At 63.8% G+C, this 56479-nt stretch carries 54 protein-coding genes and 1 tRNA gene (2 of these 55 running past the window's edge); 35 read left to right on the top strand and 20 right to left on the bottom strand.

Features of this window, described 5'->3' with window-relative positions; all coding sequences use genetic code 11:
- Positions 1-1341, top strand: partial view of a DNA gyrase subunit A gene (gene gyrA / locus DCY11_RS00860; protein ID WP_108680685.1) — the end only. The gene continues 1425 nt to the left of window position 1, outside the view; the window shows 1341 of its 2766 coding nt (coding positions 1426-2766); the start codon falls outside the window, past its left edge; it ends in the stop codon at positions 1339-1341.
- Positions 1342-1381: 40 nt separating this feature from the next.
- Here the strand turns inward: gyrA and DCY11_RS00855 are convergent, their stop codons facing one another.
- Positions 1382-2116 (bottom strand): Crp/Fnr family transcriptional regulator, encoded by a 735-nt coding sequence (locus DCY11_RS00855; RefSeq protein WP_159079710.1) that lies wholly within the window; start codon positions 2114-2116, stop codon positions 1382-1384.
- A gap of 344 nt (positions 2117-2460) precedes the next feature.
- Between DCY11_RS00855 and DCY11_RS00850 the strand changes: the two genes are divergently transcribed.
- The 7 genes from DCY11_RS00850 to tgt all read left to right on the top strand — a co-directional run bounded on the left by DCY11_RS00850 (position 2461) and on the right by tgt (position 7777).
- A complete protein-coding gene (locus tag DCY11_RS00850) occupies positions 2461-3177 on the top strand; it encodes an OmpW family protein (RefSeq protein ID WP_108680682.1) in 717 nt (238 codons plus the stop codon).
- A 188-nt stretch (positions 3178-3365) separates the two neighbouring features.
- Entirely contained in the window at positions 3366-3860 is a 495-nt protein-coding gene (coaD, locus tag DCY11_RS00845) for a pantetheine-phosphate adenylyltransferase (protein WP_108680680.1), read from the top strand.
- A gap of 30 nt (positions 3861-3890) precedes the next feature.
- Positions 3891-4535, top strand: coding sequence for a peptidylprolyl isomerase (locus DCY11_RS00840; protein WP_208430486.1), 645 nt, complete (start codon positions 3891-3893; stop codon positions 4533-4535).
- A gap of 111 nt (positions 4536-4646) precedes the next feature.
- Entirely contained in the window at positions 4647-5054 is a 408-nt protein-coding gene (locus DCY11_RS00835) for a peptidylprolyl isomerase (protein WP_371515051.1), read from the top strand.
- Complete coding sequence (locus tag DCY11_RS00830; protein ID WP_108680676.1) at positions 5051-5548, top strand: DMT family transporter; 498 nt, start codon at positions 5051-5053, stop codon at positions 5546-5548. The genes DCY11_RS00835 and DCY11_RS00830 overlap by 4 nt, the downstream gene beginning before the upstream one ends.
- 16 nt (positions 5549-5564) lie before the next feature.
- Complete coding sequence (gene queA / locus DCY11_RS00825; protein WP_108680674.1) at positions 5565-6650, top strand: tRNA preQ1(34) S-adenosylmethionine ribosyltransferase-isomerase QueA; 1086 nt, start codon at positions 5565-5567, stop codon at positions 6648-6650.
- Positions 6647-7777, top strand: a complete 1131-nt coding sequence (gene tgt / locus DCY11_RS00820) for a tRNA guanosine(34) transglycosylase Tgt (protein ID WP_108680673.1) — start codon at positions 6647-6649, stop codon at positions 7775-7777. Before queA ends, tgt begins: the two co-directional genes overlap by 4 nt.
- A 3-nt stretch (positions 7778-7780) precedes the next feature.
- Here tgt and DCY11_RS00815 read toward each other — a convergent pair whose 3' ends face one another.
- The gene (locus tag DCY11_RS00815) at positions 7781-8779 is read right to left on the bottom strand and encodes a DMT family transporter (RefSeq protein WP_108680671.1); all 999 of its coding nucleotides are present in this window, start codon (positions 8777-8779) and stop codon (positions 7781-7783) included.
- Positions 8780-8905: 126 nt separating this feature from the next.
- On the opposite strand from DCY11_RS00815, the gene DCY11_RS00810 reads away from it, so the two are divergent.
- The 3 genes from DCY11_RS00810 to DCY11_RS00800 all read left to right on the top strand — a co-directional run bounded on the left by DCY11_RS00810 (position 8906) and on the right by DCY11_RS00800 (position 10198).
- Positions 8906-9313: a dihydrofolate reductase gene (locus DCY11_RS00810; RefSeq protein ID WP_069445414.1), complete on the top strand. Its 408-nt coding sequence runs from the start codon at positions 8906-8908 to the stop codon at positions 9311-9313.
- Positions 9314-9478: 165 nt separating this feature from the next.
- Positions 9479-9787 carry a hypothetical protein gene (locus tag DCY11_RS00805; protein ID WP_108680669.1) on the top strand — a complete coding sequence of 103 codons (309 nt, stop codon included), beginning with the start codon at positions 9479-9481 and terminating at the stop codon, positions 9785-9787.
- A 195-nt stretch (positions 9788-9982) separates the two neighbouring features.
- Positions 9983-10198 (top strand): hypothetical protein, encoded by a 216-nt coding sequence (locus tag DCY11_RS00800; RefSeq protein ID WP_069445416.1) that lies wholly within the window; start codon positions 9983-9985, stop codon positions 10196-10198.
- 644 nt (positions 10199-10842) lie between these two features.
- On the opposite strand, the gene DCY11_RS00795 is transcribed toward DCY11_RS00800, so the two are convergent.
- The 3 genes from DCY11_RS00795 to DCY11_RS00785 all read right to left on the bottom strand — a co-directional run bounded on the left by DCY11_RS00795 (position 10843) and on the right by DCY11_RS00785 (position 13262).
- Entirely contained in the window at positions 10843-11034 is a 192-nt protein-coding gene (locus DCY11_RS00795; protein WP_108680667.1) for a hypothetical protein, read from the bottom strand.
- Between the two features lie 227 nt (positions 11035-11261).
- Positions 11262-12602, bottom strand: a complete 1341-nt coding sequence (locus DCY11_RS00790) for a HAMP domain-containing sensor histidine kinase (protein WP_108680665.1) — start codon at positions 12600-12602, stop codon at positions 11262-11264.
- A 6-nt stretch (positions 12603-12608) separates the two neighbouring features.
- The gene (locus DCY11_RS00785; protein ID WP_108680663.1) at positions 12609-13262 is read right to left on the bottom strand and encodes a response regulator transcription factor; all 654 of its coding nucleotides are present in this window, start codon (positions 13260-13262) and stop codon (positions 12609-12611) included.
- Between the two features lie 209 nt (positions 13263-13471).
- Here DCY11_RS00785 and DCY11_RS00780 point away from each other — a divergent pair, with 209 nt between their 5' ends.
- Genes DCY11_RS00780 through DCY11_RS15370 form a run of 4 tightly spaced genes read left to right on the top strand, consistent with a single transcriptional unit; the run spans position 13472 to position 18266 of the window.
- Positions 13472-14482 (top strand): efflux RND transporter periplasmic adaptor subunit, encoded by a 1011-nt coding sequence (locus DCY11_RS00780; protein WP_245409406.1) that lies wholly within the window; start codon positions 13472-13474, stop codon positions 14480-14482.
- 3 nt (positions 14483-14485) lie between these two features.
- On the top strand, positions 14486-17650 hold the full coding sequence (locus DCY11_RS00775; protein WP_108680661.1) for an efflux RND transporter permease subunit: 3165 nt from the start codon (positions 14486-14488) through the stop codon (positions 17648-17650).
- Positions 17581-17961: a DUF3240 family protein gene (locus DCY11_RS00770; RefSeq protein WP_108680659.1), complete on the top strand. Its 381-nt coding sequence runs from the start codon at positions 17581-17583 to the stop codon at positions 17959-17961. The genes DCY11_RS00775 and DCY11_RS00770 overlap by 70 nt, the downstream gene beginning before the upstream one ends.
- Entirely contained in the window at positions 17958-18266 is a 309-nt protein-coding gene (locus tag DCY11_RS15370; RefSeq protein WP_159079709.1) for a hypothetical protein, read from the top strand. The genes DCY11_RS00770 and DCY11_RS15370 overlap by 4 nt, the downstream gene beginning before the upstream one ends.
- A gap of 24 nt (positions 18267-18290) precedes the next feature.
- On the opposite strand, the gene DCY11_RS00765 is transcribed toward DCY11_RS15370, so the two are convergent.
- Complete coding sequence (locus tag DCY11_RS00765; protein ID WP_108680657.1) at positions 18291-18545, bottom strand: hypothetical protein; 255 nt, start codon at positions 18543-18545, stop codon at positions 18291-18293.
- 242 nt (positions 18546-18787) lie between these two features.
- Positions 18788-18863 (bottom strand) — tRNA-Lys (locus DCY11_RS00760).
- A 215-nt stretch (positions 18864-19078) separates the two neighbouring features.
- Here DCY11_RS00760 and DCY11_RS00755 point away from each other — a divergent pair.
- The 5 genes from DCY11_RS00755 (at position 19079) to DCY11_RS00735 (ending at position 24026) form a co-directional block, all read left to right on the top strand.
- Positions 19079-19360, top strand: a complete 282-nt coding sequence (locus DCY11_RS00755) for a DUF3311 domain-containing protein (RefSeq protein ID WP_108680655.1) — start codon at positions 19079-19081, stop codon at positions 19358-19360.
- The gene (gene mctP / locus DCY11_RS00750; RefSeq protein WP_108680653.1) at positions 19357-20895 is read left to right on the top strand and encodes a monocarboxylate uptake permease MctP; all 1539 of its coding nucleotides are present in this window, start codon (positions 19357-19359) and stop codon (positions 20893-20895) included. The genes DCY11_RS00755 and mctP overlap by 4 nt, the downstream gene beginning before the upstream one ends.
- 63 nt (positions 20896-20958) lie before the next feature.
- Positions 20959-21258 (top strand): hypothetical protein, encoded by a 300-nt coding sequence (locus tag DCY11_RS00745; protein WP_108680651.1) that lies wholly within the window; start codon positions 20959-20961, stop codon positions 21256-21258.
- Between the two features lie 406 nt (positions 21259-21664).
- Positions 21665-22651 (top strand): neutral zinc metallopeptidase, encoded by a 987-nt coding sequence (locus tag DCY11_RS00740; protein ID WP_108680649.1) that lies wholly within the window; start codon positions 21665-21667, stop codon positions 22649-22651.
- Positions 22652-22805: 154 nt separating this feature from the next.
- Positions 22806-24026 (top strand): amino acid ABC transporter substrate-binding protein, encoded by a 1221-nt coding sequence (locus DCY11_RS00735; RefSeq protein ID WP_159079708.1) that lies wholly within the window; start codon positions 22806-22808, stop codon positions 24024-24026.
- Positions 24027-24064: 38 nt separating this feature from the next.
- Here DCY11_RS00735 and DCY11_RS00730 read toward each other — a convergent pair whose 3' ends face one another.
- Positions 24065-25066 (bottom strand): SPOR domain-containing protein, encoded by a 1002-nt coding sequence (locus DCY11_RS00730; RefSeq protein ID WP_108680645.1) that lies wholly within the window; start codon positions 25064-25066, stop codon positions 24065-24067.
- A 260-nt stretch (positions 25067-25326) separates the two neighbouring features.
- Between DCY11_RS00730 and glmU the strand changes: the two genes are divergently transcribed.
- The 4 genes from glmU to DCY11_RS00710 all read left to right on the top strand — a co-directional run bounded on the left by glmU (position 25327) and on the right by DCY11_RS00710 (position 30680).
- A complete protein-coding gene (gene glmU, locus DCY11_RS00725) occupies positions 25327-26676 on the top strand; it encodes a bifunctional UDP-N-acetylglucosamine diphosphorylase/glucosamine-1-phosphate N-acetyltransferase GlmU (RefSeq protein WP_108680643.1) in 1350 nt (449 codons plus the stop codon).
- 141 nt (positions 26677-26817) lie between these two features.
- The gene (gene glmS, locus DCY11_RS00720; RefSeq protein ID WP_108680641.1) at positions 26818-28638 is read left to right on the top strand and encodes a glutamine--fructose-6-phosphate transaminase (isomerizing); all 1821 of its coding nucleotides are present in this window, start codon (positions 26818-26820) and stop codon (positions 28636-28638) included.
- A gap of 152 nt (positions 28639-28790) precedes the next feature.
- On the top strand, positions 28791-29753 hold the full coding sequence (locus tag DCY11_RS00715; RefSeq protein WP_208430485.1) for a hypothetical protein: 963 nt from the start codon (positions 28791-28793) through the stop codon (positions 29751-29753).
- A 108-nt stretch (positions 29754-29861) separates the two neighbouring features.
- The gene (locus DCY11_RS00710; protein ID WP_108680637.1) at positions 29862-30680 is read left to right on the top strand and encodes a DUF502 domain-containing protein; all 819 of its coding nucleotides are present in this window, start codon (positions 29862-29864) and stop codon (positions 30678-30680) included.
- Between the two features lie 42 nt (positions 30681-30722).
- Here DCY11_RS00710 and DCY11_RS00705 read toward each other — a convergent pair whose 3' ends face one another.
- From DCY11_RS00705 to DCY11_RS00690, 4 genes are all read right to left on the bottom strand, one after another.
- Positions 30723-32162: a DUF1254 domain-containing protein gene (locus DCY11_RS00705; protein ID WP_108680635.1), complete on the bottom strand. Its 1440-nt coding sequence runs from the start codon at positions 32160-32162 to the stop codon at positions 30723-30725.
- A gap of 180 nt (positions 32163-32342) precedes the next feature.
- Positions 32343-32594, bottom strand: a complete 252-nt coding sequence (locus DCY11_RS00700; protein ID WP_108680633.1) for a hypothetical protein — start codon at positions 32592-32594, stop codon at positions 32343-32345.
- A 46-nt stretch (positions 32595-32640) separates the two neighbouring features.
- Positions 32641-32907 (bottom strand): hypothetical protein, encoded by a 267-nt coding sequence (locus DCY11_RS00695; RefSeq protein WP_108680630.1) that lies wholly within the window; start codon positions 32905-32907, stop codon positions 32641-32643.
- Between the two features lie 74 nt (positions 32908-32981).
- Positions 32982-33506, bottom strand: a complete 525-nt coding sequence (locus DCY11_RS00690; protein ID WP_208430484.1) for a hypothetical protein — start codon at positions 33504-33506, stop codon at positions 32982-32984.
- A 93-nt stretch (positions 33507-33599) separates the two neighbouring features.
- Between DCY11_RS00690 and DCY11_RS00685 the strand changes: the two genes are divergently transcribed.
- Positions 33600-34565, top strand: a complete 966-nt coding sequence (locus tag DCY11_RS00685) for an AraC family transcriptional regulator (protein WP_108680628.1) — start codon at positions 33600-33602, stop codon at positions 34563-34565.
- 11 nt (positions 34566-34576) lie between these two features.
- Here DCY11_RS00685 and recG read toward each other — a convergent pair whose 3' ends face one another.
- Complete coding sequence (gene recG, locus DCY11_RS00680; protein ID WP_108680626.1) at positions 34577-36721, bottom strand: ATP-dependent DNA helicase RecG; 2145 nt, start codon at positions 36719-36721, stop codon at positions 34577-34579.
- 152 nt (positions 36722-36873) lie between these two features.
- On the opposite strand from recG, the gene DCY11_RS00675 reads away from it, so the two are divergent.
- Together DCY11_RS00675 and mfd are read left to right on the top strand one after the other, a co-directional pair.
- On the top strand, positions 36874-37149 hold the full coding sequence (locus DCY11_RS00675) for a succinate dehydrogenase assembly factor 2 (protein ID WP_159079706.1): 276 nt from the start codon (positions 36874-36876) through the stop codon (positions 37147-37149).
- Between the two features lie 28 nt (positions 37150-37177).
- On the top strand, positions 37178-40693 hold the full coding sequence (gene mfd / locus DCY11_RS00670; RefSeq protein WP_108680622.1) for a transcription-repair coupling factor: 3516 nt from the start codon (positions 37178-37180) through the stop codon (positions 40691-40693).
- Here mfd and DCY11_RS00665 read toward each other — a convergent pair.
- Together DCY11_RS00665 and DCY11_RS00660 are read right to left on the bottom strand one after the other, a co-directional pair.
- Complete coding sequence (locus DCY11_RS00665; protein WP_108680620.1) at positions 40690-42300, bottom strand: class I adenylate-forming enzyme family protein; 1611 nt, start codon at positions 42298-42300, stop codon at positions 40690-40692. The two genes, mfd and DCY11_RS00665, sit on opposite strands and share 4 nt — an antisense overlap.
- 58 nt (positions 42301-42358) lie before the next feature.
- Positions 42359-44092, bottom strand: a complete 1734-nt coding sequence (locus DCY11_RS00660) for an extracellular solute-binding protein (RefSeq protein ID WP_108680618.1) — start codon at positions 44090-44092, stop codon at positions 42359-42361.
- 556 nt (positions 44093-44648) lie between these two features.
- Between DCY11_RS00660 and DCY11_RS00655 the strand changes: the two genes are divergently transcribed.
- The gene (locus DCY11_RS00655) at positions 44649-45194 is read left to right on the top strand and encodes an invasion associated locus B family protein (RefSeq protein WP_159079705.1); all 546 of its coding nucleotides are present in this window, start codon (positions 44649-44651) and stop codon (positions 45192-45194) included.
- A gap of 151 nt (positions 45195-45345) precedes the next feature.
- Here DCY11_RS00655 and hspQ read toward each other — a convergent pair whose 3' ends face one another.
- The 3 genes from hspQ to DCY11_RS00640 all read right to left on the bottom strand — a co-directional run bounded on the left by hspQ (position 45346) and on the right by DCY11_RS00640 (position 47995).
- Positions 45346-45678, bottom strand: a complete 333-nt coding sequence (hspQ, locus tag DCY11_RS00650) for a heat shock protein HspQ (RefSeq protein ID WP_108683603.1) — start codon at positions 45676-45678, stop codon at positions 45346-45348.
- 56 nt (positions 45679-45734) lie between these two features.
- Positions 45735-46652 carry a lysophospholipid acyltransferase family protein gene (locus DCY11_RS00645; RefSeq protein WP_108680614.1) on the bottom strand — a complete coding sequence of 306 codons (918 nt, stop codon included), beginning with the start codon at positions 46650-46652 and terminating at the stop codon, positions 45735-45737.
- Positions 46653-46750: 98 nt separating this feature from the next.
- On the bottom strand, positions 46751-47995 hold the full coding sequence (locus tag DCY11_RS00640) for an FAD-dependent monooxygenase (protein WP_108680611.1): 1245 nt from the start codon (positions 47993-47995) through the stop codon (positions 46751-46753).
- 601 nt (positions 47996-48596) lie between these two features.
- Between DCY11_RS00640 and DCY11_RS00635 the strand changes: the two genes are divergently transcribed.
- From DCY11_RS00635 to DCY11_RS00610, 6 genes are all read left to right on the top strand, one after another.
- Complete coding sequence (locus DCY11_RS00635) at positions 48597-49946, top strand: OprO/OprP family phosphate-selective porin (RefSeq protein ID WP_108680609.1); 1350 nt, start codon at positions 48597-48599, stop codon at positions 49944-49946.
- A 252-nt stretch (positions 49947-50198) separates the two neighbouring features.
- Positions 50199-50963 (top strand): TerC family protein, encoded by a 765-nt coding sequence (locus DCY11_RS00630; protein WP_108680607.1) that lies wholly within the window; start codon positions 50199-50201, stop codon positions 50961-50963.
- A 236-nt stretch (positions 50964-51199) separates the two neighbouring features.
- Entirely contained in the window at positions 51200-52120 is a 921-nt protein-coding gene (locus DCY11_RS15725) for a pentapeptide repeat-containing protein (RefSeq protein WP_108680605.1), read from the top strand.
- 11 nt (positions 52121-52131) lie between these two features.
- Positions 52132-53160 (top strand): alpha/beta fold hydrolase, encoded by a 1029-nt coding sequence (locus DCY11_RS00620; RefSeq protein WP_245409405.1) that lies wholly within the window; start codon positions 52132-52134, stop codon positions 53158-53160.
- Positions 53161-53287: 127 nt separating this feature from the next.
- Positions 53288-54580 carry a sulfite oxidase gene (locus DCY11_RS00615; protein WP_108680602.1) on the top strand — a complete coding sequence of 431 codons (1293 nt, stop codon included), beginning with the start codon at positions 53288-53290 and terminating at the stop codon, positions 54578-54580.
- A gap of 22 nt (positions 54581-54602) precedes the next feature.
- Complete coding sequence (locus tag DCY11_RS00610) at positions 54603-55313, top strand: cytochrome c family protein (RefSeq protein WP_159079704.1); 711 nt, start codon at positions 54603-54605, stop codon at positions 55311-55313.
- A 15-nt stretch (positions 55314-55328) separates the two neighbouring features.
- On the opposite strand, the gene DCY11_RS00605 is transcribed toward DCY11_RS00610, so the two are convergent.
- Both DCY11_RS00605 and DCY11_RS00600 read right to left on the bottom strand, forming a co-directional pair.
- Entirely contained in the window at positions 55329-55829 is a 501-nt protein-coding gene (locus tag DCY11_RS00605) for a GNAT family N-acetyltransferase (protein ID WP_108680598.1), read from the bottom strand.
- A 52-nt stretch (positions 55830-55881) separates the two neighbouring features.
- Entirely contained in the window at positions 55882-56070 is a 189-nt protein-coding gene (locus tag DCY11_RS00600; RefSeq protein ID WP_108680596.1) for a hypothetical protein, read from the bottom strand.
- A 158-nt stretch (positions 56071-56228) separates the two neighbouring features.
- Between DCY11_RS00600 and DCY11_RS00595 the strand changes: the two genes are divergently transcribed.
- Positions 56229-56479, top strand: partial view of a tetratricopeptide repeat protein gene (locus DCY11_RS00595; protein ID WP_108680594.1) — the 5' end (the start) only. The gene runs 289 nt beyond the window's last position; the window shows 251 of its 540 coding nt (coding positions 1-251); the start codon lies at positions 56229-56231; its stop codon lies off the right edge, out of view.

Genomic DNA, 56479 nt, shown 5'->3' with positions numbered 1-56479 from the left:
GATGAACTGAAGGGGCTCGGCGCGCAGATCGCCGACTATCTGGAGATCCTGCGGTCGCGCTCCCGGATCGTCGACATCGTCAAGGGCGAACTGAACGAGCTCAAGGAGCAGTTCGGCACGCCGCGGCGGACCGAGATCACCGAGATGATGGGCGAGGTCGAGGACGAGGACCTCATTCAACGCGAGGACATGGTCGTGACCGTGTCCCACAAGGGCTACATCAAGCGCGTGCCGCTTACCGCCTACCGCGCGCAGCGCCGGGGCGGCAAGGGACGCGCCGGCATGGCGACGCGCGATGAGGATTTCGTCAGCCGTCTGTTCGTTGCCAACACCCACACGCCCGTCTTGTTCTTCTCGTCGCGCGGCATGGTCTACAAGATGAAGGTCTGGCGGTTGCCGCAGGCGGCGCCTCAAGCGCGTGGCAAGGCCCTCATCAATCTGCTGCCGCTCGGCAAGGACGAGATCATCACGACCATTCTGCCGCTCCCCGAGGACGAGGCGTCCTGGGAGAAGCTCGACGTGATGTTCGCCACCAACGATGGCGGGGTTCGCCGCAACAAGCTCTCCGACTTCATCGAGGTCCGCCAGAACGGCAAGATCGCCATGAAGCTGGAGGAGGGCGACCACATTGTCGGCGTCGAGGTCTGCAACGAGCGGCAGGATGTGCTGCTGACGTCGGCCGACGGCCAAGCCATCCGCTTCCCTGTCACCGATGTCCGCGTGTTCAAGGGGCGCCAATCATCCGGTGTCCGGGGCATCAATCTCGGCAAGGGCGACGAAGTCATCTCCATGGCCATCCTGACCCATGTGGACGCGGATGCGGCCGAGCGTGCCGCCTATGTCCGCCAGGCCAACATGGTCCGCCGCGGCGGCGAGCAGGAGCCCGACATGGAACAAGAGGCAGAAGGCGCCGAAACCGTGGCGATCAGTCCCGAGCGCTACGCCGAACTCAGCGCCCACGAGCAGATGGTGCTGACGATTTCGGAGAACGGCTACGGCAAGCGCTCCAGCGCCTACGAGTTCCGGGTGTCGGGCCGAGGCGGGAAGGGCATCATCGGCATGATCGTGAATGAGCGGAACGGCAAGCTCGTCGCCTCGTTCCCGGCCGATGACAGCGACCAGCTCATGCTCGTGACCGACCGGGGCCAGCTAATCCGCGTGCCGGTGGACGGCATCTCGGTCGTCGGCCGGTCGACCCAGGGGGTCATCGTCTTCGATACGGCCGCGGACGAGCGTGTCGTTTCCGTCGAGCACATTCCCGACGAAGCCGGCAACGGCGACGAAAGCGGGGAAGACGATGCAGATGTGCCGCTCGATCCGGACGGCGGAGAGACGGGCTAAGGATTCGGCCTTGATCGATTAGGCGTTCGGGCTGGACCGGTTAAGGCCTCGGCCCGCCCGTATTCGTTCGCGACTGCGACATTAACGAGGCCGATGCCGGTGACAGGGCGGCGAGCGCCGTCAGATCCCGGACGAACACGGTATGACGATCCGGCTGGGACAACAGGCCTTCGCTGCGCAGCCGCGACATGATCCGCGACAGCGTATCGGCGTTGAGCCCCAGATACTCGGCCACCTCGCTGCGGCTCAGCGGCAACTCGAAGACGACACGCCCCTCGGAAGCCGGAACCCCGATTTGGGTCGCGAGTTCGATCAGGAACGTGACCAGCCGCTGCGTGCTGTCGAGTTGGCCCACCGCCGCGAGATGAATGGCTTGGCGTGCCGATTGACGGGCCACGGCCATGTCGAAATAGGCGCGCGCGTCGGCATTCGTGTCCAGCAGCCTCGAGAAGGCGTCATAACGGTATCGCAGCACCTCCCCGGCAGTCAGTGAGACCAGATCTGCTCCGGGTCCCGGCGGGGCGAAGGCCGAGCGGAACACGTCGCCGGGATAGAGCAGGGTGATCCCCTGACGGAGATTGTCGGCAAGGGTTAGCCGGAACAGCAAAGTCGCCATACGGACGACGAACACGGTTTCCTCGCCGCCGAGCGTCAGCGGGAGCGCTTGTCCGGGCCTCGTATGGACGAGGGTGCCGTGCTCGGCAAGCTCGGCCGGCAGCGTCGCTTGCCAGTCCGCGCTGGGCCCGGCATCTACCGGCGAGAGAGGGGCGGCCATTATCAAACTGTCTGTTGTCACGTGAATACCCTGCGCGGCAGTGCGTACACTGCCCCTTGCCGATCCACTCATGACAAGAACACGCGAATCGGACCTTGACGCCGATCAAGCCCCGGGTGCGTGGCAGGCATGACGCCCTGAGCACCAATCGCAGGCAACGTCTTGACTAGGATCAAGAAAAACTGTGTCGCGGCTGCAACAGACGTGTCCGGAGCCGACAATCGCTGACCTCAGTCAGGCAACAGGGGCGATCCATCCTGGCGTGTCCCCGGGAACCGGCACATGAAAAGAGGGGACAAACGCGATGTGGCCGCGAGCGGTCACCGCAATGACTGGGGGACGTTATGAAAAAGATCCTAAGCACGCTGGCGGCTGGTTTCGCCCTTGCTGCGTTGCTCGGCGCGGCGCCGCAACCGGCTCTGGCTGGCGACAACCACGGTGACCTGATGATCCGTGGCGTGGTGACCGGCGTGTTGCCGGACACAGATGCCACCGTGAAATTGAACGGCTCGCGCATCCCGGGTGCCGGCGCTGACGTGAGCGACGAGGTCATCCCGGCGATGACCATCTCCTACTTCTTCACCGACAACATCGCCGTCGAACTGTTCTGCTGCTTCGCGAAGCACAGCATCGACGCGACGGGCAGCATCGCCGCCCTGGGTGAGATCGGCGATACCTGGATCTTCCCGCCGGCCCTCACGGCGCAGTACCACTTCAATCCGGACGGCACCTTCAAGCCGTATGTCGGCGTCGGCATGCAGTACATCGCCTTCTTCGACGAGGACAGCAAGCTGGGCCCGGGCACGAGCCTCGGCATCGACGATGGCCTCGGTTTCACCCTTCAGGCCGGTCTGGACGTTGCCGTCGGCAATGGCTGGTACCTCAATGCCGACGTGAAGAAGACCTGGCTCAACACCAACGCACGTTGGGGCGGCACGGGCATCACGGCCGATGTCGACCTCGATCCACTGATCGTCTCGGCAGGCTTCGGCTATCGCTTCAATTTGAGCGATATCCTGGGCGGTCACGGCACCACGGCGGCCTACGACGACCTGAAATAGTCGCATACTTCAGCGATTGACACGTTTTAAGGCCCGGTGGCGACACCGGGCCTTTTTTGCGTCCGCTCCTCAGATCACGCTGCGGCCTTGCCGACACGCCCCCGGCACGGCTAGAAGGGGCCGCATGGGGTCACGGCGGCCCCCAGCCCCAACGAAAGCTGCGCACGGACAAGAGGAGCGCCAACGTCATGCGCGTCGGTTTCTATCCTGGGAGTTTCGATCCCGTCACCCTGGGGCATGTGGATATCGTGCGCCGCGCCGCGCACCTCATCGACCGCCTGGTGATCGCCATTGGCGGCCATCACAGCAAGGGGCCCTTCTTCACGGCCGATGAACGGGTGGCGCTCGCCCGGGAGTCCCTTGCGCCCGTGGCACGCGAACTTGGCATCGAGCTCGAAGTCATGGTCTATGACGGGCTGACAGTCGAGGCGGCCAGAAGCGTCGGCGCTACGGTCGTGTTTCGCGGTCTGCGTGACGCGGGCGACTTCGACTACGAAATGCAGATGGCGGGGATGAATGCGGCCCTTGCGCCGGAGATCGAAACCGTCTTCCTTGCCGCATCGCCGGGGACACGCCATATCGCGGCCAGTCTTGTCCGTCAGATTGCCGCAATGGGTGGCGATGTCTCACCTTTCGTTCCGGAGCCGGTCAATTTGGCGCTAGGGCGCAAACTTGCACCGTAATCTTCAGAGACCTACAAACGAGGAAACCCCATGACCATCAGGACCGTCGTCCTCTTCGCGGCAACCCTGCTGTTTTCAGCTACAATGGCCCAGGCCCCATCGTCGGCGGCAAGTCTCGGCAACCCGGCATCGCTGAACGAGCGCGCGCCCAACAGCTACAAGGCGAAGTTCGTGACCTCCAAGGGCACCTTCGTCATCCAGGTGACCCGCGACTGGGCACCACACGGCGCCGATCGGTTCTACAATTTGGTGAAAGCCGGCTTCTACAACGATGCGCGCTTCTTCCGCGTGATCGACGGCTTCATGGTCCAGTTCGGCATTAGCGGAAACCCCGACGTTTCCGCCGCCTGGAGCAACGCGAACATCCCCGACGATCCGGTCCGGGAATCCAACGCGCGTGGCACGGTGACGTTTGCCACGGCGGGCCCGAACACGCGCACCACCCAGGTCTTCATCAATTTCAACAACAACGCCGGGCTCAACGGTCAGGGCTTCGCGCCGTTCGGGAAAATAATCTCCGGCATGGACGTGGTCGATTCCCTCTACAAGGGGTATGGCGAGGGCGCCCCGCGCGGCAACGGTCCCAACCAGGCGCTGATCAAGGCGCAAGGGAACGCCTATCTCGTCACGCAGTTTCCCAAGCTCGACTACATCCAGAAGGCGACCATCGAGTAGACGGTCCGGCACCCCCCGAAGCGAAACGACAAACATGAAGGAGCCCGACACGTGGCCAATCCTGAAGACACACTCATCATCGAGACGAGCAAAGGCAATGTCGTGGTCGAAATGCGCCCCGACCTTGCGCCCAATCACGTCGCCCGTATCAAGGAACTGGCCCGGCAGGGATTTTACGACGGCGTTCCGTTTCACCGGGTGATCGAAGGTTTCATGGCTCAGACCGGCGATCCGACCGGAACGGGCGCAGGCGGTTCGGGTCAGAAGCTCGCCGCCGAGTTCAACGCTGAACCCCATACCCGCGGCGCCGTGTCGATGGCGCGGGCCCAGTCGCCGGATTCGGCGGACAGCCAGTTCTTCATCTGCTTCGACGACGCCACCTTCCTCGACCGCAAATACACGGTCTGGGGCCGCGTGATCGAAGGCATGGAGAACGTCGATCAGATCAACCGGGGCGAGCCGCCGGCAAGCCCGGACAAGATCCTGTCGGCCAAGATCGCCGCTGACGCCGCCGGATGACCGGCGCAGATAACGGCAAGTCCAAGGAACGCGGGGCCATGTCCGGTACTGCAATGTTGCTGACGCTGGTGGCTCTGGCCACCGGCGCCATGATCGCCATGCAAGCGCCGATCAACGCGGAGCTTGCCGCGCGCCTTGGGCATCCGCTCTCGGCCGCGTTCTGGTCCTTTTGCGTTGGCACCGTGGCGCTCGGCGTGGTCGTGATGCTCTTCGCCCGGGGGAGCACGGATCTTAGCGCGCTGCGGTCCGTGCCGCTGTATATGTTGATTAGCGGCGGGCTGCTTGGCGCCATGTATGTGCTGGTCAATTTGATCGTGGCGCCGAAGATCGGCATCGCGGCGCTCATGGCCCTGTCGATCGGCGGCCAGTTAATGGCGGCGCTTCTGCTGGACCGGTTCGGTCTTTTCGATCTTGCTCAGCGCGAACTCAGCGTTGGGCGCGTGTCGGGCGTAGTGCTGGTGCTGGTCGGCGCGCTCATGGTTCGAATGCTTTAGCCCCGACGGGGAGTCCTTGCGAACAGACCTTTTCGATTTTGATCTACCCGATGGACTGATCGCGTTGCGCCCGGTGCATCCGCGCGACGCTGCGCGACTGCTCGTCGTGCACCCGGGTGACCCTGACATCCTGGCCGACAAGGTCATGGCCGACTTGCCCTTGCTGCTCGAGCCGGGCGACGCGCTCGTCTTCAACGACACGCGCGTGATTCCGGCGGCGCTTCAGGGCGTGCGGACGCGCGGCTATGCGACCGCCCAGATTTCCGCCAACCTCATCGAGAAGCTGGACGATCACCGCTGGAACGCGCTGGCGAAGCCCGGAAAGAGGCTTGAGCCCGGCGACCGCATCCAGTTCGGTAAGGACAGCAATGCCTGTGCCGACGGCAGCCTGACCGCTACGGTCGAGGCCAAGGGGCAGGAGGGCATGGTGACCTTGGCGTTCGACCTGAGCGGCCCGGCGCTTCACGATGCGATCGAGGCGCAGGGCGCCATGCCGCTGCCGCCATATATCGCCGCGCGGCGGGCGCCCGACGACCAGGACCGCACGGACTACCAAACCACGTTCGCGCGCGAGGAGGGGGCGGTGGCCGCGCCCACGGCCGGATTGCACTTCACGCGCAAACTGCTCCAAACACTCGACGAGCTCGGCGTCGTCATCTATTTCGTGACGTTGCATGTGGGGCCCGGCACGTTTCTGCCGGTCCGTGCCGTGGATACGGACGACCACCGCATGCATGCGGAGTATGGCGAGGTGTCGACCGAAACGGCGTTCGCGTTGAATGCGGTCAAGTCGCGCGGGAACAAGGTTGTTGCCGTCGGGACGACGAGCTTGCGGCTGCTCGAAAGTGCCTCCGACGAGTTCGCTACGCTGAAGCCGTTCCACGGCGAGACGGACATCTTCATCACGCCCGGCTATCGCCTGCGCTTCGTCGACCGTCTCTTGACCAACTTCCATCTGCCGAAATCGACGCTGTTCATGCTCGTCAGCGCCTTCAGCGGACTCGAGACGATGAAACTGGCTTATGGGCACGCGATCTCCGAGGGCTATCGGTTCTACTCCTACGGCGATGCGTGTCTGCTGACCCCGAAAGACCCGGTGTGACGACCCCCTTTTCGTTTGCGCTGAAGGCGACCGACGGGGGCGCCCGCACCGGCGTCATTGAGACTCAGCGCGGAGAGATTCGCACGCCCGCCTTCATGCCGGTCGGCACGCAGGCGACGGTCAAAGCCATGTTCATCGAGGACGTGGCGGCCGCGGGCGCGGACATCATTCTCGGCAACACCTACCATTTGATGCTGCGCCCCGGCGCAGAGCGAATCGCCAAGCTCGGCGGGCTCCACAGCTTCATGCATTGGGACAAGCCCATCCTGACCGACAGCGGCGGCTATCAGGTCATGTCGCTGGCGAAGCTCCGCAAGATCACCGAGGAAGGCGTCACCTTCAACTCGCACCTGGATGGAGCGCCGGTCTTCCTCACGCCGGAGCGCGCTGTCGAAGTGCAGTGCCTGCTCGGCGCCGATATCCAGATGGCGCTCGATGAATGCACGCCGTTTCCCTGCAGCCGCGAGGAGGCGCGTGTCTCGCTGGACCTGTCGATGCGCTGGGCCGAGCGCTCCAAGGCCGCGTTCGAGACGATGAGCGCGCCGGGGCAAGCGCTGTTCGGGATCGTTCAGGGCAGCGTCTTTCCGGACATGCGGGAGGACTCGGCCAAGACGCTCGTCGGGATCGGGTTTCCGGGCTATGCGGTCGGCGGCCTCGCGGTCGGCGAAGGTCAGCAGGCCATGTTCGACACGCTGGACGCGACGACACCGTATCTGCCCGAGGACAAGCCGCGCTATCTCATGGGCGTCGGCACGCCGCTCGATATCCTCGGCGCGGTCGCGCGCGGTATCGACATGTTCGACTGCGTGATGCCCACCCGCTCCGGGCGCCACGGTCAGGCCTTCACCTGGGGCGGACGTCTCAACCTGCGGAATGCGCAGTATGCCGAGGATCTCACCCCGCTCGACGCGGACAGTGCCTGTCCCGCCGCGCAGTACAGCCGCGCCTATCTCCACCATCTCGTGAAGGCAGGGGAGATGCTGGGAGCCATGCTGGTGAGCTACGCCAACATTCAGTTCTACCAAGAGCTCATGGCAGGGGCGCGCGCCGCCATCGAGAATGGCACGTTCGCAGCCTTTGCCGAGGACATCCGCCGCCGCTACGCCAAGGCGGACGGGACGGACTAGCCGCTATTGCGGCGGCTCGAACTCGGCGCCAGCCGAGCGCGCCGCGTTGCGTTTGCGCTCGCGGTCCTCGGCGATGCGTTCCCGCGCCAGGAGGTAGAGTCCCGCAAGGATGACGATCGCGGCGCCGGCAACGGTCCACCAGGTCGGGACGTCGTCGAAGATGACGAAGCCGAAAGCGGACATCCAAATGAGGCCGAGATAGATGTAGGGCGCCAGCACGTTCGCGGGTGCAAGCCGGTGCGCCAGGATGATGATCCAATGGCCAAGCCCGCCCCAGAATCCGAGCGAGGCGAAAAGCAGCCAAACCCACCAGTGTTCCGGCGAGTGCCATTCGTTCAGCGCGAATGGCGCCATGATCAACACGCCCACGAGTGGCGTGTAGGTCTGGGTGACGGCCGGCGGGTCGTAGGCGGCAAGGTAGCGGGTTGCGATGGTGAACAGCGCGTAGCCGAACGTCGCGCCGAGAGTGAACAGCATGGCCCAATGGACCTCGCCGATGCCCGGGTGCATCACCACCAGCACGCCGATGAAGCCGGCGAAGATCGCCAAGGCGCGGTGCCACCCGACCCATTCGCCGAGCAGGGGCCCGGACAGGGCGGCGACCAGGAGCGGCATCAGAAAGAAGATCGCGATGTTCTGGTCGAGCTGTAGATATTTCAGCGCGATGAAGTTCAGTGCCGTCGTGAGGATCATCAGACAGGAGCGGACGAATTGAATGCCGGGCGTCGCCGACCGTAACGAGGGCCGCAGCGCGAAAGGCCAAAGCACGATGGCGCTGAACACGACGTGCCAGGCAAAGCGCATCCACACGACCTCAGAGACCGGAACCTTCTGCACCTCCGTGAGGTACTTCGCGGTGGTGTCGAGCCCCGCGAGGCAGATCGTGGCGAGCACCATGAGCCCGATCGCCTTGACCACCTGGTTCTGATAGGGATTTGAGACGAGGCGAGGCGCCATGCTGTTCCGTGCTTCCGCGCCGTCACCGATGGCGCCGTGTTTCAATAGGCTGTCTTATTTCGGCGAGCTGTCTCGTCGACGACTTCTCTTGCACCATTCCTTGCCAAAGAGCCATTGGGCGATAGACCATGGGCGGGTAGAACAGGTGCCCGGACCAGATGGAGGAACCCCGTGGCGGACATACGCGCGATCATTGCGATTGGACAGAGAGGTCAGCTCGGCCTGAACGGCGCGTTGCCCTGGGAAGGTAACAAGGACCGGGAGTATGTCGCCGATGTGGCCCGCTTCTTCGATGTGACGCGCGGTCACGTGGTCATCGCCGGTCCCACGACCATCTCCGCATTCCCGGAATACGCCTATGAGGACCGCACCATCGTCGAGATTCGCTCGATCCACCATCCGGAGGAGGTCTTCGGGTGGTTTCCGGACCGCGTGGTCTATGTGGGCGGCGGCCCGCCGGTTTGGGACGTCTATGCGCCCTATATCCGTCACTGGGACATCAATAGGCTCTCCTATGATGGAGAGGCCGACAGATGGTTTGACCCGGCTTGGCTGGTCGCGACGCCGGACGACGCCTAGGCGCGCCCGCGCCAGACGGCCTGCCCAAAATTGCCGCCTTTCGCCGCTACTGCGCAGGTGAAGGGTTTTTGCAGGTTCAGGCTTCGTCCTACAATGAGCAAAGAGGGGTAGGGGCCGCCTCATGTGGGCCGGTAGGTCTGAGAGCAAGAGATCCGCCCGGTCATTGTGTTCGCGAGGGAGACGACGATCGCTGCCACGGAACCAGAGTTTACCGCCGAACAGATCGGTTGGCGGTTCACGCTCGGCGCAGTCATTCTCGTCGGCGCCTATGTCGCGTGGCCGATCATCCCATTGGTCATGGCCACGGACCTTGACCCGGGCCTCAGGGCCGGGATCTCCGGCGTCCTCGGCGCAACGCCCTTTGTGTCGAAATTCGTCGCCATCGCCATCATGGGCCGCCCCGCCTACTACTTCCTGAAGCGCAAGGTCTATAAACGCCTTCGCCGCCGCTTCGCAGGCGCACCGGCGAAATAGACCGCGCACGGAAAGCTCAGCCTACGTCGCGCGTCGCAACACGCGCCTCGAAAACAAGATCAAATTGGCTTCACCGTTGGTTGAACGGCTGTGTGCTTTCACTGTCGCCAAGTTGAGTTTTCAGTGAACAGTGATCGGTGCTCTGGTTCCCGTGCGAGGCACTCCTGCCTTGCACGAAAACTAGGAGAGACCCCCATGAAGAAGACACTGATCATTGCGACTGCGCTTGCGGCTTTCGCCACCCCCGCTCTGGCGATGGGCCCGTTCTATGTCATGTTCGACAACACGACGAAGAAGTGCGTCATGAGCCGCACGGCCCCGACCGACACCGCGAAATTCGCGATGATGGGCGAGTACAAGACCGAGGCCGACGCCAAGATGGCCATGCATGGCATGACGAAGTGTAAGTAAGTGTCATGCATTCGGTGCCGCTCACGCGCGGCACCGGAACGAGCTTTGGCTGCACAGCCGCTCTCGATTGCCGGGGGCGGCTGTGTTGCTTTGGGGAGCAGGAGAGGGCGGTCGTTCCAAGAGGGTGTCCAAACACCAAAAAACCCGGCTGGGCGGACCCAGCCGGGTTTTGGCAATTGCCGGAGAGATAGGCGTACGCGCTATCTCGTCGTCAATGTCGTTTAGCCAAGCTTCAAGGGCTCGACAACAACGGCCTTCTCGTGATGGCCGAAGCAGCCGCCGAGGCCGATCGTGGCAGAGATAATGATGGCAGTAGCAATAAGCAGACGCATTGGTTGGTCCCCCGTTTCTGTCTGTCGATTCTGAGGATGACTATATCGGCGTTTGCCCGGAAATGCTGTGATGTTTTGGCCACGGTATGGCGCAAAGTGATACAGGGCGGCGGGCGCGACTCCGGCAATTTTGGCCATTTTTGCCCTGAATCCGGGTGTTTCACCACATACGCCGCGCGGCAACGCGACTGCCGTACAACGGCAAAGGCCGATTGGGTGCAGGACGTGTCCCTGCAAGCAGACCTAGCAAATGGGCGGCTCATGAGCCTACGACTCTCCTGAGCCGCGCCCGCCATAGGCTGCGCCTCTCGACTAGAGCCGGAACGGCCAGAGCATGACCCCGAGCAGCCAAAGAATGATCTCGAAAGCCTTGATGATCGCGACGACCACGTCCGAGGCGAACCACCAAATCACGATGAACGCGGCTCCCACGACGAGCGCGGACATGAGCCAGACCCCGATGTGCCTCTGCAGCGTATCGATCAAGGATTTGCCGTCGGCCATGGCAAGGAAGCTCTAAGAGGGGAAGGGGACCTGCGAAGCAGGCAGGAAGAGAGCCGGCCCCGCGCCGGGAGCCTCGAATACCAAAAGAGCTCTAGCGTCTTTTCGTGACGTCGGCACGTCTGAACGTTAGCACGGCAGCTTCGACAACGCTTGGAACAGGATGCGCGTTCCCTCTGATTTGCCTTCGGACCGTCGACGCCCCAAGCGATGGAACGCACGCTCTGCGTTCAGCGCTCTGCCGGCAAGATGAGCTCGACGCGTAGGCCTCCGAGATTCGACTCGCCAAGCCTCACGTCGCCGCCGTAGAGGCGGGCTAAGTCCCGCACGATCGCGAGCCCCAATCCGGATCCGGCCGCGCGGGAATCCCAGCGTTCGCCGATGTTGAAGACGACTTCACGCGCTTCCGGGGGAAGGCCCTGCCCATCGTCCTCGACCGTCATCCCCGTCGCATCGCCGCCTATACAGGCGATTCTCACGGTCGACCTGGCGTGTTTGCAGGCATTGTCCACCAGGTTGGCCAGCATCTCGTTGAGGTCGGCGGGATCGCACGCCAAGCGGCGTCCCTCCGGCACGTCGACCTCGATCGTAACCGACTCGCCCTTGTAGAGGCGTCCAAGCGCCGAGGCGACTTCGAGAGCCGCCTTCCGAGGGTCGGCGACGACGCCGGGGGTCGAGCGCATGGCGACGGCGCGCGCACGCGCAATTTGGTAGTCGATATGGGACTGCATTTTCCGGCACTGGCCGAGGATGGTCGAGGAGGCCTGATCCTGACCTTGGTCGCCCAGCCGATAGGCTTCGTCCGTGACGATGGCGAGCGGTGTCTTCAGACCATGGGCCATGTTGCCCGCTTGGGTGCGGGCGCGCTGGATCAAGTCGCCCGTCGAGGTGAGCAACCGATTGAGGTCATCCACGAGCGGCACGACCTCTGTCGGGAATTGACCGCTCAGCTGGCTCGCGTGTCCGGAGCGGACGCTCTGCAGAGCCGTCCGCAGTTGCCGCATGGGTTTGAGCGCATACAGGATGAGAAGTGTCGCGGCGCCCACCAGCGACAGGCCGAACGCAGCCAGCGACATTGCGAGCGTCGTGTTGAAGCTCGAGACGACCGCATCGAGATGGCGTTCGTCCGTGCCGATGATGAAGCGGTCCGGCTTCTCGCCGGGATCCTCCCACACGGCTTTCTCCACCGCGATAAGGGCCCCCGTCGGGCCTTCGATGACGTGGCTGTGCACGCCGATATCGTTCGGCGCATCGGGCGGCATGCTCAGGGGCGGACCTTCGAGCGAGGCTGAGCGCGCGAGCACTTTGCCGTCCTTTTGGACCTCCCAGTAAAAGCCGGAGAGCGGAACGTCATAGCGCGGGTCGCTGAGGTTGCGCTGCAGATGCAGGCTACCGTCCTGGTGAAACTCGGAAAGCCGCTGCAACTCGTCGAGATGGACATGCAGCTCGTCGTAGAACTGCGTGGTCACGTGATGTTTGAAGATCGCGGACAACACCAGACCGGCGCCGATCGTACCGAGCGCGATCCACAGCGAGGCGGCAAGGATGAGTCTGCTCTTGAGGCTCGTCATGGCGCTCTAATCCATCCTGTAGCCGAGGCCGCGGACCGTCGTGATGATGTCCGCGCCGAGTTTTCGGCGGAGGCGGCTGACATACACCTCGATGGTGTTCGATTCCCGGCTGTCCTCGAGTGCATAGAGGTGTTCGGCCAGTTCCGCCTGCGAAACGATCCGGCCGATACGATGCAGGAAATAGGTCAGCATCTTCATCTCGCGCGCCGTGAGTTTGACGGGCGTTCCGTTCAGCAAGACGCTGCCCGATCCGGTATCGAGCTCTATACCCCGATGGGTCAGGACGGCGCTCGCGATGCCGGATGCGCGGCGGACCAGCGCGCGCAGACGGGCGGCAACTTCGGGCACATGAAACGGCTTTGTCACGTAGTCGTCGGCGCCGGCGTTCAGACCGTCGACCTTTTCCGCCCAGGTGCCGCGCGCGGTCAGGATCAGCACGGGGAGGGCACGGTTGGCGGAGCGCCAGCGTTTGAGGACGTCGATTCCCTGCATTTCCGGTAGGCCGAGATCGAGAACGGCGGCCGCATATTCCTCGTCGAGACCCATCGTATAGCCGTCCGTGCCGTTGTCCGCGCGCTCGACCGTGAAGCCGGCCTGGGACAGACCGGACATCAGCCTTTTGGCGATCTCGTTGTCATCCTCGACCAGCAGGATGCGCATGGCGTTCCTCTCGCTCCGTGTGCGTCACGCTTCTAGCACGCGCCACCTGAAAGGAACCTGAAAAGCCCTGTCAGGTCCCTGCAAGGTTCCGTTCAGGTTGGTTTCAGGTAGCGGCGATAGCCCTGTCGTTGGCCAGCACATTCGCGGCCAGGACGGAGCAAGCCATGCGCGTGTTGCCTTTGACGTGCGTCATCATTTTTGCAGCGGTTATGGCCGGTGCAGCGTCAGCTGAAACCAAGACCGTGACCCTGTCAGCCGATCAGGTTCGCCGCCTCGACATTAAGGTCGAGTCCGTGCAGCCGGCCGAAGCTGAAACCTTGGCGACGCTTCCCGGAACCGTCGTGCCGCCCGTCAATTCGCGCATCGTCGCGACGGCGCCTTTCTCGGGAACCCTGACCCAGGTCCATGTGCTCCCCGGTCAGCGCGTGAGCAAAGGAGAGGCGGTCGCCACTATCTCCAGCCGCGACCTCCTGGATGTCCAGAGCCAGCTGTCCCAGGCCGAAGCCGAGCTGCAGATGGCGGATGCGGTTGCGCGGCGGAAGCGGCTGCTCGTGGACAAGCGCTTCCAGAATCCTGTCGTGGCCGAAGAGGCCGAGGCGCAGGTCGCCAAGATCAAGGCGGTCATCGAGCAGTACCGCCGGACCTTGGCCCTCAACGGGATCTCGCTGGGCGCAGATGGGGCGTATTCGATTCCCGCTGCCGCCGACGGCACGGTCGTCGAAGTCGACGCCATGCCCGGAGAGATGATCGAGGCCATGGGGCCCGTCGTGACCATCGATACCAGCGACGAGCTGTGGGTCGAGGTCCAGGTCCCGGCGCGCCTCTTGCCCGTGATCGAGCCGGGTAGTGCCATCCAGATCGTCGGCGGTCCCAAAGGGCGTGTCGTGTCGATCGGCAAATCGCTCCAGGGCGTGACGCGGTCTGCGATCCTTTATGCGGCGGTCCCCTCCAACAGCGGCCTCCTGGCAGGGCAGTTGGTGTCCGTCTTGCTTCAAAGGCCCGCGGTGGGCGGCGCCTTCTCGGTTCCCAGCAAAGCCGTGGCGCGCATCGATGGCCACAGCGCCGTGTTCGTCCGCAATGACGCCGGGTTCGCGATCGCGCCCGTGGAGTTGCGCGGCAAGTCGACCGAGGCGGCGACCATCGTCGGAAACATCCCGTCGGATGCCATGGTTGCCGCGAGCGGCCTCCCCGAACTCGAGCAAATGCTGGCGGGAGAATAGGCGATGCTCCGGCGTCTGATCGAATTCTCGCTCACGCAGCGTGTCTTCATGCTGCTCGTTTATGCACTGGTGGCGGCTGCAGGCGTCTACGCGTTCCGCACGATTCCCATCGATGCCTTTCCGGACATCTCGCCGGTGCAGGTGAAGATGATCCTGAAGGCACCGGGAATGACGCCCGAAGAGGTCGAGACGCGCGTCAACACGCCGATCGAGATGGAGCTTCTCGGCATTCCGGGGCAGACCATCCTGCGATCGTCCGCGAAATACGGTGTCGCCGACATCACCCTCGATTTCGAAGAAGGCACCGATCTCTATTGGGCACGCCAGCAGGTGGCCGAGCGTCTGGCCAGCGTTCGCGGCGATCTCCCCGGCAGTGTGACCGGCGGGCTCGCGCCGATCTCCACGCCTCTATCGGACGTGTTCATGTTCACGATCGAAGGCGGCGACCTCTCGCTTGAGGATAGGCGCAGCCTTCTGGATTGGACCATTCGGCCGGCGCTGCGCACCATTCCGGGTGTGGCGGACGTGAATGCGCTCGGCGGCATGGTGCGGACCTTCGAGGTCGCGCCCAATGGTGCCGCGTTGGCCGATGCCGGTCTCGGCGTTTCCGATCTGGCCGCGGCCATCGAGGCCAGCAACCGCAATGACGGCGCAGGAAGGCTCACCGAAGGCGAGAAGGCGCTCGTGGTGCGCTCGGAAGGCGCGATCACGACCCCGAAGGATCTCGAGCAAATCGTACTCAAGATGGACGGCGAGCGTGTCCTCCGCCTCGGCGATGTGGCCACGGTCGGCATCGGCAATCTGACCCGCTACGGTGCCGTGACCGAGAACGGGAACGACGAAGCGGTGCAAGGGCTCGTGCTGTCCCTGCGGGGCGCCGACGCCAGCGCCATTGTTCAGGCGGTTCGCGAGCGTCTCGACGAGCTGAAGCCGAGCTTCCCGCCGGGCGTCACCATCGACGTGTTCTACGATCGCTCCGACCTGATCTCAAGCGCCGTCGGCACGGTGACCAAGGCGCTGCTCGAGGCGACGGTCCTGGTCGTCATCCTGCTGGTGGCGTTTCTCGGAAACCTGCGCGCCGCCTTCGTGGTGGCGCTGACGCTCCCGTTTGCGGCGCTCCTGACCTTCGTCATGATGCGTCTGTTCGGGATGACTGCCAATCTCATGAGCCTCGGCGGGCTCGCCATCGCTATCGGTCTGATTGTCGATGCCGCCGTCGTCGTGGTCGAGAATACGGTCGAGCGTCTTCAGCACGCCAAGCCCGACTCCAAGATTCCCAAGCTGAACGAGGTCTATCGGGCCGCCAGCGAAGTGGCCACGCCGGTGACGGCCGGCATCATCATCATTTGCCTGGTGTTCCTGCCGCTGCTGTCGCTGTCCGGCTTGGAAGGCAAGTTGTTCGGGCCCGTGGCGCTGACGATGATCATGGCCCTGAGTGGCTCGCTCGTTTTGTCGCTGACGCTCATTCCCGTCCTGGCGTCGTTCGTCCTCAAGTCGGGTGCGCATGCCGAACCGTGGCTTGTGCGCATGATGACACGCGGCTATCGCGCACTCCTCAAGGCGTGTCTGAGTTTTCCGTTGCCCGTGTATCTGTTGGCGGCCGCCGGACTTGTCGCGCTCGTCGTCGCCTATGGCGCCATCGGCAAGACCTTCATGCCGACGATGGACGAGGGGAACGTGATCATGCAGATCACGAAGCATCCCTCCATCAACTTGCAGGCCAGCATCGACGGTGACCTGCTGATCCAGCGCGCACTCAAGGAAAAGGTGCCTGAGGTTGAGCGCATTGTCGCGCGCGTCGGCTCCGACGAACTCGGTCTCGACCCGATGGGTCTGAACGAGACGGACATGTTCCTCGTTCTGAAGCCGAAGGACGAGTGGCGCGTGCCGGACAAGCAGTGGCTGATCGAGCAGCTGCGCACGGCCATGGCCGATCTTCCCGGCTACGAGTTTGCTTTCACGCAGCCGATCGAGATGCGCACCGCCGAGATGCTGACCGGATCGCGCGGCGATCTCGCGGTCAAGATCTTCGGCCCTGATCTCGAGGTGTTGTCCGACATTTCCGCGAAGATCCAATCGACGCTGCGAAGTGTGCCGGGCGCCGCGGAGGTATCGACGGTCGCCAATGACAGCGTCGACTACATGCAGATCGACGTCGACCGCCTGTCATCGGGCCGGACCGGCTTGTCCGTCACGCGGCTACAGGACGAGCTGCGGTCGGTGATCGAAGGGGCGCCGGTCGGCCTCGTCGCGGAACCTGGACGGCGCACGAACATCGTCATTCGCGGCAGCGAGACCGTCCGCGAGGATCCCGACGTCTTCGCCATGACCCAGTTTGCCGCGGGCGACGGAGGCCTCGTGCGCGTGGGCGACGTCGCCAAGCTCGAGCGTGTCGCCGGGCCGATCAAGATCAGCCGGGAGAATGCATCGCGCTTCGCCGTGGTGCAGGCCTATGTGACCGGTCGCGATCTCGTTGGATTTGTCGAGGAAGCACAGCAGGCGGTCGCCGAGAAGGTTCAGCTGCCGCAAGGCTACCGCCTGGTCTGGGGCGGTCAGTTCGAAAACCAGCGCCGAGCGGCGACGCGTTTGTCCATCGTCATTCCAATCGCGCTTGTCCTGATCTTTGGCGTCCTGTTCGCGACGCTGCGTTCCATGCGGCAGTCCCTGCTGATCCTCGCCAACGTGCCGTTCGCCCTTGTCGGCGGACTGCTCGCCCTGTGGCTGTCCGGCGAATACCTGTCGGTTCCGGCGTCTGTCGGTTTCATCGCGCTGCTCGGCATTGCCGTGCTTAACGGCCTGGTCCTGGTCAGCCACTTCAACGAACTCCTCGCAAACGGCATGGCGGTTCGCGAGGTCGTCTTCGAAGGCGCCGTGCGCCGGCTGCGTCCTGTGATGATGACGGCCAGCATCGCCGCCTTTGGGCTGGTGCCGCTCCTGTTTGCCACGGGGCCCGGTTCGGAAATCCAGAAGCCTTTGGCGATCGTCGTGATCGGCGGCCTCGTGAGCTCGACAGCGCTCACGCTCATCCTGCTTCCGATCCTGTTCCGGCGCTTTGGCGTCGCGGCCCTCTCATCCCGCACATCCGATGGAATGCTCTCATGGACCAATCCCTTTGCAAGCTCACGCTCGTCTGCCCCCCGGACAGCGCCGACCACATCGCCGAGCTGATGCTGAATCTCGAGCCGCCGCTGCCGGGATTCACGACATGGGCTGCCGAAGGCCACGGTTTCGGCTTCGGCGACGCGACCGTCAGCGAGCGTGTGCGTGGGCGCGTGAAGCGCAACGTGATCGTGGCCGTGCTCGGCCGCAGCGTCGCCGCCGATGTTCTCGACCTGATCGAGCGAAAGGGCGCCGTCGCCCACCTCTCTTACTGGATCGAACCTGTCGATGGCTTTGGGCAGATGCAGCGGACTGACCCGGCGCCGGAGCAACGTGACGAGAAACCTGAACCCCAACCAACCCCGGAGGCCAAACAATGACCACCAACCGTCCAACCACACCCGTAAGCCAACAGCGCTTTCAGCCGCTCAGAGGAGTGGTGCTCGCAGCGATGACCGCCGCCTTGCTGGGAGCACCCGCGCTCGTCTCGGAGGCGCGCGCGGCGTCGTCTCAAACAGCTGCTCAGCTTGAGCCCGCAAACTGGTTCGGCGGGAGTCGAAAAGCCAAGAAGTCCAGTAACGTCAAAAGCAGCGATGCCAAGGCCGGCCGGCGTAGCTGCTGGGAATACCGGCGCCATGGAGGCCGGCATAAGCGGGTCAATGTCTGCTTCCTCGAAGGAAAATAGGCGGCTCGCCGCCTGGAGGCGCGGCTAGTAGTCCGCCATCCCATACTGCAAGAGGCGGCGCAGCGCGGCGTGGCCGCCCTTGCATTCAAGGACGTACCATTCCCAGACGACCTTCATAGCCTCGAGGTGAGGGAGCATGTCGTCTGGGATGACCAGATCGGCGACACGCTTGCCGTCCACGACGGCAACCAAGCGTGCCTCGGTTCCGTTCTGCTCCCACTTGAACGTCCTGCGTTCGATCAGGCCGTCCGTTGGTGCGTCGTCCTTGAGGATGCCCATCCGGCAACGGCCTCATTGAGTTGCAAGAAGACTCAATGATAACGTCTAGGTTGTGGCGTGTCACCTCCGGTTGCGAGGTTGATCATCGCCCGGCGCGCTGTCGCGGCCTTGCTGCCGAATACCGGCAAGTCCATCCGCCGATCCCATCGCGGTTGAGAGACGCGACAGGAGCCGATTCTCGCTATTCGAGGTGGGAACTAGGTTGCGGAGGGAAATTCGCCCGCCTGGGCCATTGGAAGTTTTGGTGAGCGCGCAGGGACTCGAACCCTGGACCCTCTGATTAAAAGTCAGATGCTCTACCGGCTGAGCTACGCGCTCTCACCAAGCCGTCCATATGGAGCGGGAGGTGGGGCGAGGTCAACACGCTAGGCCGCCGTTTGCCCGATTCTTTCGCCGCAGGGGCCCGGCTGCTGTTGCCGGGGTCGCGACCAAGAACGCGAAATTGGCCTGTTCAGCGGCCCTCACCATTCAGTATGGTCCCGTCCGGCCCTGCCGGGCCCAATGACCAGAACGTGGGGTGTGGGGGGACGCTTATGAGCACAAAGGAGAAGCAGGGCTCTCCGTGGCGATATTGGCCGCGGCTGCTGCTGATCATTCCGTTCGCGCTCGTGGCCTGGGTGCCCCTCTACAATCGGATCGAACCCACGCTGCTGGGGATCCCGTTCTTCTATTGGTACCAGCTCGCCGCCATCATCGTCGGGGCCCTGGTGGTGATGGCCGTCTACTACCTCGATCGGCGCGAAACGCTCGCGGCGGAGCAGGCCGATCGGAAGACGAAACCCGGTGAGGACGCGGGACGGGGAGGGCGCCCGTGAATTTCGACCTAACCGCGACCATCGTCTTTGTTGTCCTGTTCGTGTTCGTCACCTGGGTCGGCTTCATTGCCGCGCGTTGGCGGAAGGCGGATCTCGACCAGCTCCACGAATGGGGGCTCGGCGGGCGCCGGTTCGGCACGATCGTGACGTGGTTCCTCTTAGGCGGGGATCTCTACACGGCGTACACCTTCATCGCGGTGCCTGCGCTTGTGTTCGGCGTCGGCGCGATGGGCTTCTTCGCCGTGCCCTATACGATCATGATCTATCCGATCCTGTTCCTGGTGTTCCCGCGTCTTTGGGTCATCGCCAGGCGGGAAGGGCATGTGACGGCGGCGGACTATATCCGCTTCCGTTTCAACTCGCGCCTGCTGGCGCTGGCGGTCGCCATGACGGGCCTCGTCGCGACCATGCCCTATATCGCGCTGCAGCTCGTTGGCATGGAAGTCGTGATCGGCGCGCTCGGCTTCGACACGCAGGGTTTTGCCGGACACATCCCGCTCATCATCGCCTTCATCATCCTGGCCGCCTTTACCTATACGAGCGGCTTGCGCGCGCCGGCGCTGATCGCCGTGGTGAAGGACATGCTGATCTTCGTCACGATCTTTGCGGCGATCGTGATCATCCCGGCCAAGCTCGGCGGCTACGGCGCGATCTTCGATGCCGTCCCGAAAGCCAAACTGACCCTGACGCCGCCGACCGGCAACTCACTCGGCAATTACAGCGCCTACGTGACGCTGGCGCTCGGGTCGGCGCTGGCGCTGTTCCTTTATCCCCATTCGATGACGGGGATCTTGAGCGCCTCCAGCGGCCGGGTCATTCGGCGCAATGCCGCGGCGCTGTCGGCCTATTCCTTCATTCTGGGCTTGATCGCACTGCTCGGCTACATGGCGATCGCGGCCGGCGTGGATAAGAACCCGCTGCATGCCGCCGGCTTCGAACGCTACGGCGCGAACTTCGCCGTGCCCGCGCTCTTTCTCGACATGTTTCCGAGCTGGTTCGTAGGCGTCGCCTTCGCCGCCGTCGCCATCGGTGCGCTCGTGCCGGCGGCGATCATGTCGATCGCTTGCGCGAATCTTTTCACGCGCAATCTCTACAAAGAGTATTGGCGGCCGAACTGCAGCGACGCGGAGGAAGCGCGCGTCGCCAAGATCGTGTCGCTCGTGGTGAAGGTGGGCGCGGTCGTCTTCATTCTGGCGATTCCCACCAGCTATGCGATCCAGTTGCAGCTTCTCGGCGGCATCTGGATCATTCAGCTTCTGCCGCCGATCCTGCTCGGACTGTTCACCCGGGGCTTCAATGCGCATGCGTTGCTGCTCGGCTGGGCGGCCGGCACCGCGGTCGGCACGTACATGGCCGCCAGCCGCGGCTTCGTGTCGTCCATCTATCCGTTCGAGGTGCTGGGGCTCACGGTCCCCGGCTATGCGGCGCTCTATTCGGTCATCGTGAACCTTCTCGTGGCCGTGGCGTTAAGTCCCGTGCTGGATCGCCTTTGGCCGCAGGCCGAACCGCTCGACCGGGACCCGATTCGCCGATAGGCTTCGTCCAGCTGTCTTCCCGCCACCGGGCGGGAAGTGAGCCTGCGATAGGGAGGGATCGTCATGGCACAACACAATCCGCAGAGCCGCGGCTACTTGCTCATCGTCCTGGCGGCGATTGTGGTCTGCTTCGTGATTGCGCAGCTCATACTCGGCGGTGGCGAGAGCGACACCCATACCGCGACGGAAGCCGCAGGCGGCCACCAGATGGAGGCGACCGACCCAGGGCACACGGAGACGATGCCCGAGGAGGTGCCGCCCCGCATGGAGATGGGCGGCGCGGAGATGGATGACGGCGTATCGCCGCCCGATGAGATGCAGGAGGACAGCAGCCTCGACGGCGCGCCGGAAGGTAATCCGTAGACGCGGCTTAGAGCCTTTGCGCGAACGCGGTGATTGAAGCGGGATTGTCGGGGTGAAGCCCGGTTCTCGGGGCCAAAAAAGGAAGAGCCCCGGCGCGGGGAGTGCCGAGGCTCGTACGCATTACACAGAACGCACTACCTGCCCAGACCGAACTCTACTGGGCAGGGGGAGCATGGCGAGTTCCTATGGCAGTTCTATGACGATTCGTTGTCAGTTAGCTTAATAACCACAGCCATTTGCGCCCGAATTCTCAACCCGTTTGATGACGCTCAAAGAGGGCCGGAAAGGCTGTCGGATGGCCTCTCGCGGGCGGCTGCGGGCGGCCACGCGCGAGGTGGCTTGTGCCATCCGGTGACGCATGCAAAATGCGCGTTGCGCATCTAAAAAGCTTCGCGAGGACAGTGATATGCGGTGGCGCGGCCAACGGCAGAGCGAGAACGTAGAAGACCGGCGCGGAAGTGGCGGCGGGGTCTTCCGGTTCCCATTTCCAGGCCGCGGCGGGATGCGCGTGCCGTCCAGCGGCGGCGGCGGTGGAAAAGGCGGCGGCATCGGCCTCCTCGGCATTCTGATTATCCTCGGTCTCGTGCTGTTCTTCGGGTTCGATCCCGGCTCCCTCATGCAAGGGTCCGGACCGACCGGCGGAAGCGGATCGGGCTTCCCCGATATTCGCCTTCCGCAGCAACCCCGGACCACCAACCTTCCGGCGCCCGGCACGCAGGGCCAAATCACGAGGCCCCAGTCCTCGAGCGAGGACGATCTCAAGAGCTTCGTTTCGGTCGTTCTCGCGACCACCGAGGACGTTTGGAACAATGTCTTCAACCAGCTCGGCGGGAGATACAGAGAGCCCCGGCTGGTCTTGTTCGACGGCTCCGTTCGCTCTGCCTGTGGCACGGGCATGTCGGCAATGGGACCCTTCTACTGCCCGGCCGATGAGAAGGTCTACATCGATCTCGAATTCTACCGTGAACTGAAGAATCGCTTCCGTGCGCCCGGCGACTTTGCCCAGGCCTATGTGATCGCCCACGAGGTCGGGCATCACGTTCAGAAGGTGTTGGGGATCGCCGACAAGGTCGAGGCGGCGAAGCGGCGGATGGGCCGCAGGGGCGGCAATGCGCTGCAGGTCCGCATGGAGCTGCAAGCCGATTGCTTCGCCGGCGTCTGGGCCCACCAGATGCAGGCAGAAAAGGGGCTTATCGAGCCGGGCGATATCGACGAGGCCTTACAAGCGGCCAGCGCCATCGGCGATGATCGCATTCAGCGCCAGACCCAAGGTTACGTCGTTCCGGATTCGTTCACACATGGCTCATCGGAACAACGCGTGCGATGGTTTCGCCGCGGATTCCAGAGCGGACAGCTTCAAGCCTGCGATACGTTCAATACTGATCAACTATAGCACGAGGTCTGACGAGACATATCGTGCTTAGTGTGGTGCGTTGCCCCGCGAGTCAGCGTAGGCTGTATTTTCTGAACGGGGTCAATGAGGTGCGGTCTCTTGGCTGTCCCAATAATCAATAAGCGGGGGCCAGTTGGGTATATCCCGGTGGTTTGTGGCCGCAGCGTTTTTCGCTGTCTCGGCCCATGTCTGGGGCGTTGCAGGCGCGTCGGACGATGAAGTTGTTCTTGGCACCACGGTGCCGCTGACAGGAGCCCACAGGCGCGGCGGCGCCGATACCAAAAATGGATACGAACTTGCCATCCGCCAGGTGAACGGCCGGGGCGGGGTCGTGGTGAATGGAAAGCGCTATCGCCTCAAGGCGCGCTACTACGACGACAAGTCCGATCCTTTGCAGGCGCAGGAACTGATCGACCGGCTGATTCACAAAGACGGCGTGAAGTTCATCCTGGGCCCATACCATGCCGGTCAGAATCGGGCCGTGCTGACGACGATTGAGCGCAATCGTGTCCCCATGGTCGACGCGCATTCGGTCGCGAGGGGGCAGGGAACCCGCAGCAGAAGCCACGGTTATTCTTTCGCCGTCGCCGCGTCGCCGGACCAGTACTTCACACCGGCCCTCGAATTCGCTGCGGCTTTTGCCGCCAAGTTTGGTAAAGCCGCGAATGATCTGCGGATCGCCATGGCGACCGAGGACGATTCGTTCTCGCGCGAAGTACGCGTCGGCATCCTGTCCGATGTTCGGCGACTCGGGATTGCATGCGTTATCGACGACCAATTGCCCGAGAACTTCGAGAGCATGCCCGCGACGCTGGATAAGGTGAAGAAGCTCAAGCCGGACATCTTCTTGGTGTCGGGGCATGACGAGACAGCCATGACGGCGGTCAGCGAAATCGAGAAAGCAGGCGCAAGCGTGCCGATGGTTGCGGTGACCCATTGCCAAACCGCGCGGCTCGCACAGCAGGGCGATCGCTCTTCGAACTTCGTTTTTTGCCCGGTGCAATGGGATCGTGCGGCGAAGCACGAGGGCGCGCTGTTCGGGACGAGCGAGGAATTCGCTCGTGTGTACGAGAAGGCCTACGACCATGAGCCCACGTCAGTCGCGGCCCAGGCCGCGGCTGCGGTCTATGTCTTTGCGGATGCATTCAACCGTGCGCAGAGCTTCGAACCCGAGGCGGTGCGTGACGCCATCTCGGCCACGGACCTCGATACGTTTTTCGGACACATCAAGTTCGACTCCCAGGGCACGAACAGTGAGAAGTCGTTGATGCTGACCCAAATCATCGATGGTGATTATGTGCTCATCGCACCGCATGCCTGGGCGGAGCAGGAGCCGGTCCTCACGAAACCGGCAATCACCGAACAGGCGCCATAAGCGCCTGGCCGTAGAATGTCGCAGGACCTAGTAGGAACCTAGAGGGCGTCTCCGGCATAGACGGTCGCCGCACAGGGCCGGTCCGCCCGCTTGAACAGCGAGCAGGCACCCTCGGCATCCTGGGCATTGGCGAACGGCCCGGCGATCAGACGCCAGCCATTGTCCGGACCGCGAACGCGCCGCGGCTGTAGTCCCGCGACCAGGGCCGCATGCTTCGTGAGATATTCGCGCCATAGCGGGCGGAGCTCGTCGCGCTTGGCCACGCTGCCGATTTCGATGCCGTAGCGCGTGGAGCCGTCATTGGCGGCCGGCGGCAGGGCGACCGGATCCAAGGCCGCGACATCAGTGCGCTCCTCGACGACATGAGTTTGCGCCGGTGCAGCAGGTGGGGCTGCGGCCGCAACAGGAGGCGCTGGGGGCGGTGGCGCGGGTTCAGCAGGTTTCGGGGGCGCAGAAGCCGCGGCCACGGCAGGCTTGGGAGGCTCTGGCGCGGCCATGGCAGGCTTCGGCGGTGGGGCCGCAGCCGCAGGAGCGGGAGGCGCCGCCGGTTTTGGCGTCTCAGCGGCCTGTGGCGCCGGAGCGGGTTTTGGCGCCGGAGCGGGCTTGGGTGCGGCCTGTGCCGCCGGTGCTGGCGTCGGCGCGCTGACGGCGGATGCTTTCGGCAGTGGCTCCAGCTTCGGCATCGCGCGAGGTGGCGACGTGGAGACGGAATTGGAGGGCGGCAGTTTCGCCGCTGGTCCAATGAAGCTCTCGATCGGCCGCAGCCGCTTGTCCAAGGTGGCCAAATGCTGTGAGAGCGTTTGGAGATTCGCGTCGATGACGCCCAATTGTTCCGTTGACAGGCCTGCTTGGGCGGCAGGCGCGGAGGCGGCAGGCGCAGAAGGCGCAGGCGCGGCCATCTGGGCCGTGCGGCTGACAGCCGGTGCGGCGCCGGTGAAAAGCGTGAACAGGTAATAGGCGGAGAGGCCGCCGAGGGCGATCCACAGTACGGAGACTACGGTCCGGACCGTACCGGACGTGCCAACACGCCGTCGTGCCATGGGAAACCTCCTCTCGCCGCGTCCACGGCGCTCACCGCCGGACGCATCCCCTCAAATCGTTGAGCCGAAGCTGCAAATCGGAGATTACCCGCTTCACTCCACGGGTCAATTTTTCCCGTAACGTAACCCTCTCATGACAAGAATTGCGGCTCAGCGCGGTGGCCCTGAGCGCTGCTATGGACTAGATAGGGCGCGGTTTCTGAAAAACGCGGGGGTTGCCGGTCCGGGCTCCCGAAAGCGCATAGGATTTACGAAGTCAGATGACACAGGCTCTCGCCGTCGTCCTTGCCGCGGGCAAGGGCACCCGCATGAAGTCGGATCTGCCCAAGGTCCTCCATCGCCTGGCCGGCGCGCCCATGCTCGCGCACGTGCTCGGAGCCGCTGCCTCGGCGGGCGTCAAGCGCGCGGCTCTCGTGATCGGCCCGGGCATGGATACCGTGGGCGAGGCGGGACTGTCCGTCGTGCCCGAGGCGCAAGTCTTCGTGCAGGCGGACCAGATGGGCACCGCGGACGCGGTGAAGTCGGCCGCGCCGGCCTATGAGGGCGCGGACGGTCCGGTGCTGGTTCTTTACGGCGACACGCCGCTCCTGCGGCCCGAAACGCTGAAGGCGGTCCTGGGCGAACTGGAAGCGGGCGCCGATCTTGTCGTCATCGGTTTCGAGGCGGCCGATCCTACCGGCTATGGCCGTCTACTCTTCGACGACAAGAGCCGGCTTGCGGGGATACGCGAGGAAAAGGATGCCACGGCCGCCGAGCGCGCGCTGACGCTCTGCAACTCGGGCATCATGGCTTTCCGGTCGGGCAAAACGCTGTCGGACCTGATCGCGCGCATCGGCAACGACAACGCCAAGGGCGAATACTATCTCACCGACGCGGTCGGGCTCGCGTATCAAGACGGACTGCAGACGCGGGTGGTCCTGTCGAACGGCGAGGAGGTTCTCGGCGTCAACTCGCGGTCGGAACTGGCGGTTGCCGAAGCGCTGATCCAGCGGCGGCTGCGCGCCGCGGCCATGGAGCAGGGCGCAACCTTGATTGCCCCGGAGACCGTCTTCTTCAGCTACGACACCGTCATCGGCCGAGACGTGCTCATCGAACCCAATGTGATCTTCGGACTGGGGGTCACGATCGAAGACGGCGTGACCATCAAAGGGTTCTGTCACTTCGAACAGGCGCGGATTGGCGCGAACGTGACCATCGGACCGTATGCGCGGCTGCGGCCGGGTGCCGATCTGGCGCCAGGGTCCCATGTGGGCAATTTCGTCGAGATCAAGAATGCGCATATCGCCGAGGGCGCGAAGGTCAATCACCTCACCTATATCGGCGATGCCACCGTGGGCGCGAAGGCGAATATCGGCGCTGGAACGATCACCTGTAACTATGACGGCTTCGCCAAGCACAAGACGGAGATCGGTGCGGGCGCCTTCATCGGCTCGAACAGCTCGCTCGTGGCACCGGTCAAGATCGGCGATGGCGCCTACGTCGGATCCGGCAGCGTGATCTCGAAGGACGTTCCCGACGACGCGTTGGCGGTCACGCGGGCAAAGCAGGAAGAACGCGCCGGCTGGGCCGCGAAGGTCCGGGAGCGGCGGAGCCGGGACAAGTCCAAATAGGGCAGGTCCGATACGCGGCACGGCGTAGCTCGCAATAAAGCGATACAGCTCGTGAGTTGCGATGATGCCGGTGCCTAGCTAGCAACAATCAAGACCCGAAAACGCATGACGCATGACGAGACGATAAGGGAGTAGAGGACGATGTGCGGAATTGTTGGCGTCCTCGGCAAAGGGCCCGTCGCCGAGCTGCTGGTCGATGCGCTGAAGCGCCTCGAATACCGCGGCTATGATTCGACGGGCGTTGCGACCGTGGGCGCGCGCGACATCGAGCGGCGGCGCGCCGAAGGCAAGCTGCGCAACCTCGAGGCGCTGCTGGCGAGCGAGCCGCTGCAGGGTAATGCCGGCATCGGCCATACCCGTTGGGCCACGCACGGGAAGCCGAGCGAGGCCAACGCCCATCCGCACATGACCGATGATGTAGCGGTCGTTCACAACGGCATCATCGAGAATTTCCGCGAGCTGAAAGCCGAGCTCCAGGGCGAAGGCGCCGCCTTTACGTCCGATACGGACACGGAAGTGATCGCGCATCTCATCACGCGTGAACTGCGCGATGGGAAGGACCCCATCGCTGCCGTCCATAAGGTGCTGTCCCACCTTCAAGGCGCGTTCGCGCTCGCGATGATCTTCAAAGGCTATGACGACCTCATGGTCGCCGCCCGGCAGGGCAGCCCCCTGGCCATCGGCTATGGCGTCGGCGAGATGTATGTCGGCTCCGATGCGATCGCGCTGGCGCCGTTCACCGACAACATCGCCTATCTGGAGGACGGCGACTGGGCCGTCATTACGCGTGAAGGCGTGACCATTCATGGGCGCGACGGAGCCGTGGTCGACCGCAGCGTCGTGAAATCCAGCGGCGCGGGGCTCGTGGTCGACAAGGGCAATTTCCGCCACTTCATGGCCAAGGAGATTCACGAGCAGCCGGAAGTCGTCGGCCATACCCTGGCGCACTATCTGGACCTTGCGTCCAATCAGGTCGCGCTGCCGGACCTTCCGTTCGACTTCGCCAATATCAACCGGCTGTCCCTGTCGGCGTGTGGCACGGCATTCTATGCGTGTCTCGTCGCGAAGTACTGGTTCGAGCGTTGGGCGAAACTGCCGGTCGATGTGGATATCGCCTCGGAGTTTCGCTACCGCGAGATCGCGATGGATCCAGGCGGCGCGGCGCTGTTCGTGTCCCAGTCGGGCGAGACGGCCGACACCTTGGCCTCGCTCCGCTACTGCCGGGAGCAGGACCAGCATGTCCTGTCCGTGGTCAATGTGCGCGAGTCCTCGATTGCGCGCGAATCGGACGGCGTTTTGCCGACGCTCGGCGGCCCCGAGATCGGCGTGGCCTCGACCAAGGCGTTCACCTGTCAGCTCACCGTGCTGGCGTGTTTGGCGATCGCTGCGGGCAAGGCGCGGGGCACGATCGGCCCCGAGCTCGAGGCCGAGCTCGTGGAGGCCCTGGTGGAGGTTCCCCGGCACATGGCGGAGATTCTTCGCGATGAGTCACCCTACGAGGAACTGGCCCACAGCCTGTCGAAGGCGCGGGACGTACTCTATCTCGGCCGCGGCACGAGCTATCCGATCGCGCTCGAGGGTGCGCTCAAGCTCAAGGAAATTTCCTATATCCACGCCGAAGGCTACGCCGCCGGAGAGCTCAAGCACGGCCCGATCGCACTGATCGACGAGAGCGTGCCGGTCATCGTGATCGCCCCGCGGGACGAGCTTTTCGACAAGACCGTCTCCAACATGCAGGAAGTTGCGGCGCGGGAGGGCAAGATCGTCCTCGTCAGCGACGCAGATCCCGCCAGCGTCGGCTGCGCGGTGCAGACCACTCTGGCGGTCCCGACCGTTCACCCTTTCGTTTCGCCGTTGGTCTATGCTGTTCCGGTTCAGTTGATCGCCTATTACACGGCGGTCTTCATGGGAACCGATGTGGATCAGCCTCGAAATCTCGCAAAGTCAGTTACGGTCGAGTAGACTCTAGCCTCGGATTTGCCTGATTTCTTTGATTGAGCAAGGGCATGGCGGATATTCAGGACACCGTCCGGCCGCGGAATTTGGGCAGCGTCGGACACCTCTTGCGACTTCTCTCCGGAAGGCTTGCCCCTGGGTTGGGGGTGGCGCTCGGGGTGACATGCGCTGTGGCCGTGCTGCCGGCACCCGCCTTCTCCCAGGACATCGGCTTGAGGCGCGGCGAGGCCTCGTTGACCGCAGGTCAATTCACCGACGCGGCACGGCAGCTTTCGGCGACGGTCAACGATCCGGACGCCACCATCAATCAAGTGTCCAGAGCCCTCTATCTGCGCGGCATCGCCTACCGGCGGGCCGGCTATCCGGGGCAGGCCGCGGCCGATCTCGGGGCGGCTCTGTGGCTTGGACTGCCGTCCTCCGACAAGGCGCGCGCCTACGTGAACAAAGGCCTCGCCTACCAGGCCGCCGGGATGGAGAGCCAGGGCGCGTCCGCGATGGCGCAGGCCCGGCGCTACTCCAGTGCCAGCACCGTGCAGAAGCTCATCTCCCAGGACGGCGGCGTCGGGCCCGTGGCGAGTGGGGGGGTCGCGAGCTTCATCCCCAGCGTTCCCAGCGTGCCTAGCCCCGGCGAGGTATGGGAAAAGGTCGTTCCGAGTTTCGGCGCGCCGAAGACGGCGGCCCAGCCCGAAGGCGAAGCGGCCCCGGCTGAGAACACCAGCGTCTGGAACAAGATCGTCCCGAGCTTCGGGTCCCCCAATGCAGCAACGCAGAGCGCGACCGCGCCGGCAGGCGAGGGCGCGTCGGCGGCGGCCCCGCAGGCAGCCCCGACCTCGGGGTGGGATGCCTCGGTGAGCGAGGGATCGGGCGGGAATGCCGTCTCGCGTTGGTGGGATTCGGTGGCTGGCGGCGGCGCGCCTGCCGCGCAGACAGCGCCGGCCCCGGCGGCCCCAAGCGCGCCTGCCGCGAACACCACGACGACCGCGCGGTCTTCAACGGCATCGTCCGCGGCGGCACAGCCCCAGGCGGCGCCGACAACGGGGTGGGATACCTCCGTGAGCGAAGGCGAGGGCGGAAGCGGGGTAAAGAAATGGTGGAATTCGGTCACAGGCAGCGGTCAATAGACCCCAAAGGCGCGCATTCTCTTCGATCCATAGACAGGTTATGACTTTCATCCCACTAAGCGCCTTCAGTTCCCTCATTTTGGATTTTTCCCGAAGCCACACCCCACGATGACCAATCCCGACGACAAGAACGCGGACCAAAAACCCGAGCACCACGATCCCGATTTTCCGGGGCTCGACGACGACGACGATCACAGCCTGTTCGGCGCGCTCGAGCCGACCTCGTCGCATTTCCTAGCGCGCCTCCGCGGCTACTTCCTCACGGGCCTCATCATCGTCGGGCCCGTGGCAATCACCATCTATGTGGTCTGGTGGTTCATCAACCTGGTCGATGGCTGGGTGAAGCCGCTCATCCCGAACTCCTACCTGCCGGACAACTTCCTGCCCTTCAACGTGCCAGGCGTTGGCCTCGTCTTCGGCATCGTTGGCCTGATGCTCATTGGTGCGCTGGCCGCGAATCTGTTCGGCCGGACGATCGTGAGCTACGGCGTCATCCTGCTCGACCGCATGCCGGTCGTGCGCGGCGTGTATCGGCTCTTGAAGCAGATTTTCACCACCGTCTTTTCGAAGCAGGGGACCTCGTTCAAGCGCGTCGGCCTCATCGAGTTTCCGCGGAAGGGCCTCTACGTGATCGTGTTCGTCTCCGGCGATCCGCCCGGTGAGATCAAGGACAAGCTCGACAACGACGAGCTCATGACCGTGTTCATGCCGAACGCGCCGAACCCGACGACGGGCTTCGTAATGTTCATGCCCGCGAAGGACGTGATCCTGCTCGACATGGCGATCGACGACGGCGCCAAGCTCGTCATCTCCGCCGGCCTCGTAGCGCCGAAGCAGAGCAAGCTGAAGCAGCTTGCCGAGCAGGCGAAGAAGAAGCAGGCGGCGCCAACGGTTGTCACGCCGAAAGAAGAAGAGCCCGCCGCTTAGGACGGGCTCTCTACTCGGGAATCGCTTGTTGGCGTTCGGCGCCTACTCCGCACTGGCCTTCTTCACGGCAGGCGGTTTCCAGGAGCCTTTGCCCGCAGGGAGGATCGATGGGTCTCCGGTCTTCGGCCAATAGAGCCGCATGACGAGATAGATGGGTCCGTCCGGGGCCGGCAGCCAGTTGGACTCCTTGTCGGCGCCCGGCGACTTGTTCTGAATGTACAGCGTCAACGAGCCGTCCTCGTTCGTCTTCAACTCGGGCAGCATGGGCGAGTTGATGAGATAGCGGTTGATCGGGTTCTTGATCAAAAGCTGCGTCTTGCCGTCGTACATGGTCACGGACCAGAACGCGTTGACCGGCGGTAGCTCGTCCTTGGCGAAGGTGAGGGTGTAGTTGGCCGCGCTGCCATCAAGCGGCTTCCCGTCTTGGTCCACGCGCGTCAGCGGGTAGGTCGCCTCTATCGAGTCGTTGCCGTAAATGCCGCCTTGGGCGCCCGCGGCCCGCTTCAACCAATCGCCGTCATAGAAGGCTTGGTCGCCGAACCAGGATCCGATCTTCCAGCCATTGATGTCCTTGGCGCCGGAGCCCAGTTCGTTCGCAACCTTCTTGGCGCCTTCTTTCATGCCGAGGCCGATCTCCAGCCGATGGCCGAGGGGCAGCTCGCTGAACTTGTAGCTCTTGCCCGGGCCGACGCCGATCTTGGCGAGCTTGGCGCGAATCTCTTTCTCGTTTTCGGCGGGCGGGGCGAATTGAAGTGCAAAGTCGAGATACTCGAAGAAATTGCTCTTCATCAGATCCTTGTCGATCTTCGGAAAGTCGACTTCGGGTGCGGGCGGCGGCGCGGCCGTGCCGAGAAAGGCGTGCAAGGGCTCGACCTTGTAGCCGGCCTGCACTTTCTTGACGTTGTCGATATCGGCGGCGTCGAAGAGCTGGGTCCGGAAAATGGTGAGTGCGAAATCCGTCGAGGACCGGAACACCTTGTCGACACCCTTGGGCGCTTCGCCCTCCCAGTTGGGGCCGACGACCATGTAAGTGCCGGCCTGATCGCCGGTCGCCCGGCTGCCGATGTAACCGTAATTGTAGGTGTTGCCGTCTACGAGCTGGACCGAGTAGTAGCGCTTCTTTTCGACCGCCGGTACCGAGATGACCATCGGCTCGGCGCGCAAGTCCAGCCACGACATGGAATAGGGCGTGTCGCTGTTCGGCGTGACGACCGCCGTGTCCTTGTACGTATAGACCTGCGAGTCGTTCTTGATGTGGTTGAACGGCGCCTTGTACTGGCTCGAGTTCTTGTCGACCGCGTACTCGTACATCACCGCGTAGTTCATCACGATGGGAAGGCCGTAGATGAAGCCTTCCTCGGCGATGTCCTTGGCCTCCACGATGTCGGGCCAATCTTCGGCGTGTGAGGCGGTTGGGGACAGAAGCAGCGAAGCGCCGAAGGCGACGGCAGCCAGTCCCGTTAGTGCTGTGTTCCGGTCCATGGTCAGAGCACTCCTCTCGTGTCCGTGGCATCTCGCATACGCGGCACTGGCGCTGTCCGGGTACAGGATATCGACGCCAGCGCCGTGACACCATGATGATCATGCCAAGCATCGATGGCGCCTGATCAAACGAAAGGTGCGGGAGAAATCTCCCCGCACCCTGCTGAGTCTGAGCCGAAATTAGTAGAGGTCGCGGCCGGCGTCTTCCGACGTTCCGATCGCGTCCGTTTCCTCATCGGTCGGCGTTGTGGTCTCCTTGAAGGTCTCCTTCAATTTGTCCATGAAGGTCTCCTCCTTGGGAGCCTCTTCCGCCGCGTCTCCGGCCGTGGCGCTGCCGCCGGCGGCCTCGTCCTGAGCGTGAACCGGTGCGGGAGCCAGTCCGAAACCGACCAGCAGAAGTCCGGCGCAAAGCCCTGCAAGTAACTTTGTCATCTGAGTTTACCCTCGAGAATGTGCTCTCAATGCTGTGGCCTTACGGCTAGAGGCCGTGTGCCTTGGCGTCTGCTTCTTCCGACGGGGTCAGCTCGCCGGCTTGCTCAAGCGCCTTGATGCAGTCAGGAGACAGCTCATGGCCGTGCTGGCGCATGCACAGTGTCAGCAGCTCGGAGCCGATGCCGTCTTCATTGCAGTACTTCCGGTAGTCGACGTCGCAGTACTTCTCTTCGGCGGGCGTCGGCTCGCCGGCGTAGGCCGGAATGGCGAGAGCACCGGTCAGGACGGCGGCGATTGCTAGAATTTTCGTCATGTTTTCCTCACTAGAATAAATGGCAGTGTCAGCTTCTACATCCGCGCAACAAGGGGAGCTAGTAACAAGGGGCGCTAGTAAAGAGCGGCGCGCCGGAACGAGCGCCGCGCGACGCCCGCGTAGGAGAGCGGCGTTAAAGGCCGGCCGATAATGTCGATGAAGACGGCGACCTCGGTGCCCTCGGTGGGCATCTCGCCTTCGATCACCTTGACCGTGTAGGTGAGCGTGTTGTTGTCGAGGACCGGGTCCTTGAGCTCGACAACTGTCTGCTTCATCGTCTTGCCGTCGATGATAGAGACGTCGGCATTCGGCGGATCGGACTTGAAGCTATCCGCTCCCTCACTCCAGAACGGGATGAACTTCGTCGTCTCCATATTGCCGGCGATGCGCTCGGGACGATCCGTGAAGAACAACGTCACGGGGCTGACATTCTCCAGTTTCAGCGTGTTGGTGTCCGGGTCGAACGCCATGCTCTTGGCGGTCTGTACGAACAGGAAGTCGGCCTTCTTCTCTTCTGCGGCATTGGCAACGAAGACGCCAAGGAAGAGAAGTGTCAGGGCCAGCGGGACGCCTACAGCACTGCGAGCTCGTATCGTCATTACGGGAGTTCCCTCTAGGATTGTAAGCGCGTGACCCTATGCAGGGGCTCGGCTATAAGTCTTGCCATCTGGTGCCAAAAGGAACGGTCGCGAATGCTGCAGGAGAGCTTTGGGCACAACCCGCGGACGCTTCTTCATATCGCGCCGTATCTGTTGAGCCGCTCGGTATCGCCGGCCGACATATTCAAACGGGTCGGCGTATCGCCTTCCGCGCTCCTGAACCCCGATGGCTGGGTACCGCGCGACCTTTGCTTCGCGCTTGGCAACGAGCTCTATGCCGTCACCGGTGACCGGTTCCCCGGCGCCGATATCGGGCGCATGTTCAAGCTGACCGACCTCGGCACGTGGGGCGTCGCGATCTGCGGTGCCCGCACGGTGCGCGAAGCCTGTCAGACCGCCGCGAAAGGTGTCGGCCTTATCCATCAAGGAACCGATCTACGCTTTGATGTTGATGGGGGACAGGGCGTTCTCAGTCTGTCGTTCGCCGGCCGGTCCGCGGCCGAGCCGCAACAGCATGTCCTCGGTGCCCTTGCCGTTCTGCGCGGCATCGCGCTGCTTGCAGGCGTGCCCGAGGCGGTCGGCGCGCAGTTCGTTCAGCCATACGAACGGGCAGGCGACCGGCTCGAGGAAACGTTCGGAGCCTCGCTCGCCTTTGGCTGCGACCGCGATGGGATCGTTGTCGACCGCTCGATCCTGGACTTCCCGCTGCCTCCCTTCGATCGGGCGACGCGGACGGTTGATCCCCTGGAGACAGCTGAGCGCTTGGGGGTGTTCGTCAAGGAGCTTCTGCCTTACGGCGCCGTGACGATCGATCATGTGGCCGGTCTCTTACATCTAAGCCGGCGGACGTTGCAGCGGCGGCTTCGAGACTTCGGCTTCTCGTTCGAGGAGCTCGTCGACGACGTGCGGCGCGTCGAAGCCATCCGCCGGGTCGTCATTGGCGATGAGTCCGCGCTCGAAATCGCGTTCATGCTCGGCTATTCGGACCAGGCGCATTTCAGCCGCGCCTTCCGCCGGTGGACGGGTCTCTCGCCGCGCGACTATGCTCGGCGCATCTGAGCCACTCAGGGCTAGCCCGCCCGCATGAGCCTCACGGCATCGTCGCGTTCGAATAGGTAGAGCAAAAGCCGTAAGCGTTCGCCGCGCTCACCTTCCAGATGCGGCATGCGTGAAAGGCAGAGCCTGGCCTCGTCACGGGCGGCGGCGAGCAGGTCCTGATGCTCGGGGAGCTGCGCGATGCGAAAGGCGGGGAGGCCGCTCTGCCGCGTACCAAGCACTTCGCCTCCGCCGCGCAGGCGCAAATCCTCCTCCGCGATGACGAAGCCGTCTTCCGTGTCGCGCATGACGTTGAGCCGCTCGCGCGCGACCTCGCCGAGTGGTGCCTTGTAGAGAAGCACGCAGGAGGACTGCGCCGCCCCGCGGCCGACGCGCCCGCGCAATTGGTGCAGCTGGGCCAGGCCGAAACGTTCCGCATGTTCGATGATCATGATCGACGCATTGGGAACGTCCACGCCCACCTCGATCACGGTGGTGGAGACGAGCACGGCAAGCTCACCGGCCGCGAAGCGCGCCATGACGGCGTCTTTCTCTTTGCCCTTCAGCTTGCCATGCACCAAGCCGACCTTGTCGCCGAAGCGTTTCTGCAGATGCGCAAAGCGTTCCTCGGCCGCGGCGAGATCGAGCATTTCGGATTCGCCCACGAGCGGGCACACCCAGTAGACCTGTGCGCCGGTCTCGACGGCGCGTTCGATCCCTTCCACCACTTCATCGAGCCGCTCCAGGGGCACCGTTCGCGTCAGCACGGGCTTGCGCCCCGGCGGCTTCTCGTCGAGCCGTGACACGTCCAGATCGCCGTAGCTGGTCAGCAGCAGCGTGCGCGGAATGGGGGTTGCCGTCATGACGAGGAGTTCGGCGCCCGCGCCGACGCCTTTGGCCTGAAGCGCCAGCCGTTGATGCACACCGAAGCGATGCTGCTCGTCGATGACTGCAAGGCCGAGATCCTTGAACGCAATTGCCTCCTGAAACAGCGCGTGGGTGCCGAGCAGGATGTCGATCTCACCAGCCTTCAACGCGTCCAGGATCGCCAGCCGTTCCTTGCCTCGCTCGCGGCCCGTAAGCAGCCGCACGCGAAGGCCGGCGGGCGCGGCGAAGCGAGAGATGGTTTCGTGGTGCTGGCGCGCCAGAAGCTCGGTCGGAGCCATCAAGGCGGCCTGGTGACCGGCTTCGACTGCTGTCGCCATGGCCAGAAGCGCGACAATCGTCTTGCCGCTGCCGACGTCGCCTTGCAGCAGGCGCAGCATGTGGAGCGGGTCGGCCATGTCGGCGTCGATCTCCGCGAGCGCGCGGGTCTGGGCGCCGGTCAGCGCGAAGGGCAGGGCATCGAGGATGGCTTTGCGAAGCCGTCCCGGCGCCGTGATCGTCCGGCCCGCGCGGCGCTTCATCGATTGGCGGAGAATGGCGAGTGCCAGCTGGTTGGCGAGAAGCTCGTCATAGGCGAGCCGTTCGCGCACCGGGTTGGCCGGCAGGAAGTCTTCGTCGCTCGTCGGCGCGTGAAGCGCCTTGATGCTCTCGGCGAACGAGGCCCAATCGTTCTTCTTCAGGAATGTATCGTCGATCCACTCGGGCAGGGCCGGCAGCGCCTGCAGCGCGCCGTGGACGGCTTTGCGCAGGCTCGTATTGGAGAGGCCGGCCGTGAGCGGGTAGACCGGTTCGAGCTCCGGCACACCGGCGCCTTCCACAGGGGCCACATGGTCCGGGTGGGGCATTTGCAGGCGGCCGTCATAGGATTCGAGCCGGCCCGAGATGATCCGGGTCTCGCCCACCGGAAGCAGGCGTTCCAGATAGCGCTGGTCGGCCTTGAAGTAGACGAGGTCCAGGGCGCTGGTTTCGTCCTCCACCAGGATGCGATAGGGCGCCCGGCGCCCCTTTCGCCCGCCGCCGGGACGATGCTCTGCCAGGCGGACGGTCAGGGTCACGATTTGCCCCAGCGGGCTCTCGGCGATCGACGGTGTGTGCGCCCGGTCGATGAGGCCGACCGGAAAATGCCACAGAAGGTCGATCAGGCGTGCATGAGCCCCCGCATGCTTGTTGCCCGCGCCCTTGGGCCCGACACCTTTGGGCGCTAAAAGTTTGTCTAGGAGCCCTTCGATTCGCGGGCCGACACCTTTCAGCGTGCGTACGGGTGTGAAGAGCGGATTGAGCCGGGCGGGGCGCATGGGACTAGTCTATCAGGCGATTCGGCACGGGCCTGGTATCCCAAAGCGCGGCTTTTGTAGCGCAGGACATGCGCTCTGTGTGGCGCGGCGGGGCCTTGACATCGAAAGGGCCGCTCGGTCTAACGCAGCAACGAGGATTGGAAGCTTGGATCATGACGAGTGATCTTGGAATGCGGCGCCGCCGGGCCGTCTGGCGGGCTTCTCACAGAGGCACGAAGGAGATGGACTATCTGCTTGGCCGCTTTGCCGAGCAAGCCGTCGACAGCATGAATTCCGACGAGATCGCCGTCCTGGAGCGCCTGATCGAGATGCAAGACCCGGAAATCGAGTTGTCCGTCTATGAGGGATACTCGCTGGGCGACAAGGATCTGGACACGCTGATCGTCCTGATCCGCGAGTTCCACAATTTTCCGGGAACGCGGCAGTAGCCGCGCCAGCCGAGCAAGCCGTAGCGTCATGAGTTCTCAAGATCCTCTGCCGTCCCTGCCTGTGGACCGCCTTCTGGCGGGTCATCGTGCCATCGCGAGCGGCGTGCCCGAAGGGCTCGACGCCTTGCTGCTCGGGGAACTCGCGCGCCATGCGGGTGCGCCCATCCTGCATGTGGCGCGGGACGGGCAGCGCGCGGCGACGCTCGAAGAAGCCATTCGCTTTTTCGCGCCCGATGTGCGCGTCCTGAACTTCCCCGCCTGGGACAGCGTGCCCTACGACAGGGTCGGGCCCAATGCGGAGATTGTCGCCGACCGGATCGAGGCCCTGTCGGCCCTCGCTGCCCGGCAGGACGGAGACGCGGCCCCGCTCGTGCTGCTGACCTCCGTGAATGCGGTTCTTCAGCGCGTCCCGCCGCGCGCCTTTATCGAGGCTTCCAGCCTCAATCTCCGTGCCGGCAATGTCCTGAACATGGGCAAGCTCGTGGAGCGGCTCGAGTCTGCAGGTTACGTGCGCACCGGCACCGTGACCGATGCGGGCCAGTACGCGGTGCGGGGCGGCATCCTCGATCTATTCCCGCCGGGAGGGCAGCCAGTCCGGCTCGATTTCTTCGGCGACACGCTGGAATCCATCCGCGCCTTCAATCCGGAAACCCAGCGCACGGAATCGCGCATCGAGGCGATCGATTTCCTGCCCATGAGCGAAGTGGCGCTGACGCCCGAGGTGCGCAGCGGGTTCCGCCAGCGTTACGTGGAACTGTTCGGGACCGTGAAGGGTGACGACCCTCTCTACGAGGCCATCTCGGCAGGCCAGCAGCACCAAGGCATGGAGCATTGGCTGCCGCTGTTCCATGAGCGGCTCGATACGCTGTTTGATTATCTGCCAGGCGCCGTCGTCACACTCGATCCGTTGTCAGACGATGCGCGCGAGAGCCGGCTGGAACAGGTGACTGATCACCATGACGCCCGTTCGGAAGCACTGGAGCGGAAGGCATTCGGCGCGCCGCCTTATCATCCGGTCCCGGCCGACAGCATGTTCCTGACGGAATCCGAGTGGCAGGGGCTCTTGAGCGCTGCGCCGCATGTGATCGCTTTCGATACGTTCGAGCGCCCGGAAGGCGACGGCGCAACCATTGTCTCCTACGGCGGACGGCAGGGTCGTTCGTTCGCGCCGGAGCGCCAAACGGAAGGCGCCAATGTTTTCGATGCGGTCGTGGCGCACACAAAGAAGCTGATCGCGGCGAAAAAGGTTGTCGTCGTTGCCTGCTGGAGTACGGGCGCGCGTGAGAGGCTCGCGGCGCTGCTCGCGGAACATGGGCTGGACGGCACGGTTCGCGTGGAGACATTCCCTGACGCCGTTGCCGCGCCGCATGACTTGGTCGCCGTCGCCGTACTGCCGCTTGAGACCGGGTTCGAGTCGCCGGGCCTCGCTGTCATCGGCGAGCAGGACATTCTGGGCGACCGGCTGGTGCGGAAGCAGCGCAAGCCCAAAGCGTCCGATGCGCTGACGGAAGCCTCCAGCCTCGCGGTTGGCGATCTCGTCGTGCACGCGGATCACGGCATCGGGCGCTTCGTCGGCCTCAGCACGATCGAGGCGGCGGGCGAGCCGCACGACTGTCTCGAACTCCACTACCAGGGCAACGACAAGCTCTATCTGCCTGTCGAGAATATCGAGCTTCTGACGCGCTACGGCTCGGACGAGACCAATGTCGTTCTCGACAAGCTCGGCGGCGTCGCCTGGCAGTCGCGCAAGGCGAAGCTGAAGCAGCGCATCCGCGACATGGCCGAGAAGCTCATCAAGGTTGCCGCCATGCGCGAGCTGCGCACGGCCCCGTCGCTCGCACCGCCCGATGGCACCTATGAAGAGTTCGCCGCGCGCTTCCCCTATGAAGAGACCGAAGACCAGATGACCAGCATCAACGCGGTGCTGGACGATCTGGCGAGCGGGCGTCCCATGGACCGTCTCGTCTGCGGCGACGTTGGCTTCGGCAAGACCGAAGTGGCCCTTCGTGCGAGCTTGGTGGCCGTGCTCGCAGGCAAGCAGGTTGCCGTGGTTGTGCCGACCACGCTTCTGGCCCGGCAGCACTACAATACTTTCGTCGAGCGGTTCCGGGGATTTCCCGTCCGCATCGCGCAGGCCTCCCGCCTCGTCACCGGCAAGGAGCTGAACGCGACCAAGGAAGGCCTGAAAAAGGGCGACATCGATATCGTCATCGGTACGCACGCGCTGCTCGGCAAGTCTATCGACTTTGCCGATCTTGGCCTCCTCATCATCGACGAGGAGCAGCATTTCGGCGTGAAGCACAAGGAACGGCTGAAAGAGCTGCGCGAGGACGTGCACGTGTTGACGCTGAGCGCCACGCCGATCCCGCGCACGCTGCAACTCGCCATGTCCGGCGTACGGGAGATGTCGCTGATCGCGACGCCGCCCGTGGACCGTCTCGCGGTGCGCACCTACGTGTCGCCGTTCGATCCCATGACGCTACGCGAGGCATTGTTGCGCGAGCGCTTCCGGGGCGGCCAGACGTTCTTTGTGGTGCCGCGCATTTCTGATCTCGACGAAGCCGGCGCCTTTCTCCAGGAGCACGTGCCGGAGCTGCGCGTCGCGCGGGCGCACGGTCAGATGAGTTCGACCGAACTCGACGATGTGATGAACGCCTTCTACGACCGGCAATACGACGTGCTGCTGTCGACGACCATCGTCGAAAGCGGACTCGACATTCCGTCCGCCAACACGCTGATCGTTTATCGCGCGGACCGTTTCGGTCTCGCCCAGCTGTATCAGCTGCGTGGGCGGGTCGGCCGCTCCAAGATCCGCGCCTATGCCTATTTCACGATCCCCGCCGATGCGCGTATCACCCCGGCGGCGCAGAAGCGCCTCAAGGTGCTGCAGTCGCTCGACACGCTGGGCGCCGGGTTCATTCTCGCAAGCCACGATCTCGACTTACGCGGGGCAGGCAATCTTCTCGGCGAGGAACAGTCCGGCCATATTCGCGAAGTCGGTTTCGAGCTCTACCAGTCCATGCTCGAGGAAGCCGTTGCCGCGCTACGCGAGGGCGAGGGGGCCACGATCGAGGATCAGTGGAGCCCGCGCATCAATCTCGGCACCTCGGTTCTCATCCCCGACGCCTATGTGCCGGACCTGCAGGTTCGTCTTGGCCTCTACCGGCGTCTCTCGGGTGTCGAGACCCAGGAGGCCATCGAGGCCTTCGCCGCCGAGCTGATCGACCGGTTCGGTCCGTTGCCGGATGAAGTGCGCCACCTCCTGGACGTGGTCGAGATCAAGGGGCTCTGCCGTCAGGCCAATGTCGAGCAGATCGATGCGGGCCCCAAGGGGCTCGTCGTGGCGTTCCGGAACAATGAGTTCGCCAATCCCGAAGGGCTCATGCGCATGATCAGCAAGTATGCGCGCAAAACCAAGGTGCAGCCCGATCAGAAGCTGGTCTTCTACGGCAATTGGCCGAGCGCGGAAGATCGTCTGATCGGCGCGCGGGATTTCCTCAAAGAGCTTGCCAAGATCGCCGGTGCGGCAAAAGCGGCAGCCTAGATCTGCTTCAGGATTTGATCGCGCAGAATGCGGCCCTCGGCGTCGCGTGGGATCGTGCGAACGATCAGGAGTTTGTCGGGCCACTTGTAGGACGCGACGCTCCGCTCGTTCAGAAAGTCCCGAAGCGCTGCCAGCGACACCGGCATGGATGGGTCTGGGACGACTGCGGCGAAGATCCGATCTCCCATGACCGGATCGGCCACAACGAAACAGGCCGCATCGAGAAACCTTGGGAACGCTTGATAGAGCCCGTCCAGTTCCGAGGCCGCGATGGTGAACCCGCCATGGTAGACGAGCTCGGGATCGCGAAGGACGGCAAGGCGGCCGTTCCGCATCTCGCCGCGCAAGCCTGTTGTGACGTAGCTTCGAGCATCGCGGGCGCCCGAATCGTGCGCCGTGTCCGCGAACGCACGCAGTTTCGGGATCAGCGGACCCCGGACAGCGATGTCCTTCGTGTCCGGCTCCGGTCCGGCAACGAGCGCCGTCTCCAGAAACGCAGTTGTCTCTCCGTGGTCGGTAATCTGGAACACGCCTGCCGGCAGTGTTCCACGTTCTTGCCTCCTACCGTCGCGCTCGATCACGCAGGCCAGGTCGCCCAATGGATAGAGATCGAAGCCGCCGCGATCCGCCGGCGCTTCTGCGGCCAGCCGATCGCCGAGGTTCGGTGCGGCCCAGACCCGGCCGACATGCCGAAGTGCGCATTGCGGATCGGTCACGACGCCCTCTTCGAGAAGGCGGTCCAGAACCGTGCCGGGCAGGGCGGTCACGGTCGCGCCCGTGGTCAAAATCTGCTGGACGAACACGGCGTGGTCGAACGGGTCGTGTAGCGCTAGGGCGGTCCCGCCGATCAGCCATGGTGCGAGCCCCAAGGTGATGCCGATGGGTCCCGTGAGCGGATAGGGATTGAGGATCACGTCGTGGCGGTCGAGCGGCAAGGCCATCACGGTCATCGCCCCTTGCAGGAGCAGGTCCTTCTCCTCCCGGACGAGGGGAACCACGGGCTCGCCGGCGCGGGCCGTGAAGGTGATCAGGGCCAGGCCTGGATTGGCGCGCGGCACAAAGCCCGGGGCGGGGCCATCGAGAATCGCATCGTCGAGAGACGCGACCCCGTCGGGAAGATCGGTGCCGAAGCCCATGACGAAGCGGATCGACAGGCGCGTGGCGGCGACATCGCGTAAGAGGTTGGCCGGACGTTCACCCGCGCAACTCGACATGCCGATGAGCGCTGCGGGCTCGAGCAAGTCACAGACCTTTGCAAGCTCGGTCGCGCGCCACAGCATCGGAACGGCGGCGACGGTCAGTCCGGCGCGCCAGGCCGCCAGCAAGGTGAGCGGAGATTCGACGAGGTTCGGAAGCTGAACCGCGACGCAGTCGCCAGGCTCAAGACCCACATGCGCGAAATATGCGGCCAGCGCCTCGACGGCGATGTCGGCCTCGCCGAAGGACAGACGCCGGGGAGCGGACGGCGCCAGAATCCGGCGGTTCGGCGGGTCGAGCAGCGCCAAGGCATCCGGAGATTGCTCGGCACGGCGGCGCAACAGGCCGGCCGGCGTGATGCGGGCACTGTCTTGCGGTCTATCTGGCTGTGGCGCGGCTAGGGTCGTCATCGTCTCAGAGTTGGTGGCGGATCAAGATCGTTATCGGCTCACGGTCGTTCATCGGGCTTTACGGCTTCCGGGTTTCGCGGCGGGAATCCTGGTCTTGGTCGTACCACCACGTGTCGATCTGGTAACCGTAGAGCGGCGTTTCGTCCGGCCGTCGCAGCTTAGTCCAGCGGGCGACCCATTGATCCGGTAGATAGAACAACGGCACCACATAGTCACCGGACAGGAGAACCCGGTCCAAGGCCCGCACCGCCGAGACGAAATCCTCGCGTGTCTTGGCTTCGAGCATAGCGGCGATCATCGCATCCACCGCCTCGTTCTCGACCCCCGCCAAATTGAACGAGCCTTCCGTCTTGGCCGCTTTGCTGCCCCAACGGAATGACTGTTCGTTGCCGGGCGACAGCGAGGCTCCCCAATAGTTCGGGATCATATCGAATTCGAAGGTCTGCTTGCGGCGCTCATACTGCGCGGAGTCGACCTGGCGGATGCGGACCTCGATTCCGATCCTCTTGAGCGCATCCGCATAGGTGAGGAGCAAGCGTTCCTGCGAGCGGGTGCGCGCCAGAATCTCGAAGGTGAACGGCTCGCCCGTCTCGGCGTTCACCAGCGTACCGTTCCGCAACACATAGCCCGCCTCGCTCAACAGCTTCAGTGCGGCGATGCGGCCCTCGCGGTTCTGGCCGGCCCCTTCGCTCGCCGCGAACGAAAATGTCCCGTCCATGATCTCCGGCTTCACGGCGTCGGGGAAGGGAGCCAGGAGCGCGCGCTCGGTCTCGTCAGCCGGGCGGCCATGCGACGACAGCTCCGAACGGGCGAAATAGCTTTGCGAGTACGCGAAGAGGTCGTGATAGAGCGTCCGGTCGATCCAGGTGTAGTCGAACATACGGATAAGCGCCTGCCGCACGCGCGGATCGGAGAAGATCGGCCGGCGCGTGTTGAAGACGAGGGCCGACATGCCCGCCGGTGTCTCGATCGGCAGGGCTTCAGTCACGACCTTGCCCTGCCGCAGTGCGGGGAAGTCATACCCTTGCGCCCAAAGGTTGGGCGAGAGCTCGTCCCTCAGGTCGACGAGCCCGGACTTGAATGCCTCGAACATGGAACTCGCGTCCCGGAAATAATCGACGCGGATCTCATCGAAATTGTAGCGGCCGCGATTGACCGGCAGGTCGCGCCCCCAATAGTTGGGATCGCGTTTGAAGGTGAGGCTCTTGCCGGGATCGACCGCGTCCACGGTGTAGGGCCCGCTGCCAAGCGGCGGATCGAGCGTGGTTTGCTCGAAGCTCTCTGGCGTCAGGGCATGGCTCGGGAGGATCGGCATTAGCCCCATGATCAGCGGCATTTCCCGGTCCCCGGAGTCGTCGAACGTGAAGCGGACGGAGCGCTCGCCCGTCTTTTCGACCTTCACGACCTTCTTGTAGTAGGAGCGGTGGTTGGGACGCCCGTGGTCCCGGAGGACCGCATGGGAGAAGATGACGTCATCCACCGTAATCGGGGTGCCGTCCGAGAACTTGGCCGCAGGGTTAAGGGTGAATTCGACCCAGGACCGGTCCGGTGGCGTTTCGATGGTTTCGGCGATCAGGCCGTAAAGCGTGAAGGGCTCGTCATAGGCCCGGGCCATCAGGGTCTCGTAGACATACTCGCGCACGCCGTCGCCCGAAACACCCTTCACAATGAACGGATTGAGGTTGTCATAACTGCCTTGTTTGCCGAAACGGGCCCGGCCGCCCTTGGGTGCGGCGGGGTTGGCATAAGGAAAGTTTGAGAAATCGGCATGCTCGAGCGGCTCGCCGTGCATGGCGATTCCGCCTTTGGGGTCCGCCAGGGCTCCTGCAGGGCAGAGCAGGAGTCCCGCGGACAGGAGCAAAATAGGGGCTTTCAACGATGACCTTGGATGGCTATAGATGCCAGCGCGTTACGCTATCGAGCTAAAGGTAACATTCCTAACTAACAAATCTTACGTCGTACCGAATCCTTCCCCAATCTAGATCACCGGAAGGCCGAGACTACGGCAAGCCCGAGACAGCGGTTATAAAGCCACGCCCGCGCCGCATTTCGGGTATTGACCCTAGTTAGGGAGAATGGGCACCGGTAGGGTCGGCGGATCATTGCCGGTCCAAATATAGAGAGAGGAAAGGTCGTTTAATGATCTGGTCCAAGGATCGCTGGAATAGTATTGGCCGCACAGCGGCGCGTCATGTGCTGGGCGCAAGTCTTCTGGTGCTCGGCATCACTTCCGCCAGCGTGCTCGCGATGGCCCAGCAGCCCAATTCCTCCGCAGCACCCAAGCGCGCCCCGGCTGGCGGCGCAGCTGCGCCGGCGGCATCCGCGCAACCCTCTTGGTCAAGCTGTGCGTGAAGAACGAGCAGACTGGCAACAAGCAGATTTGTCTGATCCAACACGAGACCTTCGATCCCAACATGGGCATCGTGATGGTCTATGCGGCCATCCGTACCGTGGAAGGCGATCCCACGAAGCAGTTCATCGTCCGCATGCCGACGGTCTACTCGCTGGTGATGCCGACCGGCGCGCAGGTTGTCGTGGACAAGGAGCAGCCGACCCCGATGCCGTTCTCAGTCTGCTTCCCGGCGAGTTGCCAAGCAGACATGGAACTCACGGACGATCTCCTGGCCAAGATGCGGGCCGGGCAGCAGATGGTCGTCGCGGCGATGAACGTGCAGAAGAAGACCATGGCCTTCCCGGTGCCGTTGACCGGCTTTTCCGCGGCGTTCGATGGTCCGCCCACCGACACCGCTGCCTATGAGCAGCAGCGTCGCCAGACGATCGAAATGTATCGGAAGCGCCAGCAGGAACTCGCCGCCAAGGCCCGTCAGGGGCAAGCCGGTGGCGCCCAGCAGCCTGGTGCAGCTCCGCAGCCCGGCGCAGCGCCGCAGCAATAAGATCAGCGGGCGCTCGAGCCCCGACAACAGAATTTATTGGGCCGCGTAGGATCACCTGCGCGGCCCTTTCTGTGGCTGCTGAGCACCTTAGGCGCGTCGAGCGTCTAATCACGTGAGGAGATGGGACAGCGGAAAACCGCCGGGGATCGGCTCAATGCTCCTGGACGAAGCGGAAACGGAACACGCCGTCCCTCAGGTCCTCGAAGAACTCCGGGATTTGCGGGTGCCGCAATGGCTCGTCGGATTCGTCCGGCAACAGGTTCTGCTCCGAGACGTAGGCCACGTATTCGGTGTCGGCGTTCTCCGCGAGCAGATGGTAGTAGGGCTGGTCCTTTGCCGGCCGAACGTCCTTCGGAATGGACGCATACCACTCTTCCGTATTGGAGAAGGTTGGGTCCACGTCGAAGACGACGCCGCGGAAGGGATAGACCCGGTGGCGGACCACTTGACCGATCTGGAATCGTGCGTTTCGAACCGTGGACATCATCCTACAGATAAGATCGCGGGCACGGCACAGTGTCAACGCGGGACCGCAAGACCTTAGGACCAGCGGCGATTTGACCACATGAACTGTTCGGGGTTCTCGCGGATCCACACTTCGAAATAGCGCTGGATCGCGGCCGTGATGGCCCGAATGTCTTCGGCCTGATTCGTGGTCCGGGGGATCCTGAGCTCGTTGACGTTGACGTCGAAAACCGAGCGGTTGCCGATCCGGACGCAACGGCCGATCCAGATACGGGCACCCACGCGGCGCGCGATCATGGCGGCGATCGGCATGCTCTTCGCCAGATGGCCGAAGAACGGGACCTCGATGCCGTTGCGGTCGTACAAATCCGAGATGAAGCCAAGCCTGCCGCCCTGGCGGACATAGTCCATGATCAGCCTGGCCGTTTTCTGTGTTTCATCATCGCCGGCAGTGCGGCCGCGACCGAAAAGCCCCCCTGGATAAAGGGCTTGGCGCTGCTCGCGCAGATAACGGTCGACATAGGGGTTCTTCACCGAGCGATAGACGCCCGCCGGACGGACGCCGGCGAGGGTCACGGGCCACATGCCGATTTCCCAGTTGCCCATGTGCATGGTCACGATAAGCGCCGGGCCCATCTTGTCCTTGTAGCGCCCGATCCAGTGCCCGTTGGTCACGTGCAGCCGGCTGGGGTCCTTGATGATACGGTCGATGTTCATCGTTTCGACCATCACCCGACCGAGATTGTCCCAGGCGGCAACAGCGATGCGCTCGCGCTCCTCGGGCGACTTCTCGGGAAAGGCGCGCTCCAGATTGGCCAAGGCGCGCTTGTGGCGGCGGTTGCGCTTGCCCAGAACCCGCCAGAAGAAGGCGGAGATATCGCAGGCGGTATCGAGCGGGACGAGACGGACAAGGCCAATCAGAAAGCGAAGCCCGCCATATTCGAGCCGGTACTTGAGATCGGTTGCGAAGGAGGTGTCGAGTGAATTCGCCAAGTGTCAGCCTTCAGTCGTTCGATTGATGCGAGAAGCGCCGGGATGGTTTCGGGGCGGCGTCGGGAAGCGCAACGTCTTGAAGACTCTCCGGAGCAACGTCAAGCAGGCAGGCTGTCGACAGGGCGCATGAGGCGCGGCAGATCAGCGGGCGGTGCCAGTCCGGCCTGCATCACCATCCGCTTCAGGGGTGCGAAGGCGTTGAGCCCGGTCAGAACCGCGCTGCGCGCCAGTTGCACGGGCAGGAGCTTGGTCAGCAGCGAGCGCCCCAAGAGATCGACCCCGACCGTACGCGACAGGACATCGAGCTGACGCGCCTTGGCATATTGGGCGAGGACCGCGGTGCCGCCGGGATCGCGGTCATGGCGCAAGGCATCGGCGACACAATCTGCCAGGGCCGCCGCATCCCGAAGGCCGAGATTGAGCCCCTGAGCGCCGATCGGCGCCATGATATGAGCAGCTTCTCCCACGAGCGCGGTACGGTTCGCCGCCATTTGCTTGGCGGTGAGCCCCGCGACGGGAAAGCTGGCGCGCGGTCCCACGTCCGAGATGACACCGAGGGTCTCGTCGAAGCGCTCTTGCAGGCGGCCTGCGAAGCTTGCCTCGTCGAGACCCATCAACTCTTCGGCTTCCTCCCTGCTGGTGACCCAAACCAGGCTCGACGTGTGTTGATCGGGTGTCGGCACGCTCGTCACCGAACCGCCCTCCCGGTGGAGCTCGGTCGCGACCCCCCGATGGGGCAGGCTGTGGCGAAAGCCGGAGGCAATGGCCGCTTGTTCATAGCGCACGTCCCGCGTCTCGATTTTCGCCGCCTCGCGGCAGATCGAACGGCGACCGTCGGCCCCCGCGATCAGACGGCACGAGAGCTGGTCCCCGGACCGGAACGTCAGCGTGGCCCGATCCGGGCCGAGATCTATTGTTTCGACAGGCTCGGGCGCGAGCCTGGGCAGGACAGCGCGCGCGCGCTCATAGAGGACCGTGTTCAAGGCGGCGTTCGCAATGTTGAAGCCGAAGCTGTCGAGGCCCAGTTCCCGGGCTTCAAATGCGATATCGGGTGAACGAAGCAGGCTGCGGGAGGCATCGACGATCCGGATGGCCGTGAGCGGCGCGGCATTGGGCGCCAGCCGCTCCCACACGCCGAGGCGCTTCAGGAAGTCGACCGAACTCGTCAGCAACGCCGCCGTGCGGGTTTCGGGCCTGGCCGGCGCGGTCGCAGGGGGCGGCGGGCCGGCAAGGGCCACGGCCGCGCCCACGTGGTGGAGCGCTAGCGCGGTCGCGATGCCTGAGGGGCCGGCTCCGACCACGACCACATCGAATATCGGCGTATCCGGCGTCTGCGCACTCATCGTCAATCCTTCCTGTTTCCTGATAGCGCAGCGGGGGCCGGAACGCACGGATCAACATCGGCTGGCGCTGATGCTTGGGCAGGCTTCCCGAACGGCCCAAGGGAGGTCACGGGGCCGGAATCGCGAAGTTGCGATTCCACTTCGCGCAATGCCGTCTAAGTCATTGTCTCAGAGCAGGATTTTCCGGATCTGGCACCGGCGCGCCTATTTCCCGGGCGCCGAAGGTCTTTTGGACTGCGGTAGGGCGAAAAGATCACTGACATCGTGGACTTGGCGAGGCCTGCGACCGGCCGCCGCGGCACATCGCCCGGAAGACAAAAACACAATCCAGAACAGCGCGTTAAAGCGCCCCGGTTCAGAGGGTCGGAAGCTGCTATTCTGCGGCTCGAGGGACCCCCGTGGCCAATGTGCAACAGCCCTGAGTCAAATCCTGGATGTCGCCGGAGTGTCACACACCCGTCATGGCTCGGGAAATAGAACGTTAACCGAGGTTCGCAGGAAGCGGGCTCGCTGATTTTGCTGGGTTCAAGAGGGACAGAACACCTCGGCCTGGCGATGAAGCCACACGGAAAACTTAACTCTATCAGAGTGGAGAGGGGTCATGATCGGGGGACTTAAGAAAGTCGGTCTTACGTTGTTTGCGAGCGCCAGCGCGTTTGCAATTCTTGCTTCGGCAGCGCCGGTTGCCAAAGCGCAGTACATCACCCGGGCGGAGTTCGAGGAATACAAGAAGTCTCAGCCTGTCGTGAAGTGGAAGGGCGCGCCGCAGATTTCGAGCGCTGACGGCAAGTTCAGCTTCAAGGTTCGCGGTCGCTTGCAGGTCGATTACGACTCGATCGACCAGGATGAGCCGATCACCGGCGATCCGGACATCAACGATTGGGAAGCGCGCCGCGCGCGTCTCGGCGTTGAAGGCAAGATCTGGTACGACTGGAAGTACAAGTTCGAAATCGACTTCGCCGGCAACGACACGGACATCAAGGACGCTTACATCGCCTACGCTGGTTTCAGCGATTGGAACAACCTTGAGATCCTGTTCGGTCAGTTCAAGATCGCCAACTCCCTCGAGGGTATGACCAGCTCGCGCTTCATCACCTTCATGGAGCGGGCCTTCTTCATCGAGGCCTTCGAAGCCGAGCCTCGTGCTCTCGGTGTCGGCATCCACGCCGGTAGCGACGATGACTTCGGTTGGTCGTTCCAGTCGAGCTACAACGGTCCGAACATCGGCGACGATGGTGTTTGGGATGACGGCCCGTCGATTTGGGCTGTCCGCGGTACGGTCGCTCCCGTCAACACCGACGAAGCGGTCGTTCACTTGGGCGCCAGCTATCGCAGCCGCAACAACGGTACCGAGGAAGGCGTTACGGCCCTCTACGACTACCAGTCTCGTGCCGGTCTTCACCTGTCCGACCGTTTTGTTGAGGCGGACGCGATCGGTGAATCCGACCAGTACTGGGGTCTTGAAGGTGCCGCCGTGTGGCGCCGCTTCTCGGTCCAGGGTGAATACGCCGAGCTGACGCCGGACGTGCCGCAGTACTACAAGAGCATGTCGACCCGCAGCCTGAACCCTGACTACAACGGCTGGTACGTCTTCGGCAGCATGTTCCTGACCGACGACATGCGGAACTACGAAGCCGACAAGGGTGAATTCGGCCGCGTGAAGCCCAACAATCCCTTCGACCTGAAGAACGGTGGCTGGGGTGCCTGGGAAATCGCCGGCCGCTGGGATAGCGTGGACATCGGCTCCGATGCCTCTGCCTTGCTCGCTGCGGGCGCAGACTGTGTCGAGTGCGGTGAGCAGGAAGGCTGGACCATCGCTCTGAACTGGTACCCGACCGCTTACACCCGCCTGATGTTCAACGTCATCGGAACCGACGTTGGCGGTGAGTTCAACGACAACGACGGTGCCGACATCAGCGGCTTCGGTATGCGCGGTCAGATCGACTGGTAAGTCGGACGATCTGATAGCGAGAACATCCCCTTTCGCCAGACTGCCGCCGCCCTTGTCCCGGGCGGCGGCCTTTTCTTCGGGGAAGGGCTGATAGAGCGAGGCCCGCCGGTTTGACCGGTGGGCCTTTCTCGTTTGCCGGCGTCACGCCGGAGCACCGGTGCCGGTCTTCCGAAACGGGCAATAGACCGACTACGGTAATCTGCGTTATGCAGGACTCCGGGGTGCAACGGACGCGACGCCAGTCGGACCTTCATGACGCTTGTGGAATTTCTCACTGATCCGCATGTCTGGGCGAGCTTCTTGGCCTTGAGTGCGATGGAGATCGTGCTCGGCATCGACAATGTCGTGTTCATCTCCGTGATGGTGCAGCGGCTCCCGCCGGAGCAACAGCTCACCGCACGCCGTATCGGCCTGATGCTGGCGCTGGTGTTCCGCGTCATCATGCTCGGCTTCCTCACCTGGTTCATCCATATGACCACGCCGATCTTCACGGTGGGGGAGTACGACTTTTCATGGCGTGATCTCATCCTTCTCGCAGGCGGGTTGTTCCTCCTGGTGAAGGGCACCCGCGAGATCCATGAAGGCATCGAGGGGAGCGGCGGCGAGAACGGATCGGGACCCATCGCGGCCTCGATGACCGCGGCGGTCGTGCAGATCGCCGTTATCGATCTCGTCTTCTCGGTGGACTCGATCATCACGGCCGTGGGCATGGCGGACCACATCGAGGTAATGGTCGCGGCCGTGGTCGTGGCCATCGCCGTCATGTATGTCGCCTCGGGACCGGTGGCCGCTTTTATCGAGCGCCATCCGACGACCAAGATGCTGGCCTTGTCCTTCCTGCTGCTCATCGGCGCCGCACTCGTGGCCGATGCCTTCCACTTCCACATTCCGCGCGGCTACATCTACTTCGCGATGGCGTTCTCCGCGGGAGTCGAGTTCATCAACGTGCTGGCGAGCAAGAAGCGGCGGACGATCGAGGGCGAGAACGACTCGCCGAAGCCGCCGCCGGAGGCCTGAGGCGAGGCGTTGCTGCAAAGCCACGCCGTTGCGGTGGCGGGCGAGGGCGATCGGCAGTACAATCGGCCTCACCCCGGTGGGTATTGTGGACAAGCAGAGCGCTGCTAGGAAACTGTTACATCCGCCCGGTACGCCATTCGGACACGCATATTGGTTGCACTGCGCATTTTTTAGTCGCACCGCACAAAATATCGCGTTGAGCCGATTGCCTTTCCCGTAGTACGCAGAGTCGCGAAATGACAATTCCGGAGCACATAGAGATTCTGCGTCGCGGCCCCCGCGTTTGGAACGCGTGGCGTGCCGAGAACCCGTCGATCGTGCCCGATCTCGAGGGCATCGCCCTGAGCATCGGCGACCGGCAGTTGGGCCCGATGAACGGCGGGCCGATCAATCTGTCGAGGGCGCTTCTGGCCGACGCGACGCTCTATTTCGCCACGCTGACCGGGGCGGATATGCGCGGCACGGACCTGACGAACGCGGACTTGCGCGGAGCGCGGCTCGAGGGCGTCGACCTGACCGGCGCGGACTTGGCGGGCGCGAATCTGGACGGCGCGAACTTGTCCGGCGCGGTGCTCAAAGCCGCAAATCTCAGCGGCGCCAGTCTTGCCGACGTCCGCGATTTGACGACCGATCAGATCGGCGAGGCCGAGGGGAACCTCGGCACGGTTCTTCCCCAGGAACTGCAGCGTCCGGCACTGTGGAGCGTCGGCCAAGGCATCCTCCACATCGAGACGGCACGCGACGCGGTCGAGGAGGAGGCCTACGAGGCCCCCGCAGCCGAGGCGCCTGCGGAACCGGCGCGCATGTCGTTCTACGCAGCACCGGAACCGGAAGAGACGTACCAGCCGGAAGAGACCCCTGAACCGGAACCGGCTGCTTACGTCGAGCCCGAACCGGAGCCGGAGCCGGAGCCCGTTCAAGCGGCGCCCGTCGAGACGACGGTGTTCTCACCGGCACCCGCGCTGCCCAAGGTGGAAGCCAGTCGGCCCCAGCCTGCGCCGGAACGTTTCGAGCCTCAGCGGGCTGTGATGCGGTCGAACGGCCACGACACACAGGGCAATGAGCCCGGCGACAACGAGAACAAGCACGTCTCATGGCTCGTGGGCGGTCCTCGGCGCGCCGGCAGGCCGGCCCGCAACTGGCGCGATCGCGCCTAGGCACCCGCCGCGTGGCGCGTTTCCATCTCATCTCATTGGTTTTCGCGGCGCTCGTCCCGCTCGGGTTTGCGTCAACGCCGGCGCACGCCGAAGAGCCGGTTGCCGCGGAAGAGCCTGCCTTCGACGCGCGCCTGTCCGGCTACGCATATCCCTTCGACGTCCAGACTCTGGCGCTGAAGAACCAGCGCCAAGACCTTGAAATGGCGTACATGTACCTGCCGGCGAAAGGGGACGCGCCGACCGTGGTCTTGCTGCACGGCAAGAACTTCAACGGGGCCTACTGGGGCCGGACGGCCGAGTTTCTCGCGGCCCGCGGCTACGGCGTGCTGATGCCCGATCAGATCGGCTTCGGGAAATCCTCCAAGCCGACGTCGTATCAGTACAGCTTCAATCAGCTTGCCGCGAACACCGCTGCCCTGATGGACGATCTCAGAATTGATAAGGCCGTCATTGTCGGCCATTCCATGGGCGGGATGCTCGCTGCGCGTTTCGCGCTCGCCTACCCCGAGCGGACTGAGCGCCTCGTGCTCGTCAATCCGATCGGGCTCGAGGACTATCTTGACTACACGACCTATCCGGACATCGCCGCCGCTTTCGAGCGCGAGAAGGGCCTGACCGGTGCCGATATCGTCGCGTACCAGCGCAAGAACTATTACGACGGCGCCTGGAGCGATGCGTACGACGCGCTGACGATACCGTTGCGCGGTTGGATCAACGGGCCGGACTCCGAGCAGCTCGCCTACGTGTCGGCGCTGACTTACGACATGATCCTGACCCAGCCGGTGATCGACGACTTCGAACTGCTTGCGGTTCCGACCACGCTGATCATCGGCACACGGGACCGCACGGGCCCGAACAGGGCCAACAAGCGGCCGGGCGTCACGCGTGAATTGGGCCGCTATGACCGGCTCGGCAAGGAAGCCGCGTCACGCATCCCGAACGCTCAACTGATCGAACTCGACGGGCTCGGGCACCTTCCGCAGATCGAGGACTTCGATCGTTTCAAGGATGCGCTGCTCCAAGCGCTCGGTGCGGATTAGTAGCGCTTTCCGGCCCGGAGAAGGGGCTTCGCTCTCCAGTTGTCGTCCATCCGCCGCAGAACCTCTACGTCGTCGATTTGTCATGAGTCGGTGCCACGTTTAGATTTTGTCTAAAGGGGCAACGACGATGACAAAGTCGGCAGCAAAGAACTTGTTCGCCTTCTTTGAAGGCGACCCGGAACAGGCTGATCGCGCCGTATTCGGCCGTGAGTCGTATCCCGACCGTCGCGGCTTCCTAGGCGGCGCTGGACTTGCGGCCATGGGTGCCATGCTTGGCGCCGCGATCCCCTTCCACCGAAACATGCCCGCGGGGTTTGTTCCGGTAGCCTTGGCGGACACCGACCTCCTGCAAGGCAAGGATGGTCTCGTCCTGTTGAACGACCGGCCGATCAACGCCGAGACCCCGCCGCATCTCCTGGACTCGCCCATCACCTCCAACGAACATTTCTTCGTGCGGAATAATGGGAACGTGCCGCCCGACACCAGCGCGGATGGCTGGGAGCTGACAATCGACGGTTGGGTGGACACTCCCCTGAAGCTCACGATCGCGGACCTCAAGGAGCAATTCGAGGTGGTGAAGCTCGCGCTCGTGATCGAGTGCGGAGGCAACGGCCGGTTCTTCTTCTACCCGCCGGCCGGCGGGAACCAATGGACGTATGGAGCGGTGGGGTGCGCTTACTTCACGGGCGTGCGGCTGCGCGACGTGCTGAAGAAAGCCGGCGTGAAGAAGGGCGTCATCTACACGGCCCATGAAGGGGCCGATCCGCATCTTTCGGGAGATCCTGCCAGGCTGCCGATCTCCCGCGGGCTGACGATCGAAAAGGCGATGGCGGACGATGTTCTCATCGCCTTCGAGATGAACGAGACGGAAATGCCGGTTCTGAACGGGCGTCCCTTGCGCCTGGTCGTGTCCGGCTGGCCGGGGTCGTGTTCGCAAAAATGGCTGACCCGCATCTGGCTGCGTGACGTGGTGCATGACGGGCCGAAGATGGGCGGCACGTCTTACCGCGTGCCGCGCTATCCCGTGGCGCCCGGTCAAGACGTGCCCGAGGAGGATTTCGACATCATCATGCGGATGCCCGTCAAATCGCTCATCACCAATCCCGCCACCAAGTCCGATGTCTCGGATAAAGCCGTCGACGTGCGCGGCCATGCCTGGTCCGGCGATCGCACGATCGAAAAGGTGGACGTGTCGATCGACTTTGGCGCGAGTTGGATGACGACGGAGCTCGCACCGCCGGTCAATTTCGGCGCCTGGCAGAATTGGAAGAAGACCGTCACCTTCCCGCAAGCGGGCTATTACGAGATCTGGTCGCGCGCCACCGATAGCGCGGGCGCCACGCAGCCCTACGCGGTGGGATGGAACCCGAAAGGCTACCTCAACAATTCAATGCACCGCGTGGCCGTCAATGTGGCCTAGCCCGATCGCCCCCTCCCGACTGTTGGCTGCGCTCGTCTGCTGGGGCGTTCTGTTCGCGGGGCTGGGGTGTGGCGGCTCGAACGCCCAAACCCTGGATGACCGTCTTGCCAAGGCGAACCCCGCGAAGGGGAAAGAGGTCTTCGTGCGTTGTGGGACCTGCCACACGGTCGAGGAGGGCGGCCCAACGAAGATCGGGCCCAATCTATGGAGCGTCATCAACCGGCCTGTGGCGAGCGTGGACGGGTTCGCCTACAGCGAGGCCTTGGAAGATTTCGGCGGTAACTGGGAACCGGAACGGCTCGACAGCTTTCTTGCCGATCCCGCCGGCACGATTTCCGGGACCCGCATGATGGTTCCCGGCGTTACGGACGCCGCCGAGCGCGCCGACCTGATCGCCTATCTCAACCAGAACAGCGCCAACCCGCTGCCGATCGGTCTGGATCCGGAACTTGCCGAGGCGGAAGCCGCGGCCTCGGACGCCGACAAGAAGCGGGACTTCGGATTGATGGTCGATGCGCCCGGTGTCGAAACGACTTACGCGGTGTGCACGGCGTGTCATTCGGAGATGATCATCGTACAGCAGGGCAAGTCACGCGCGCACTGGGACAAGGCCATTACGTGGATGATCGAAAAGCAGGGTATGCCGACACCGTCCGACGAGGATCGCGACGTGATCCTCGATTACCTTGCAGCCAACTATAACGTCGATCGGCCGAACTTTCCGCAGCGGTAAGGGCAGGAGTTGCCGTTACCCCGCCAGATCGAACGCGGGCGCGTAGTGGATCTCGCCGCTCGGCGTGCCTCCAGCGAAAACGATCCGCTGAATATAGCGCGTCGGCAGATCGCCATAGCGCAGCGCGCCGTCGCTCTCGAAACCGAACCGGCCATAGAAGCAGGGGTCGCCGAGCACCACACAGCCGGCGGCGCCGTTCTTGCGCAAGTCGTCGAGGCCGCGATTGACCAGTGCCGAGCCGGCGCCTTGCCTCTGATGGCCCGGTTCAACCGCGAGCGGCCCAAGGCCGAACCAATCTCCATGCGTGCCATCGATGACTACCGGCGAAAAAGCGATATGGCCGACGACGGTCTCGGCAATTTCGGCGACCAGGGAGAGTGTCATGTCTCCGCTCGCCCGTAACGCGCGCACGATCGCCGCTTCGGCATGATTGGCGTGGGAACCGGACGCAAAGGCGCCATCCACGACGCGATCGATTGCGGCTTCGTCCGTAGGGACTTCAGGGCGGATCTTCATGACGGAGGTAGAATAAGGGCAGCGACCCCGGAGTCCGAGGCTTCGCGCTGCCCTACCGCTTCTTGGACTGCTCGTCTTCCTCGGCGATCCGTCGAATGCGCTCCTCTTCGACGAGGCGCTCCAGATTCTTTTCGACGGCTTTGGACGATTCGTTCAGAGAGGCGGCCCGTTTGCGTCGCGCGCTTTCCCGGGCGAGAAAGGCTTCTAACTTCAAGTCTCTGTTTTTCTTGTCATTTTCCATAAAACGTCCTTAGGCCGACAGGCGTTCGAAACACGCCCGGCGGATTGTCGTCGAGAAAGATGACAGTTGGATGCAAGTCGCGGCCGCTCGAGGGTTTGCGCTGATCCGTATTCGGGGCCTGTGCGTACCAGGGGGGCAGATCAACACCGGAGCAAGCCATGTTGAGATCGATTTATGTTGCTGGCGCAGTCGTCGGCACCGCCATGTTCGGACTGGCGGCCAGCGCCGCGGCGCAGTCGCTCGAGCGCGCCATGGCCACCTATTATCGAGGGGACTACCCGGAGGCCATGCAGGCCATGACGCCGTTTGCGGAGGACGGCGACAGGCACGCGCAATATCTGATCGGGTACATGCACGAGCGGGGGCAGGGCGTTCCGCAGGACTATGCGGAAGCCGCTAAGTGGTATGC

It is taken from the genome of Methyloceanibacter sp. wino2 (assembly GCF_003071365.1).
GTDB lineage: Bacteria > Pseudomonadota > Alphaproteobacteria > Rhizobiales > Methyloligellaceae > Methyloceanibacter.
This window is presented reverse-complemented; position numbering and strand designations above follow the sequence as displayed.

Excerpts from the sequence above, each read along its gene's own strand:
- DCY11_RS00855 (WP_159079710.1), bottom strand. The coding sequence starts at position 2,116 with ATGGCCGCCCCTCTCTCGCCGGTAGATGCCGGGCCCAGCGCGGACTGG.
- DCY11_RS00850 (WP_108680682.1), top strand. The coding sequence starts at position 2,461 with ATGAAAAAGATCCTAAGCACGCTGGCGGCTGGTTTCGCCCTTGCTGCG.
- coaD (WP_108680680.1), top strand. The coding sequence starts at position 3,366 with ATGCGCGTCGGTTTCTATCCTGGGAGTTTCGATCCCGTCACCCTGGGG.
- DCY11_RS00840 (WP_208430486.1), top strand. The coding sequence starts at position 3,891 with ATGACCATCAGGACCGTCGTCCTCTTCGCGGCAACCCTGCTGTTTTCA.
- DCY11_RS00835 (WP_371515051.1), top strand. The coding sequence starts at position 4,647 with ATGCGCCCCGACCTTGCGCCCAATCACGTCGCCCGTATCAAGGAACTG.
- DCY11_RS00830 (WP_108680676.1), top strand. The coding sequence starts at position 5,051 with ATGACCGGCGCAGATAACGGCAAGTCCAAGGAACGCGGGGCCATGTCC.
- DCY11_RS00800 (WP_069445416.1), top strand. The coding sequence starts at position 9,983 with ATGAAGAAGACACTGATCATTGCGACTGCGCTTGCGGCTTTCGCCACC.
- DCY11_RS00795 (WP_108680667.1), bottom strand. The coding sequence starts at position 11,034 with ATGGCCGACGGCAAATCCTTGATCGATACGCTGCAGAGGCACATCGGG.
- DCY11_RS00790 (WP_108680665.1), bottom strand. The coding sequence starts at position 12,602 with ATGACGAGCCTCAAGAGCAGACTCATCCTTGCCGCCTCGCTGTGGATC.
- DCY11_RS00785 (WP_108680663.1), bottom strand. The coding sequence starts at position 13,262 with ATGCGCATCCTGCTGGTCGAGGATGACAACGAGATCGCCAAAAGGCTG.
- DCY11_RS00780 (WP_245409406.1), top strand. The coding sequence starts at position 13,472 with ATGGCCGGTGCAGCGTCAGCTGAAACCAAGACCGTGACCCTGTCAGCC.
- DCY11_RS00775 (WP_108680661.1), top strand. The coding sequence starts at position 14,486 with ATGCTCCGGCGTCTGATCGAATTCTCGCTCACGCAGCGTGTCTTCATG.
- DCY11_RS00770 (WP_108680659.1), top strand. The coding sequence starts at position 17,581 with ATGGACCAATCCCTTTGCAAGCTCACGCTCGTCTGCCCCCCGGACAGC.
- DCY11_RS15370 (WP_159079709.1), top strand. The coding sequence starts at position 17,958 with ATGACCACCAACCGTCCAACCACACCCGTAAGCCAACAGCGCTTTCAG.
- DCY11_RS00765 (WP_108680657.1), bottom strand. The coding sequence starts at position 18,545 with ATGGGCATCCTCAAGGACGACGCACCAACGGACGGCCTGATCGAACGC.
- DCY11_RS00755 (WP_108680655.1), top strand. The coding sequence starts at position 19,079 with ATGAGCACAAAGGAGAAGCAGGGCTCTCCGTGGCGATATTGGCCGCGG.
- DCY11_RS00745 (WP_108680651.1), top strand. The coding sequence starts at position 20,959 with ATGGCACAACACAATCCGCAGAGCCGCGGCTACTTGCTCATCGTCCTG.
- DCY11_RS00740 (WP_108680649.1), top strand. The coding sequence starts at position 21,665 with ATGCGGTGGCGCGGCCAACGGCAGAGCGAGAACGTAGAAGACCGGCGC.
- DCY11_RS00730 (WP_108680645.1), bottom strand. The coding sequence starts at position 25,066 with ATGGCACGACGGCGTGTTGGCACGTCCGGTACGGTCCGGACCGTAGTC.
- glmU (WP_108680643.1), top strand. The coding sequence starts at position 25,327 with ATGACACAGGCTCTCGCCGTCGTCCTTGCCGCGGGCAAGGGCACCCGC.
- glmS (WP_108680641.1), top strand. The coding sequence starts at position 26,818 with ATGTGCGGAATTGTTGGCGTCCTCGGCAAAGGGCCCGTCGCCGAGCTG.
- DCY11_RS00710 (WP_108680637.1), top strand. The coding sequence starts at position 29,862 with ATGACCAATCCCGACGACAAGAACGCGGACCAAAAACCCGAGCACCAC.
- DCY11_RS00705 (WP_108680635.1), bottom strand. The coding sequence starts at position 32,162 with ATGGACCGGAACACAGCACTAACGGGACTGGCTGCCGTCGCCTTCGGC.
- DCY11_RS00700 (WP_108680633.1), bottom strand. The coding sequence starts at position 32,594 with ATGACAAAGTTACTTGCAGGGCTTTGCGCCGGACTTCTGCTGGTCGGT.
- DCY11_RS00695 (WP_108680630.1), bottom strand. The coding sequence starts at position 32,907 with ATGACGAAAATTCTAGCAATCGCCGCCGTCCTGACCGGTGCTCTCGCC.
- DCY11_RS00690 (WP_208430484.1), bottom strand. The coding sequence starts at position 33,506 with ATGACGATACGAGCTCGCAGTGCTGTAGGCGTCCCGCTGGCCCTGACA.
- DCY11_RS00685 (WP_108680628.1), top strand. The coding sequence starts at position 33,600 with ATGCTGCAGGAGAGCTTTGGGCACAACCCGCGGACGCTTCTTCATATC.
- recG (WP_108680626.1), bottom strand. The coding sequence starts at position 36,721 with ATGCGCCCCGCCCGGCTCAATCCGCTCTTCACACCCGTACGCACGCTG.
- DCY11_RS00675 (WP_159079706.1), top strand. The coding sequence starts at position 36,874 with ATGACGAGTGATCTTGGAATGCGGCGCCGCCGGGCCGTCTGGCGGGCT.
- mfd (WP_108680622.1), top strand. The coding sequence starts at position 37,178 with ATGAGTTCTCAAGATCCTCTGCCGTCCCTGCCTGTGGACCGCCTTCTG.
- DCY11_RS00665 (WP_108680620.1), bottom strand. The coding sequence starts at position 42,300 with ATGACGACCCTAGCCGCGCCACAGCCAGATAGACCGCAAGACAGTGCC.
- DCY11_RS00660 (WP_108680618.1), bottom strand. The coding sequence starts at position 44,092 with ATGCACGGCGAGCCGCTCGAGCATGCCGATTTCTCAAACTTTCCTTAT.
- hspQ (WP_108683603.1), bottom strand. The coding sequence starts at position 45,678 with ATGTCCACGGTTCGAAACGCACGATTCCAGATCGGTCAAGTGGTCCGC.
- DCY11_RS00640 (WP_108680611.1), bottom strand. The coding sequence starts at position 47,995 with ATGAGTGCGCAGACGCCGGATACGCCGATATTCGATGTGGTCGTGGTC.
- DCY11_RS00635 (WP_108680609.1), top strand. The coding sequence starts at position 48,597 with ATGATCGGGGGACTTAAGAAAGTCGGTCTTACGTTGTTTGCGAGCGCC.
- DCY11_RS00630 (WP_108680607.1), top strand. The coding sequence starts at position 50,199 with ATGACGCTTGTGGAATTTCTCACTGATCCGCATGTCTGGGCGAGCTTC.
- DCY11_RS15725 (WP_108680605.1), top strand. The coding sequence starts at position 51,200 with ATGACAATTCCGGAGCACATAGAGATTCTGCGTCGCGGCCCCCGCGTT.
- DCY11_RS00615 (WP_108680602.1), top strand. The coding sequence starts at position 53,288 with ATGACAAAGTCGGCAGCAAAGAACTTGTTCGCCTTCTTTGAAGGCGAC.
- DCY11_RS00605 (WP_108680598.1), bottom strand. The coding sequence starts at position 55,829 with ATGAAGATCCGCCCTGAAGTCCCTACGGACGAAGCCGCAATCGATCGC.
- DCY11_RS00600 (WP_108680596.1), bottom strand. The coding sequence starts at position 56,070 with ATGGAAAATGACAAGAAAAACAGAGACTTGAAGTTAGAAGCCTTTCTC.